The sequence below is a fragment of the Comamonas sp. 26 genome (assembly GCF_002754475.1).
Taxonomy (GTDB): domain Bacteria; phylum Pseudomonadota; class Gammaproteobacteria; order Burkholderiales; family Burkholderiaceae_C; genus Comamonas.
Genome location: NZ_PEFL01000001.1, coordinates 1597546 through 1655007, shown reverse-complemented (window position 1 = coordinate 1655007; position 57462 = coordinate 1597546). Strand labels below are relative to the sequence as shown.

Sequence of the window (57462 nt, the reverse complement as noted above, 5' to 3'; positions counted from 1 at the left end):
CTCACCCGGGTGCACGAAGAAGGCTGGCGTGCCAGTGGACGCGAGCGTCGCTGCAATCTTCTGCCCGATGATGCCGGACTTGCCCATGCCCACCACCACTACACGCCCCTGCATGGCCAACACCATCTCTACGGCTTCGTTGAAACGGCCATCGATACGCGAGCGCATGCGACGTAATGCCTCGATCTCTATGTCCAGTGTCTCTTGGGCAATGGCCAATGCATCGCCTGCCGTATCGTTTTTTGCCTTCATATCCATTGTCTATTCTCCTTTTTCGTCATTGCGCCATGGCAGACATGACACCCGCATAGCCTTCGGCAGACCCGATCACGTTTTGCTTGCCCTGTGCTGTCAAGATGGCATCCGCCAGCTCACGAAAGGCTCCTTGCCCACCCGGGGTTTGCAATACGCTGCTTGCCGCCTGGCGCACATAGATCGGGGCATCAGGCACGGCAAAGCTCAGGCCACAAGCAGAAAATGCAGGCAAATCAATACTGTCATCACCAATGCAGGCTGTTTGTGCTGCCTCTACTCCAGCCTGGGACATTAATTCACGACAAGCGGCCGCCTTGTCCTTGACGCCCAGCATGCAAAGAGTCAAACCCAAATCGGCAACACGCTTGCGCAGCGTGGCCGAGTCCCGGCCGGAAAGCACAGCCACGCGTACACCGCTTTCTTCCAGCAGCTTCATACCCAGACCATCACGCACATGAAAGCGCTTCAAGCACTCGCCAGTAGCGTCATAAAACAGCCCTCCGTCCGTCAACACCCCATCCACGTCGGTAATCACCAGGCGAACATCTGCCAGCGTCGGCTGCGACTTCGGCTCACGCCCTTCCAGCAGCGCGCGCACGCGTTCAAGGCACTCGGGCGTATCGACGCCAGGCCCGGTAGGCTCCACCGCAAAAGCACGAATCTTTAGACCAGCGGCCATAAGACGCAACTGCTCAAGCTTTTCGGCCTTCTCTGTCATGGGCTGAGGCAAGCTGGAATAGCGCTCCAGCACTTCACGGCGATAGGCATAAACGCCCACATGCTTGAGATATGTGGCCTCTTGCGCATCACGTGGATAGGGAATGGGTGAGCGGCTGAAATACAGCGCATCGCCGTTATCGGCCAAAACCACCTTCACAGCATTCGGGTTCAATGCTTCCTGCGCATCAATCGAATGGCAGAGCGTACCGACAGCCACACTGGCATCAGCCAGCATGCCATCCACCAGTCGCTGCACATCCCCGGGCCGCACCAGCGGCTCGTCACCCTGCAAATTGACATAGATGTCTGCAGGCACCTGAGCCATCACCTCGGCAAGGCGGTCCGTACCGGACGGATGATCCTGGGATGTCATCACCCAGCGCCCACCGAATGCCTGCACGGCCTGCGCCACGCGATCATCATCGGTCGCAACCAGCACGGCCTGCGCACCTGCAACCTGGCATGCGCGCTCGTACACATGCTGAATCATGGGTTTGCCTGCAATATCAGCCAGAGGCTTGCCGGGCAAACGGGTCGAACCATAGCGGGCAGGAATCACAATCGCCACTGCTTTACCAACGCCAGTACTGCCTCTGGCGTAATGATCCGAAGTGGGCTCCGTCAGAGCATGTTGCATATTCATTCAATATAAAAACAATAGCTACTACCGCTTATCAGGCAAGCGATAGCAGCTATTTTTATCAAGTCAGTGAACGCCGCGATACGTCGCGTTTCAGTCAATCACTAGCGGCTCGAATGACTTCACCAAGTCATCCACTGCCTTCACTTGGGCCAGGAAGGGCTCCAGCTTGTCAAGGGGCAATGCGCTGGGGCCGTCGCACTTGGCTTTGTCGGGGTCCGGGTGCGCCTCCAGGAACAAGCCTGCAAGCCCTGTCGCCATGCCCGCACGTGCCAGGTCCACAATCTGCTGACGGCGGCCACCCGAGGCACCAGCACCCGGGTCGCGCTGCTGCAGCGCATGCGTCACGTCAAAGATGATGGGCAGATCCCCGGTCACCTTCTTCATCACGCCAAAGCCCAGCATGTCCACCACCAGGTTGTCGTAGCCAAAGCAGGTGCCACGGTCACACAGCATCAACTGGTCGTTACCGGCTTCCTTGAATTTTTCGACGATATTGAGCACTTGGGAAGGGCTCAAAAACTGAGGCTTCTTGATATTGATGGGCTTGCCTGTCTTCGCCAGGGCTACAACCAGATCGGTCTGGCGTGCCAGAAAGGCGGGCAACTGCAAAACATCCACCACTTCAGCGACGGGAGCCGCCTGCCAGGGCTCGTGAACATCGGTAATCACCGGAACACCGAACTCTTTTTTTACCGCCTCAAAAATCCTCAGACCTTCTTCCAGACCTGGGCCACGATAGGAATGGATGGACGATCGATTGGCTTTATCAAAGCTGGCTTTGAAAACATAGGGAATGCCCAGCTTTGAAGTTACTTTGACGTAGTGTTCGGCGCACTTCAGTGCAAAGTCCAAATCTTCCAGGACATTAACTCCACCAAACAGTGTGAAATCTAGAGAATTACCTATATCAATTTTTCGGACTGAAACTTTAGTCATATTATTTTTTCCCACAGAAAATATTAATTATATCTAATTCCAGAATTTTGATCCCATTGCAAAACACCTTTAATAATTCTTGATGCAATAAGATTCCAATTGTTATTTGAGACGGCGAAATTTCTATTGGATAATGGATCCACAAACTCCAAAATAGCTTCCCATTGGATTAATTTAGTATCCACAACAATAGATCGAACAGTATCCAGTCTATCTTGATTAACACAACCAATAGGTGACAACACTAATGAACCTGCAGTGGCAGCCTCAATAATAGATTGCCCCACCGACTCAGAGTGAGTTACCATAAATATATGACTAGTAGAATAAACCTTCGCTAGCTCATCAAAAGGAATTCCCTTTCTGTCATACAATTCAACAGACAGTTTTTTTGAAAGATCGAGCTCTTCAACCCTACCTGACAACAACTGTCTAACGCAAACATTTCGGTATTTTGATATTTTTGATATCTTTCTACCTAGCTCTCTTATATTTAATAATATCTCTAACGTCCTGTCAGACTGCGCAACTCCAAAGCACGGATGATCCACAAAAATATTAAGTTGATCTTCAGGCTGATTATTAATTATAAGGTCTTGGTCTGCTGCCCAACCAACATAATAATTATTTCTCTTATGCCTTCTATACCTATTAGCCTCTCCACCGATAGGATATCTATGATCATCGTTCCTCATAGTGAAATTAATATCACATCCTGAAGAATCCAACAGTGACCCATCGTAAATCTGACAAATTGGCAAATTCGGATATCGTTCCTTCAAGGCCTGATAACACTCTTTCGGGACTGTCGTAAAATACCGAAGTCCCATTGCAAGTATGGCATCAACCTCACCAATTGGAACTTGTTTATAAAAATTCACTAGTTCATCTGGCTTTGAATTTGAAGGAATTAAAACTTTCACAATATCAACCCCAGCTTTTTCCAAAGCACGAGGTAAATAATATAGCCACAGCGCCGTAAATCCGGCGATCTCACTTGGAGATCCCGGATCAGAACTCATCAGAATAGCTATTTTCATAATAAATTTAGACTCCTTGACTTTTCATTTCTTCAATAAATTTCATGATGAAATATATTGACTCTTTTGTCGGATTCTCTGTGAAATGATCGTTATTTTCTGTTTGACGCAGAATTAAAAAGCTTTTGGAGCGCCTCAAAGAATGAAAAAAATCATCGAACCCGACCTGATCTGCTTCACATTGACTCTGCTCTAAATATATTACCGGGCGTGAATCATGACGAAAAACCTCATCAGATAGATCGCGAAAATTCTCACCACATTCTCTTAACTTATTTTCCCAAGATGGCTCTTTATATCTTAAAGCACTACGAAAGCATAACTGTGGATTAACCGCAATCGCAGCCCTGAGGCGTAAATTGATAGCAAAGAGAATTGCTGCATACCCCCCCATAGATCCACCTACAGTGTAAACACTGTCTGCAGCAATATCATAATTCTTCATGACCTGCAGTATTATCTCTGCGTAAAGCTTAATCTCATTCTGCCCAGCAGCTCCAACATACCAATGAGATTCAATGTCATTCAAAAATAAATAAACACAATCCTCTTGCCAATTCTCCCGCTCATCCCAATACCATGAATATCTGTTGTATGTTTTTCTTCCCACATTACCAGAAAATAGAACCACCAGTTTCTTTGCACACTTCTTAAAAGATGGAAACAAAAGGAAGTTTTTACCAGAATATAAGGATTCATAATTCTTATAAATAAAATCCTTAGAGAAGGGCATTATTCCAAAAATTTCATAATAGATGCGTGCATGAACATCAGTTCCATATGGCATTCTATCGACAACTGCTCGTGGAATATTATCAATAAACTGAGGCCACACCTCTAAAAATAATTTAGACCATTCTTTAAATTCCAAAAAATAATTTAATTGCGGAGTCTTTCTACAAAAAAATGCTAGCGCATCAACAATAGTTTGAGTATCAAAGTTTGGATTCTCATACAAGTCAAAGCGTATCTTTTTTGCCAAATCATGACATAACGAAGACCACTTACTTACATCAAAATCAATTTCATTCTCAAGTATTAACTCATCCCGCCGTCTAACATTCTGCAGAATATAATCATATAAACCTCCCCACTCCGAAAAAGACTCAACATATTCTTTTTCATTAGAAGAGAAATGATTGATTAATAAATTCAACAATTTTCGACGATGAATCAAATTAACATCTATCATATTTTGTCGCCTAAATTAACATATGGTAGATATGGGCGCAAAAATGAATTTTTAGAACAAATATATAGACCTCTAGATTCTTCTCTAAATATCTCTCCCGCCTTTGCAATATTCATAAGCTGGACAGATGTAAACGAATCTTCGAGTTGAACGCTACTCTCCTTATAAAATCTCGGATTCTCTCCACTGTACCTGAGATCAACACCCAAAAGGTACACATCCTGAAACCCGAGATGATATGCGATTTGAATAGCCAACATTGTTGTTGTGCTACCATAATAATAGCCAACAGCGAGATTCTTTGAAAAACCATCTCTCAATAAGTGAGGCACATAAAATGTTGACCCCCTCAAACTTGGATCATCTGAATCTCTCAAATCAGCCCGGATAAATCTCTTAGTCTTCTTAGACAAAAGATTTGTTGCAAGCGATCTTTTTTCAGGATGATTTATAAATCTTGCATCAGAAACACAATAATAATCTTGCGTAAATCCCCAATCTTTCTCCAGGAGGGTAGACGCATTTATACCAATTGAAACTTCATTCTTCAGAAAGGAAAGATCTTCTTCCTTGATTGAAGGGCCATTGCCTAAAATAAAGACTCTCTCACCTTTATGATGATTCCTTAACATGGATTTATTTTTGAAGAACATCATTATAAATATCTATATAAAGTCGAACCAATTTTTGCGGCATCAGATAGTTGTTAAAATATTCATAAGATTTCTTCTGAATTAAATTAACCCTCTCTGTGCTATTTGCAAGCTCACTTAATAAATCAAAAATATTGTCATAATCAGCATAAACAAACGGAGGACTCTCATTTCCACAAAATCTGGAAAGCATCGCTTTAGAAAAATAGTCCGCCTTATTTATAACAACATTTCCCGCACAAAGGCCTTCCAGTGAAACCTGATGATAAGCACCTGTTGCAATCTCATCAATAGAAACATGACAGCTTTTACGCACTTCCATCAATAGTGCAGGATGAAGAGGTTTTTCTGGCGTTATTACCTCCACTTTTCTATTGCGGCTCAAACTAGAAATAGCATTCTCTAAAGCTTCAGAATACTTGCTGTTCCAACGCCCTCCTCTTTTGTGGGTAGGCGTATACATAACTCGAAGCAACTCTCTTTCCTTTTTGGGAGAAAAATTTGGAACAGAGAGTACAAGATTGGGAACCGGTATAAATTTAGGATAATGCCGAGGCTGATACTGAGCAACTGCTAGCCACTTTTCAAATGGTAGTGAAAGATGGTCATGCCTCTCAATATATAAAGGACCTTCTCTTAATGGAGAGTGAACGTGATATATATACCTTGCAGAGCAAGCATTTCTTTTTATAAAGCTTACCAGTTCAGCCGATATAGAATTATGTACGTGAACAATATCGCAATGTTTAAGCTTATTTAGCAGTAGGCCATCCTGGACATCATCGCCAGAATTAAATTTCAAACTATCCTCAACAAATTTACCAGCTAATCCTCCATGCTGAGGGTAGTCATTCTCATAAACCGATATCGCATCGAATCCCAGCATTCTCTGCGCTGCAGCAATCTTGGATGGCGCACCAACAAGAGGGCTTGTTGAAAAATGTATTATTTTAATGGACATAGAAAATAAACCCATCTTTCAAAGCATATTCAAAGAACTCAGCAGAGCTTCCGCCCCGTTCAATTTTTTCACAAAGAGTTCGATATCTCATATAAACCGACTCAGACACCAGCAAACTCTCAACCTTAGATGAAAATTCATGCAGATAATCACTAAAGTTGTTAGAAAACCCTTGATGAAAATCTTCATCCTTCAGTTTTACAATTCCTTGATACTTCCGCACATCATTATTAATGATATCCAAATCAAAATCAGAGTTAATCAGAGGAAGAAGGCAATCAATTTTCTTAGGGCCTATTTCTTGAATTATTTTTCTCAAGAAAACAGGAATTTTCTCATAAGAATCTATAGAGTTAGAGCGCCGTGAATTTTGGTAGAGGAAATCAGCATAGATACATGATTCAAAAAATAAAAATGCATCTGTATTTTCGCAAATCAATTCAGCATTTTCGTTATCGATTGACGAATTCCTCAAGTAAAGGCTTATTATTCTTGTATTCTCATTGCATAGCCTTATTGCCTCTAGAGTCACAGGGTCCGGATTAATAAATATCGCAAAATCTATATTTCCTATTTTTTCTTTCGTCTTAAGATCAATTTTATTAATGAGATCAAATGATGATATTTTCACATCATTGTCATATTGAATAAAGTTTAAGCGATCACTTTTGAATGGTGAAAAATCATTGAACTCACTCAACCGGTTTCCGAGAACCACTGAATAATCTTTATGTTCAGCTGGATAAAAAATACAAGTGACCCAGCCTTTACTCTTCGTACAAGGATCTTTGAGAGATATTTTCTGGTAATTACCTATATACCCAAGGAAATTAGGATGGATAAATTCACTGGATGCAATAGCATTTTCAATTTCAGAATCTTTTTTAATTTTATTGATTACAGGTGCTGGCGTTGATGCGGGGCTACCCTCGGGCTTAACCAATGAACCTTTCTCCATTTGCAGAGAAGGAAATTTTTTCTTATATGCATCCCTGAAAAAGAGATAAGGATTATTGATCAATTTCTTTATCTTTCTACTTCTTATGATTCCCCGGTCACTCATACAACACCCTCCGTTATCATCATATAAGGAAATAAAATCATAGCCATACTCTTTCACGATTGGCATTGAATTATAAAATTTGCCAATATTATTTTCAGACATCAGATAAACAACTGAATCCGAAAAACATTTGTTTATCTTAAGTAGGAGAGCATCTATATTTGATGGCCTCCCACAATTCACAACGGCATCGTATGTAACTCGAGAAAATTCTTCAAAGTCCCAAGGAGGGGCATAGCTTACTATCTCGTGATCAACATACTCTCTTATTCCGATATGGGACCAAGTCACAACCTTAGCGCCCCCAACTAAAGCTTCCAATGCTACTTGCGAAGCAGTTTCAAAAAGACTCGGAATAATAACCACTTTTGATCTTCGATATATAGACTGCTTCTCAGCATCACTATTAATAGCGATGCTTGAGAGATTTTTTCGAATCGAATCAATGCTATGTGAAGCTATTACACAATTTAAATTTTTGAATTTATTAAAGATGGAATTAACATAAAAAATCCCTTTTAAATTCTGCCATCTACCAATAAATAGAATATCTATATCTCTCTTATTTTCACGATTTATATGATTTTTCGCATGAGAGACATCAGCTGGGTTTGGGTAAATTACAGCGCTAATATTGCCTTCATAAAGAAACTCACTCGATCTAAGCGCTGCTAGCGATGGCGCACTAACCACCGAAGCTCGTCTAATTTCATGAAATTCTTTTTTGCAATTACTCTTATCTAAAGGTAGTTTCTGTATTAGCTTGCCAAATTCCCTCGATCCATGTAACCGAATATGTATCTTATATCGTTCTGAAATTAACTCTGTAGCATATAACGTCTCAGGGCTTTCGATATAAATTAGAGATGGGTCACATTTTTCCACATACTCTTTAAGCCTGACTCTGAATTCTCGGACCCCCTCACCTTCATTAATAGAGAAGACCTCAGGGATATAATCCAAATCAGGAAAATTCAATATTGAATTTTTAATATATGCAGATACACCGCTCGTATCTTTACAAAAAGGATCTACGAAGATGTACCTTTTCCTCATAAGCCAAGAACAACCTTCGCACTGATAGCTATCTGGTACATGATTTGCGTCATATCTTTCCAGAATTGGCGTTTTTTCTCATCCACCCGAGGCAATACTAGAATCTGATCACCTGCCTTGATAGAAGCATCAGAAAACAGCTTGCTTGTATCAACTTGTTGGAAAGCTCCATCACGATGAGCCACAACCACTCGAGCGTTATCTGCTGATTGGGTAAAACCGCCTGCGCGATCAATATATTCCTTGAGGCTTAAAGAGCCATCGAATGCCACGGCATTGGGAAAGAGAACTTCCCCACTGACCAGCACCAGACCATCCTTGCGCGGTATGCGAATGACATCGCCGTTTTCCAGCAGCATGTTGTCGCGCTGACGCGCTTGGGCGATTTGCACCTGACCTGTGGGCTCGACCTTCTTGGCACGCTCTACCCACTGCAGTGCCAAGTTTGCTTCTTCCTGACGCAGACGGGCTTCGTCGACACTGCCGCTGCGTGCTGTAAGCAGCGCCGTTTCCAGGCTGCGCAAGCTGGTGGCCAGCATTTCCTTCTGGCGATCCTTCACACTCTGGCGGAAGAGCTGGATGCTTTCAGGCTCGGCGTCTGCCGAGGTCTGAATGCTCTGCATCAGAGACCCAAGCCGGGTTCCATACGGCAGCACATATTCCTGCGAATTCATATGCTCGCCTTCGACACGCACGGTAATGGTGCCGGGCTTTTTGTCTGCTGTGAATTCCAGCTCATCGCCGTTTTGCAGTACTAATGCATTGGCTTCCTGCAGCGGGTAGTACTCCGTGTTCTTCACGGTTCCGGTATTGCGAGCAATACGCACATGGGTTGCCTGGGCTTGAGGCTTGGCCAGTTGCATCAACTCAGCCACTGTTTCGGAGCCACGGGAAAACTCAAAGCGCTTGGCATTGTTTACAAGACCCGATACGCGCACCCGGTTGGCAATGGGGGGGACAAAGATCACATCACCATCATTAAGCTGCAGCAGCGGCAACTGGCCTTTGAGCAGAAAGTCATAGAGATTGAAAGTTGCACGCACGGAACTGCCGCGCTTGACCTGTACAGTCAGAAAGCTGCCCCGCTCAGGGTCGATGCCGCCCGCCTGATCCAGATAGTTGAGCAGGCTGTCCATGCTGGTGCCGTTGTACAGGCCCGGGCGCATGACATTGCCGCCCACAAAAATGCGCACCGGCTGGGCTGCAGCCAGGCTGGCATAGCTATAGACATTGGCGCGGAATATACGGCGTACAGCGGCCTCTACCTGTTGCTGCAGATTCTTGTTGGCAATGCCAAGCACCTTGATCGGCCCGACCTGAGGCAGGAAGATATTTCCCTGTGGGTCGACAGCGGCCACGCTATCAAAGGTAAAACCACCCCACAACCGCAAATGGATACGGTCACCCACCGTCACCAGATAATCGGGGTTGAACTGGGTTGCCCCCGCACGTGCAAAGTTGCCGGTAAACAGGTTGGCGCCAAACACATCGCTATTAAGGTTTGCCGTGTAGTCAGCGGTCTGGGGTGCTTGCGGCAACACCGGTGCTTGCATTGGGACAGCAGCGCCAGAACGGCTTGCCGAAGCATCGCTGGAAGTCCCGCCAGAAGGCAACAAGCCCAGCGCCTGATTGATCTGGAAAGGATCAACACTGGACGCCGATGTGTCCTGACGTGAACCAGCTTGAGAGATCTGTGCCTGAGCCGGTACCAAACCAGTCAGCAGCACCGCGACTGCCGAACTGATACAGGTATGCGCGATAAAACGTTGCATGATAAAACTCGAAAAATTCAAAACAATCAGTCGCGGTGGTCGCGCACGATAGAAGCAAGCAATTGCACCAACCCTGCCAGCAGCAAGGCACCCAGAATAAAGGTGGCGATGTTGTAGAGGCGACGGGGCCGCATTGGATATTCAGGCATCGACGGGCTTTGCAGCACAAGCACCTTTTTCAAAGTACGCGTTGCCTCCACACGGCCTTTTTCCAAGGCCACCAGGGCGCTCTTATAGGCATCCTGTTGAAACTGGGCCTCCAGTTCCAGGCGCTGATACTCTTCTACGGTCTTGTTCAACGACTGCCCCTTGGCACTGGTCAAACGTGCTTTTTCCGTTTTGATCTGCTTTTCCACGGCCTGGATTTGAAGATCAACTTCCACAACGGCGGGCGCTGTAGGCGCGAGATAGCCCAGCAGCGCCGTCTTGCGGGCACTGAGTTCGGTCAGCTGCTCTTCAAGCTTGTTGACCACGCCGGCCAGATTCTCGGCGGCAGACTGGGGCGAAATCAGACCCTTGGCATTCTGGAAAGACAGCACGCGCTGACGCGCGTTCAGTGCATGCTCACCGCGCTCCTTGACCTGCTTTTCGAGAAAGTTCACCTGCTCCTGAGCCAATTGGTGGCCCAGCGCATTCATATAGCGCTCGCCCTCATGCACCAGTGCCTTGGTGATCTTCTGGGCCATTTCTGCATCGTAGGCCTGAGCCTGGATGACCAGCACCCCTGCATATTCGTCGTACTCAACGCTTACACGCGACAAAAAATGCTTGTGAAAGAACTCCAGCGATGCATCATGGAAGAACATGCGAGAAAGAATGTCGTGATCGTGGCTGCTGTAGTGCTCGCGTAGATTCAGGTCCTTATCCAGTTGCAGCAACATATCGACGGACAGCAATCTGTCGCGCAGCAACATCTGATCCGCACGGGAGATTCCATCACCACCAGCCAATAGCGAACCAAAATCCATAGCCTGCGAAGCAGCCATATCAGTACGCTGAATCAGGACATGGGATTCAGAAACGTAGCGATCAGACGCTATAAACCCCCAGTATATAATTGCCAATATCGACACACATAATGCAATTGCAAGTGCCTTCATGCGCCAAATGGCTTTGCAATAGCTCTTCAGGCATTCTGTTTTTGAAATAACGTTCATGTGGAAATACTATCTTTGTAATTCTTCAAAGCATCTTCGATATCGTCAAACCAGTGAGCTTGTCCATCATTCAGCCAGATACCTGCTTGGCAAAACTGACGTAAAGTGCCATCACTATGGGCCACCATGATCAGTCCAGACCGATCGGCAATTCGCTTAAATGCATCGGAAGCTTTTTTCTTAAACGAGGCATCGCCCGCGGAGGTGGCCTCGTCTGATATATACACATCAAAATCAAATGCCAGCGACAGGCCGAACTGCAGGCGTGACTTCATACCAGATGAATAAGTGCGAACGGGCTCATCAAAGGATGAGCCCAGTTCGGCAAAATCTTGTATATGAGCAATTTTTTCCGTCATGGCTTCCAATGAATCAAACCCATGCAAACGGCAGACAAATTTTGCGTTCTGCCGCCCAGTCAAGGAACCTTGCAGGCCACCGCCATAGCCCATGGGCCAGGATACACGGCAACGCCGCTCCACCGTTCCACGAGTAGGCGTATCTACGCCTCCGATCAAATTCAGCAATGTAGATTTACCCGCCCCATTACGACCGATTAAGCCAACACTGACATTAGAAGGAATGGTGAAATTCACACCCTTGAGAATCCAGCGGCCAGCACCATGAGGTGTCTGATAACGCTTGTGCACGTTATTGACGATAATCATTGAGCTCTCAACCGTTGAGAAAAACGCACTTGCAATGCAAGCCCCAAAAATATAGAGCAGGCTGCAAAAGCATAAAGATATTCAAAATTAGCCTCGGGCGAGGCATGGTATGTAGGGAAAAAGCTACTCCTTAGTAGTTCCAAGCCGTGCGCAAATGGGTTGAAAAAAGCCCATTCCCTATACTTGATTGGAATAGCTGACAACGGGAAAATAGCCCCTGAAAGCAAGTACAAGGGTCTAAAAAGAAAATTCACCAAGTTTGCCGCCTCAGGCACCAAATCACTGAGAACAGAAAGAATGAGACCTACACCGAGCGCACAAAGAATCAGCCCTATAAACGAGAATATTGACTCGATTGGTGCTTCAGGAATAATTGTCCGGCCGAAAAACGCCAAAACCAGAAGCAAGGCCAGCAATATTATGAGACCCATAAGCGTTTCAAGGGCCGCACGCACAATCACCGTGTCTATGGGGCGCACCTGACGATAGGCAAATAGCGCCTTGTTGGCATCGACTGCTCCCATTGATCGCTGGAAGACGTTCTGCACCGTGAAGTAACCAGTCAGGCCTAGGACCAGCCACACAGCCACATCAGCACCGGCCATGGTGCGAGTTCGCAACACTGTGTACAACAGCAACATGAAGCATGCATGCAACACAGGCTCCAGCAGGATGAGCACCCAGGCACCGCGCGTTGCGCTCAGGCGCGCAACGGCTTCGCGCAGGAAAAGTGCGTTCCAGACCGCAAAAGTGACGGCAAGTGAACTACGTGGTGTTGAAACACCACCGGAAGACGGGGCTGAGTCCAAAATAAATCCTAAAAAATCTTGGACTCAACACACTGAAATCCAACTTTCTGCTGCCAATTATAGGTTGGGCAGCATCCATAAATTATGTAAATTACAGATGAATATCTTGGATGATATCGTACAAATTATTACAAATTAATTAATGAAAGCTATCGATTAATAATTTTTGATAATTAACAAATTAACGAAGAAATCAATAAAATAATAAAAAATGAAGACTATCTTTTCATATCACTGCATTGACTGCACCCTGTAGATCGATAATAGAAGGCCTTGCATGCCACGCGGAAGCCTTCAAAGGCATGCACCTTGAATACGGATAACAGAAAATCAACTGGATGCCATGACCTCAACCATCACCGCAGCGGCAACACCGCGCCTGACCTCTCTCTCCCATGGCGGCGGCTGCGGCTGCAAGATTGCGCCAGGCGTACTGTCTGAGTTGCTGGCCAAAAGCAATCTGCCCAAGCAGTTCTTTCCCGATCTACTGGTTGGCACCGAAACCGCTGACGATGCTGCCGTCTATAAGATCAATGACGAGCAGGCAATTGTGGCGACGACGGACTTTTTCATGCCCATCGTTGATGACCCATATGACTTTGGCCGCATCGCAGCGACGAACGCTCTGTCTGACATTTACGCCATGGGTGGCACGCCGCTGATGGCACTGGCCATTGTGGGTATGCCTATCAATGTGCTACCCCACGATGTAATTGCCAAGATTCTGGAAGGCGGAGAGTCCGTCTGCCGCGATGCAGGTATTCCACTGGCAGGTGGTCACTCGATTGACTCGGTCGAACCCATCTACGGCCTGGTGGGCATTGGCATCGTCAACCCCAAGCAGATGAAGCGTAACGCCGATGCCAAGGCAGGTGACGTGCTGATTCTGGGCAAACCCCTTGGCGTGGGCATTCTCTCTGCCGCACTCAAGAAAAATCTGCTGGACGATGCGGGCTATCGCGCCATGGTCGATGCCACCACCAAGCTCAACCGCCCTGGCGCTGATCTTGCCAAGCTGGAAGGCGTGCATGCACTGACCGATGTGACTGGTTTTGGCCTGCTGGGCCACGGGCTGGAGCTGGCGCGCGGTGCCCAGCTCAGCGCGCGTATTGATAGCAGCAAGCTACCCGTCTTGCCCGGCGTCCAGGCTTTGGCCGACCAAGGCGTAATCACCGGCGCATCGGGCCGCAACTGGGCCTCTTATGGTGAGAATGTTCAGCTGGCTTCCTCCGTAAGTAGCGCTCAGAAAGCGTTGCTGACCGATCCTCAGACTTCGGGGGGTCTGCTGGTTTCCTGCTCCCTCGACTCCGTGGAGCAAGTGCTGCAAATCTTTGCTGACAGCGGCTTTGCTGACGCCGCAGTGATCGGCCATATGGAAGCTGGTGAAGCTAAAGTCTTTGTAGACTAATCGCATCCTGCTATCAAAACGGGAGCTTCGGCTCCCTTTTTTACGACCCCACAATGCAAAACGCCCGGCACAAACCGGGCGTTTTAGCCTTTACAGGCAGCCAATTCACTGAATTCAGGAAGCAGGCGTCTCGCCCACCACTTCGGCCGTGGTACGGCGATCAATCTTGCGGCTCAGCACCACCGAGGTATACGTTTGCTGAATGCCATCAATCAAGCCGATACGGTCAAGCAGCGCATCCAGCTTTTCATTGCTCTCGCAGCGCACAAACACCATGTAATCGTACTGGCCGCTGACGGCAGATACCTCTTCCACCTCGGTAAAGCGGTTGAGCGCCTGCATGACGGAAGTCGCTGTCTTGGGAAGTACACGAATACCGCAATAGGCACGCACCGCTGACTGTTCCATGCGTGAGCCCAAGCGAACGCCATAACCGGCGATCACACCTTCTTGCTCCAGCTTGGCGATTCGCGCAACCACGGTCGTGCGCGCCAGATTCATCTGCCGCGCCAAATGTGCAGTAGATGCACGCGCATTGGTCTGCAGCAAACGCAGCAGCTGGCGATCCGTTTCATCCAGTCGATATTCCATACCTTGCCTATCCAAATCTTGTCATGCTCCGCATGCTGCCCTCTCGCGGGGCCTCTGCAACGTCTTCAATGCAGGGAGGTCACCGAAAATTCCGGCAAAACCAGCGCCTTGCACAATAACCGACCTAGCCCTATCGCGCCATAAACCATTGCTGACGAAACGACCAAAGACTCCGTAATTCTGGCCAAGTCAAGCCAGCAAGCCTGATTGGCGCCAAAGAGCGACTCCAATACACGGGATTGCTCGCATGGATGCTGAGCCATCAGGCGGCATGCCGCCGCATGTGGCTCAAATTTCTGCAAAAAGGGAATGGGCTCAGTTTCGGCAAACATGGCTCACTCATCTTGCCCGTGACTGAGTCAGCAAAAACGCAAACATAGAAAAGCCCTGATCACTTTCATGATCAGGGCTTTAAATCGTGGCAGGGGAAGAAGGACTCGAACCTTCGCATGCTGGAATCAAAATCCAGTGCCTTAACCAACTTGGCGACTCCCCTACGATGGACCGAATTGTACAACGACTTTTTATACCCAATTTCGAAGTTGGCGAAAAATGTGCATTTGCACAAAGGTGATCAGGGTGCAGTCGTTTACTCGACCACCACGGCAGTTCCGCTGGCGGACACCATCAGCATGCCATTGCCCTGCCCCAGCACTTCAAAGTCCAGGTCCACACCCACCACGGCATTCGCCCCGGCTTCTGAGGCGCGCTGCTCCAGTTCCTTGAGCGCTATTTCGCGCGCCTTTTGCAGCTCTCGCTCATAGGTGCCAGAACGGCCGCCGACGATGTCACGAATGCCCGCAAAGAAGTCTTTGAATACATTCGCACCCAGAATCGCCTCGCCAGCCACCACGCCGCAGTAGCGGATGATGCGCTTGCCTTCGATATTGGGAGTGGTTGTCACAATCATGGCAGTCCTCTGAGTTGAACAAACTGCCATGGTAGGCCAAGCGCGCAGGCTTATTGCAGAAAAACAGGCTCCAGCGCTTATGAAACCTGCGCTTACAGCTATCAATACCGCAGCACCCGACTATTGAGGCGGGCACAGCAAGAGCTGCATGCCCTGCACTGCATCGCGCAGAAAACTCCAGGTGGTTGAGATACGCGGAATCTGGCGAGACTCAACGGGCATGCTCATCCAGAAGGTCCGGGTAAAGCAGGCCTGATCGGGCAGCACTCGGCTCAAGATGGGATCTTTGTCTGCCACAAAGGCCGGCAGCACGGCTAGCCCAGCACCGGCGCGCACGGCTTCGTACTGCGCTGTGATGCTGGTGCTGCGCAGCGCAAAGCGCTCGGGCCTATGCAAGGTGTCAAGCAGCTGCAGCTCTCGCGTAAACAGCAAATCATCCACATAGTGCACAAAGCTGTGGTGGCGCAGATCTTCGGTGCGTGCCACCAGCGGCTTGCGCGCCAGGTATTCGCGCTGGCCATAGAGGTAGAGGCTGTAGTCCGTGAGTTTGGTGACGATGACTGAGCCACGTTTGGGCCGCTCTAGCGAGATAACGATATCTGCCTCGCGGCTGGAGAGATGCAGCATGCGCGGCAGCGCCAGCAAATCCACGCTGAGCAGCGGATAGCGCAGCGTGAGCTTGGCCAGCTCAGACGCCAGCATCTGCGTGCCAAAGCCCTCGGTCGCGCCCACGCGCACCAGCCCGGCCGGGCCTTCGCTGGTCGCAGCCTGCGCCAGCGGGCCATGCTCCAGCTCATCCACCGCGCTTTGCATGGCGTTGCTTACGGCCAGCAACTGGCGCCCGGCTTCTGTCAGCCGCCATTGCCCGGCTTCGCGGGCGAACAGCACGGCTCCCAGCTGCTTTTCCAGCGCCTGAATGCGGCGCGATACCGTGGTGTGCTCCACCCCCAGCTTGCGCGCAGCCGCTGCCATACTGCCGCTGCGCGCCAGTTCTCCAAAAAAACGCAGGTGGTCCCAATCCACTGACATTGCCTTTCTTGTTTATGCACTCAACAGCGCTTAACCCAATATCTGAAAAGCGTTAACAGCTATCGGTTTTGATAGTGCGCTCCCGCATTTTAAAGAGACAACCCAAGGCGACTCAGCCGTACGCAGTGCGCCCTGCCCCGATCAGCATTCGGGCTTGTTCTTCGCACCTGCTGCGGGCCTCAGTGATTCCAGCCATTGCCGGGTCTGCTGCGGCGTACGGAACTCCAGCCACTGCGCCTGCGCAAACTGCCCACTGGCGCGCAAGTCGCGGTATTTGCGCTGGTTTTTGGCAAAGGTCTGCCACGACCACAGCAAGATGGAGTCTCTGGAGAAAAACGCGCTGCGCCAGCTCTCGCGGTTGCCGTGAAACAGCTGCGTGCCCAGCGTGGCGCGGCGAACGGTGCGCCACAGCACGCGTGAAAATACCGTGCAGCGCCCGTAGTTAAGCCACACGACATGCGTGGCACGCGGCCACAGCTGATCGCGCACCACGCTGTAATTGCCATCCATCACCCAGCGCTGCCCCGCTGCAGCCTGTGCAGCGCCACGGACAAACTGTTCGGTGGGCGCAGGCTTCCAGTCAGACCCCCAGTGCAATTGATCCAGCTCGGTATGCTTCAGTTCCAAAGCCGCAGCCAGATCCGACGCAAACGTGGTTTTGCCCGCACCACTGGTGCCGATGACCACCACGCGCATAACGTGGGAGATATCACTGCAAATATCGCAGGGGACAGCGCCCAAGTCAGCACCCAGGTCAGACTTCATTGGCCGCATGCAGCTTGCGCACCCACGTCTGGGCGGGGCGTAACTCATGGCCTTGCGCATCGAGCACGCGCAGGGGCGGCACGGGCTGGCCGGTGGCTTTGTCCAACAGCAGCGAATGTGCTTCACCCGGCTTGAACAGATTGCCTTCGCCCCACTGGCGCAATGCCAGCACCACGGGGAACAGGCTTTCGCCGCGCGACGTGAGCACATAGGCCTGATAGGCCGAGCCTTCGGCAGCGGCTTCGGTTTCCAGAACGCCAGCATCCACCAGCTTTTTCAGCCGGTCCGAGAGGATGTTGCGCGCCACGCCCAGGCTGCGCTGAAAGTCGCTGAAGCGGCGCATGCCGTCAAACGCATCGCGCACGATGAGCAGCGACCAGCGGTCGCCAATCAGATCGACTGACCGCGCCACAGGACAAGGCTGGTCATTCACGGGGGCAGCAGTGGCCATGGTTCTCCTTGAAAGCACTGGCAAACCATTCTAGTTGCATTTTAAAACCGAATAAATTAGCATGCATTCGGTTTTATTTTGCAACCAGAAAGACCATTCCATGCCCGCCAATACTTGCTCTGCTTCAGCAAGCCCCGCTCCAGAACTGCCTTCTGGCCTGATGCTGCTGTTTGCCACCGCCAGCGGGCTGAGCGTGGCCAATGTCTATTACGCCCAGCCTTTGCTGGAAGCTCTGGCCAGCGACTTTCAGATACCGCTGGCCGCCGTGGGTGGCGTGGTCAGCGCCACGCAAACCGGCTGCGCACTGGCGCTATTGCTGCTGGTGCCTCTGGGTGACCTGCTGGAGCGGCGGCGTCTGATGCTGGGGCAACTGCTGGCGCTGGTGGCAGCGCTGCTGCTGGTGTCGGTGGCCGCTGCGCCTTCTGCACTGTTGGCGGGCATGCTGCTGGCGGGCCTGCTGGGCACGGCCATGACGCAGGGGCTGATTGCTTATGCCGCCAGCGCTGCAGCGCCTCATGAGCAAGGCCGAGTCGTGGGAGCGGCGCAAAGCGGCGTCTTTGTGGGCTTGCTGCTCGCGCGGGTCTTTGCCGGGGCCGTCAGCGACATGGCTGGATGGCGCGGTGTTTATCAGTGTTCAGCCTTTCTGATGCTGTGCATGGCGCTATTGTTATGGAAGCGTTTACCGTTACTTCCGCCCTCGCCCACCGCCGCCAGCGGTCTGCGTTATCGCGACTTGATCGCATCCATGTTCACGCTGCTGCGACAGGAGCGCCTGCTGCAGATACGGGGTCTGCTGGCTCTGCTGATGTTTGCGGCCTTCAACATCTTCTGGAGCGCCCTGGTGCTACCGCTGAGTGCCGCGCCGTTTCACTTTTCGCGCACGCTCATCGGCGCTTTCGGTTTGGTGGGCGTGATCGGCGCGCTGATGGCTGCGCGTGCCGGGCATTGGGCGGATCGCGGTCACGCCCAGCGCACCAGTTGCATCGCACTGATTTTGCTGCTGCTTGCCTGGTGGCCGCTATCGCTGCTGCACACCTCGCTGGGTGCCTTGATGCTGGGCATTGTTTTGCTGGACCTGGGCGGCCAAGCCTTGCATGTGACCAATCAGAGCATGATTTTGCGAACCCGACCCGAGGCCAGTGGCCGCCTGATAGGCCTCTATATGCTGTTTTACGCCGCTGGCAGCGGTCTGGGGGCCATCGCCAGCACCATGGCTTACGCCCGCGCGGGCTGGCAAGGTGTGTGCCAGCTGGGCGCAGCGGTCAGTCTGCTGGCTTTGCTGCTGTGGTTGTGGACGCGACACCAGGAGGATAGTCCCGCCCCAGCATCCAATGCCTGAGGGGGATGCTGCGCGCATCCACCGCAGCTGGCTGACACCGCACCCTAATGTGCACATTTGCACACCCTATGTGCGTAAAATCCTATTGCCTGAGCAAAACCGCACACATACCATGGGGAGCAAATTCACCACCAACGGAGACATTTCATGAACGCACCCACTTCCGCCAAGGTATTGGCGCCTACGGTCAAGCTGCTCATCAACGGGCAGATGGTCGAATCCAAAACCACCCAGTGGCGCGATGTGGTCAACCCTGCGACGCAGGAAGTGCTGGCGCGTGTGCCCTTTGCCACGCCCGATGAAGTCAACGCTGCTGTAGCCAATGCCAAGCAGGCCTTCAAAACCTGGCGCAAGACACCTATCGGCACACGTGCCCGCGTTTTCCTGAAGCTGCAGCAGCTGATTCGTGAAAACATGAAAGAGCTGGCCGCCATCCTGACCGCCGAGCAAGGCAAGACCCTGCCTGATGCAGAGGGCGACGTCTTCCGCGGCCTGGAAGTCGTGGAGCATGCCGCCAGCATAGGCAACCTGCAGCTGGGCGAGCTGGCCAACAACGTGGCCAATGGCGTCGATACCTATACGCTGAACCAGCCGCTGGGCGTGTGCGCAGGCATCACACCCTTCAACTTCCCGGCGATGATTCCGCTGTGGATGTTCCCCATGGCCATCGCCACGGGCAACACCTTTGTGCTCAAGCCCTCCGAGCAAGACCCCATGGTCACCATGCGCCTGTGCGAGCTGGCGCTGGAGGCCGGCGTTCCGCCCGGCGTGCTCAACGTCATTCATGGTGGCGAGGATGTGGTCAACGCCATCTGCGATCACCCTGATATCAAGGCCATCAGCTTTGTGGGCTCCACCAAGGTAGGCACCCATGTCTACAACCGCGCATCGCTCAACGGCAAGCGCGTGCAATGCATGATGGGTGCCAAGAACCACGCCATCGTCATGCCTGATGCCAACAAAGAGCAGTCGCTCAACGCCCTGCTAGGCGCTGCGTTTGGCGCGGCAGGCCAGCGCTGCATGGCGGTTTCTGTGGCTGTACTGGTGGGCGATGCGCAGAAGTGGATTCCCGATCTGGTAGCCAAGTCCAAGACCCTCAAGGTCAGCGGTGGCACCGAGGCAGGCACCGATGTGGGCCCGGTCGTTTCCTGCGCAGCCCTATCGCGGGTAGAAAGCCTGATCGAGCGCGGCATTGCCGATGGCGCGGTGCTGGAGCTCGATGGCCGCAAGCCCCAGGTGGCCGGTTACGACAAGGGCAACTTTGTCGGCCCCACCGTTTTCAGCGGCGTCAAACCCGGCATGAGCATTTACGAGCAGGAAATCTTCGGCCCCGTGCTCTGCCTTGTCGCGGCAGACAATATCGATCAGGCCATCGAGTTCATCAACGCCAACCCTAACGGCAACGGCACAGCCATCTTCACGCAGTCGGGCGCGGCTGCGCGCAAGTTCCAGGAAGATATCGACGTGGGCCAGGTCGGCATCAATGTGCCAATTCCTGTACCTGTACCCCTGTTCTCCTTCACCGGCAGCCGCGCTTCCAAGCTCGGCGATCTGGGCCCCTACGGCAAACAAGTGGTGATGTTCTATACGCAGACCAAGACGATTACAGCGCGCTGGTTTGACGACAGCACAACCAGCCACGGAGTGAACACCACGATTAGCTTGAAGTGACCCCCTGAAGCGCTGCGTGCCTTCCCCTATCTCGCTTCGCGGGAGAGGGGAAACGCCGGTTTTCAGCCTCTTAAACCAAGCGAGCAACGCATTTTGCGTATGTCATAGTGAGTGCATGAGAAACCTATGGATACCAATACAGCTCAATGCTTTCGCGCTCGCTTTTTTGCTACTACCAAGCACTTCCAACGCTCAGGCGGGCAGCGACTGCGTGGTGGGCGGCACCGTGCAGCAAACCAATGCCTGCGCCATCAAGGATTTTCAGCAGGCCGACACCGACAGCCAGATTCTCTACGGCGATGTGATGCGTGCCCTGTCTGCCCATGAACGCCCCGCCCTGCGCAAAGAACAAAACGAATGGAGCCGCCAGCGCGTGACCCAGTGCAAGCAAAGCACCAAGGCTTTTGAAGCGCAGGCCGACTGGCCCAGCCGCTATCACGGCTGTCTGGTGCAGCAGATCAAGTTGCGCGATACGGTGCTCAAGCGCTGGCTGCATCTGGGGCCACCTGACTGAAGAATGCAAATCTGATAGCTGCCAGCGCATATCCAGCAAGCGCCAGAGACCCATAAAACTATAAAGGAGACATTCCATGGACTTTGAACTCAGCCAAGACCAGCGCGCCTTTGCCGATACCGCCCGTGCCTTTTCGCAGGCTGAACTGGCCCCGCACGCCGCCCAGTGGGATGCAGAGGGCATCTTCCCCCGCGAAGCCATTGCCAAGGCGGGCGAGCTGGGCTTTTGCGGCCTGTATGCGCCTGAAAACGCCGGGGGTCTGGCCCTGCCCCGGCTCGATGCGACGCTGGTGTTTGAAGAAATGGCCGCAGTCGACCCATCGACCACCGCCTTCATCACCATCCACAACATGGCGACCTGGATGCTGGGCACCTGGGCCACCGATGCGGTACGCGAACAATGGGGCGAGGCACTTACCAGTGGCCAGAAACTGGCCAGCTATGCCCTGACCGAGCCCGGTTCAGGCTCGGACGCTGCCTCGCTCAAGACCCGGGCCGAGCTGGTGGGCAACGAATACATCATCAATGGCAGCAAAGCCTTTATCAGCGGCGCAGGCAGCACCGACGTGCTGGTGCTGATGGCCAGAACCGGCGACGCAAGCTCTGGCGCTGCCGGGATTTCTGCCTTTGTCGTGCCCGCCAATGCCGAAGGCGTGAGCTACGGCAAAAAAGAAGAAAAAATGGGCTGGAACAGCCAGCCCACCCGCGTCATCAACTTCGACAAGGTGCGTATTCCCGCCAACCACCTGCTGGGCAAGGAAGGCGAAGGCTTCAAGATCGCCATGAAGGGCCTGGACGGCGGGCGCATCAATATCGCCACCTGCTCGGTCGGCGCAGCGCAAGGCGCGTTGACGCAGGCGCAAAGCTATATGCAGGAGCGCAAACAGTTCGGCAAACCCATCGCCAGCTTTCAAGCCCTGCAATTCAAACTGGCCGATATGGCGACCGAACTGGTGGCTGCGCGGCAAATGGTGCGGCTGGCTGCTGCCAAGCTGGACGCCGGCGCCCGCGATGCATCCACCTACTGCGCCATGGCCAAGCGCTTTGCCACAGACGCAGGCTTCATGGTCTGCAACGAAGCCCTGCAACTGCACGGCGGCTACGGCTATCTGCGCGACTTTCCGCTGGAGCGACTGGTGCGCGACGCGCGCGTGCACCAGATTCTGGAAGGCACGAATGAAATCATGCGCGTCATCATCGCCCGGCGCATGCTGGATGGCGATGCGCCCGAGGCGATTCGATAAGCTCAGGCTACTGTTACTGCAAAGACTGCCATGCCTGCCAAGCCCATCGCCCCCGAAACCCTGCAGCTCATAGACGCCGTGCGCAATGCACTGCCAGACTCCGCCGAGGTGGAAGAGAAAACCATGTTCGGCTGCCATGTGTTCATGGTCAACGGCAAGATGTGCCTGGGCGTGGAGAACGATGAATTGCTCGTGCGCCTGCCTCCCGCCGGCCATGCCTTGATTGCGGAAATGCCTGGCGTTCGTCCGCTGTCCTCGCGCGGGCTGATGGATGGCTATTTCCTCGTCGGGCCCACGGCCTACGCCAAGCGCGAGCAATGGCAATACTGGATCCACGAAGCTCTGGCCTTCAACCCGCAGGCCAAGGCATCGCCACGCCGCAAAAAGGCTTCTGCTACTGAAAAAGATAGCATTCAGCGTACATCCAGCAAGCGCAGGAGCACTAAACCGCTTGAAGTATCAGACGCGGCCGAGACCCCGAAGAAGCACCCCATTTTTGACAGCGACTAAGCCTGAAGGACTCACTCCATGGCCATTCGCATTGTTCAGCTAGGCAGCGACCGCGCGCCCGACGAAGGCCTGCGCATAGGCACCATTCGCCGCCCGCCGCGCGGCGTGCCCAAGGCCGAATTTTCCAGCCGCAACTATTACGACTGCTGGTTGCCAGAACTATCGCCCGAGACGGAGCTGATGGCGCAGGCGCAAGAATCCGTCAAGCTGCGCGCCGCAGGCCAGACGACCGAGGCCGACAAGCTCTGGAAGCAGTTTGAAAAGCAGTTTCGCAAGCAGCTGGCCGAACCAGCGACAGACCGCACTCTGGGTCTGCTGACCGCCCTGTCGCACAGCAGTGCTTTCTCTCTGGGCTGCTATTGCGATGACGAGACGCAATGCCACCGCAGCATTCTGCGCAGCCTGCTGATGGACAAAGGTGCCAGCCTGAAAAATCAAGGCTAAACAGCCTCAAACGCATACAAATCAAACGCAAGAAGCTATCAAATTCATAACAGCAAGGAGACAGAGTATGCAAATCGCTTTTATCGGTCTGGGCAATATGGGCGCGCCCATGGCCATCAATCTGGCCAAGGCCGGCCACAGCGTCAAAGCTTTTGACCTGAACCATGACGCCATTGCCAAAGTGGTCGCAGCGGGCGGCCAGGCGGCATCCTGCGCCGCCACTGCGGTGCAGGGAGCAGAGGTCGTCATCACCATGCTGCCCGCCAGCCAGCATGTGGAGTCGCTGTTTCTCGGCAATGCCGATCAGCAAGGTCTGCTGGCACATATCACCAAGGGCACGCTGGTGATAGACAGCTCCACCATCGCCGCAGCCACCAGCCAGAAAGTGGCCAAGGCGGCTGCAGCCTTGGGCATTGACTTTATGGACGCCCCCGTCTCCGGAGGCACAGGCGGCGCGATTGCGGGCACGTTGACCTTTATGGTGGGCGGAAGCGACGCACAACTGGCACGTGCTCAGCCGCTGCTGGAAAAAATGGGAGCCAACATCTTCCACGCAGGCGGCGTGGGTGCAGGCCAGACGGCCAAGATCTGCAACAACATGCTGCTGGGCATTTTGATGGTGGGCACCAGCGAAGCGATTGCGCTGGGCGTGGCCAACGGGCTGGACCCCAAGGTGCTGAGCGAAATCATGCGCCGCAGCTCTGGCGGCAACTGGGCGCTGGAGAAATACAACCCCTACCCCGGCGTGCATGAAAACGCACCGGCCAGCAAAGGCTATGCGGGCGGCTTTGGCACGGATTTGATGCTCAAGGACCTGGGTCTGGCGCAGGACAACGCCACGGCCAACCGCGCCAGCACACCGCTGGGCGGCATGGCCCGTTCCATCTACGCTGCGCACAGTCTGTCCGGACATGGCGGTGAGGACTTTTCCAGCGTCATCAAGATGCTGCAGAAAAAGGCCTGAGATCATGGCCCTGCCCCACGCTCAACCCGGTGTTCCTGTCGAAGTGCAGCCCCATGGCGTTTTGCCGGGGAGCCAGAAGACCTGCGCGCTTTTCAAGTCCGAAGCCCTGGAAGTGATTCGCCTGGTGCTCATGGCAGGCAAGCGCCTGCCTGCGCATCAAACCCCAGGCGAGATGACGATCCAATGCCTTGAGGGCCGACTCATCGTCAGCGTGGGCGACAAGCGCCAGACGCTCACCGCAGGGCAGCTGCTGTTTCTGCCTACCCGAACCATGCATGAAGTCGAGGCCGAGCTCGATTCCTCAGCCTTGCTGACCATCGCTCTGCACGGTCGCTAGCAGCACTGCATTGCATTGCATTGCATTGCATTGCATTGCACTAGGCTACTCAGCGCACTGATTTTCAGTCTTTTCAGCTTCCAGCCCTTTTGCATAAAGCGCTGGAAGCTATTCTTTTTGAAGGCATCGGTTGCTATCAGGCTTCTCGTCCGCCCCTGCAAATCGGCGGCTGCTGACGCTTGTCTCCATGGTGCAAAACGCTGCCCTGTGTTTAAGATGGCCGCTGAGGAAATGACAGTGGCGTTGCTCTCAAGGAGTTATCCATGATGAAGCTGACCGAACAAAACATTCTCATCCTCGGCGCCGGCAAGATTGGCTCCACCATTGCCGATATGGCCGCCGAGCTGCATGGTGCCACCGTCACGCTGGCGGATATGCGCCCCCGCCTGCCAGCGGTGATGCACAAATTCAGCCCTTGCAGCTGGATATTCAAGACGACACAGCGCTGGCCGCTGCCCTGCAAAAACACACCCTGGTCATCAACGCCCTGCCCTTTTTCTGCGCCGCGCGCGTGGCTCAGGCTGCAGCGCAGCAAGGCGTGCACTACTTTGACCTGACCGAAGACGTGGCCGCCATGCGCACCATACAGGCGCTGGCGCCGCAGGCAAGATCGGTGCTGATGCCGCAATGCGGGCTGGCGCCGGGGCTGATCGGCATTCTGGGCGGCCATCTGGCCCAGCAGTTTGATGAGCTGTACGACCTGCACCTGCGCGTGGGCGCGCTCACGCGCCATGCCACCAATGCGCTGCGCTACCACTTCACCTGGAGCGTGGATGGCGTCATCAACGAATACTGCAAGCCCTGCAACACCATCGCCAACGGCCAGCAGGTCACCGTGCCGCCGCTTGAAAATGTGGAAACGCTGATTCTGGATGGCGAGACCTTCGAGGCCTTCAACACCTCGGGCGGCCTGGGCACGCTGTGCGAGTCGCTGCAAGGCCGCGTGCGCAACCTCAACTACAAGACCATACGCCATCCCGGTCACCGCGACGCCATGCACCTGCTGCTGCACGGCCTGCGCCTGATTGAGCGGCGCGACCTGCTGCGTGAAGTGCTGGAAGGTGCCGTGCCCCACAGCCGCGACGACATGGTGATCATCGCTGCCATGGCCAACGGCATGCGCGCCGGTCGGCTGGAGCAGCTGACCCACACTGCCCGCATCTTCGGCGGCCTGCTGTGCGGCAAGCAGCGCACAGCGATTGAGTTGACCACTGCCGCCGGAATGCTGGGCGCAGTTGAGCTATTTACCACCGGTCAGCTGCCGCAGCAAGGCTTTGTGCGCCAAGAGCAATGCACGCTGCCCGCCCTGCTGGCCACCCGCTCAGGCGCGTACTTTCAAAGCCTGCTCCGTTGAACCATTCACCTCTCAAAGCCATGACCACCACCGCCGACCTTCAGACCGTACTGAGCCGCTGCGGCATTGATCTGCCCCGCTACAGCGGCAATGACATCAGCGTGCATTCACCCATTGATGGTGCAGAAATTGCCAGACTGGCGGCCTTGCCCACGGCGCAAATGCCCCAGGTGATTGACCGCGCCACGCAGGCCTTTGAGCAATGGAGGCTGGTGCCCGCGCCCGTGCGTGGCGAGCTGGTGCGACTGTGGGGCGAGGAGCTGCGCCGCGCCAAGGCGGATATCGGCCATGTGATCTCCTGCGAAGTCGGCAAGATCGCTCAGGAGGGACTGGGCGAGGTGCAGGAAGGCGTGGACATCTGCGAATTTGCCCTAGGCCTGTCGCGCCAGCTGCATGGCAAGACCATTGTTTCAGAGCGGCCCGGCCACCGCATCATGGAGCAGTACCACCCGCTGGGGCCGGTGGCGGTCATCACGGCCTTCAACTTCCCCAGCGCCGTGTTTGCCTGGAATGCGGCGATTGCACTGGTCTGCGGCAACCCGGTGATCTTCAAGCCATCTGAAAAAGCGCCGCTGGCGGGCCTTGCCACCTTCAAGGCGCTGGAGCGTGCCATTGAGCAGTTTGGCGACCGCGCACCCGCCGGGCTGGCTCAGATTGTGCTGGGCGGCAGCGAGGTGGCCGAGGCCTTGGTGGACAGCCCGCAAATCGCCCTGGTTTCAGCCACGGGCTCCAGCCGCATGGGCCGCGCCGTAGGCCCCAAGGTGGCGGCGCGCTTTGGCAAGCGTATTCTGGAGCTGGGCGGCAACAACGCCATGCTGGTCACGCCCGCCGCCGATCTCGATCTTGCCGTGCGCGCCATCGTCTTCAGCGCCGTGGGCACGGCAGGTCAGCGTTGCACCAGCTTGCGCCGCCTCATCGTGCACCGTGATATCAAGCAGGCACTGCTGGATAAACTACTGCCCGCCTACCGCAGCCTGCGCATTGGCAACCCGCTGCAGTCGGGAACACTGGTCGGCCCGCTGATTGACCAAGCTTCGTTTGAAGCCATGCAGCATTCCATTGAGCAAGCCCAGCAGCAAGGTGGGCAGTTGCTCGTCGGCGGCCAGCGCCAGCTGGAGCAAACCTTCCCCCAAGGCTTTTACGCCGCGCCCGCCATTGTGGACATGCCCGCGCAAACCGCCATCGTGCAGCACGAAACCTTTGTGCCCCTGCTCTATGTGCTGAGCTATGACGAGCTGGCGCAGGCCATTGCGCTCAACAACGATGTGCCGCAGGGCCTGTCGTCCTGCATCTTTTCCAACGATCTGCGCGAGGTAGAGACGTTTTTGAGTGCAGCAGGCTCTGACTGTGGCATAGCCAATGTCAACATCGGCCCCAGCGGTGCCGAAATTGGCGGGGCCTTTGGTGGCGAGAAAGAAACCGGCGGCGACCGCGAGAGCGGTTCGGATGCATGGAAGCAGTACATGCGCCGCACCACCAACACCATCAACTATTCGCGCGAGCTGCCGCTGGCCCAGGGCATTCAGTTCGAGTGAGCGATACCAAGCCAGGCCAGCACAGCTGGCTGCCGCTTGATTTGCCAGACAATGCCAGCTCACCGCCTTTCCGAAATCAACCACAGCAACATCCAACACACATGGTCGAGCCACTCCTGCACCTCGGCAGTCATATTGAATTCATCCCCAGCCCCGCATTCCTGCTGGCACCTTTCAACATCTACGACCGGGAGGAGTCTCTGGGCCTTGAGCTGGCGGCCTATGACCCCAATGACCCAGAACAGTTGCAGCAGTTGCTGAATCTGCATTTCTTCCCGCTCTGGAATCAGGGTGCATGGACCGCCGCGCATAAAGTCGCACTTTCCCATGCTCTGCATTCCGCCTTGCAAAACCCGCAGTACGACTTTGCAAGCCTGCTGGAAGATGACGATAACGACTGCTTTTATCTGCCAAGCAGCTGGCACATTCAAAACCCCAGACAGTTCTTTCTGAGCGCTCATGCCGCCATACAGGCGCATTTGGCCGAAGAGTCGGCCAGCACTCACCTTCAGTCGTTGATTGAAGCGATAAGCGATGAAGAGCGAAGATAAGGCCTGATTCCCTACAGCTTTGTCACCAAACTGTGATTGAACTCGCGCACCAGGCAGTAGAGAATGTCTTATTACCGCTTTCGCCTCAGGTGCTGTCATGGACCACAAACACTCCACGCCCACCCACCAAGCTCTGGATGTCGCTCCGTTTGGAGCCAGGCTTTCAGCCGCTCACTCCAGCGTGCTCTTCAAGGCGGAAGATCTGGAAGTCATTCGCGTAGTGCTCCGCCATGGCCAGACCCTGCCACCGCATCGCGTTCCGGGCAGCGTCAGTCTGCAATGCCTTGAAGGCAGGCTTGAAGTGATGATCGGGCAGACCGTGCATGAGCTATCAGCCAAGCAGCTCATTCATCTGCCCGCCAACATGCCCCATGCGGTGCGTGCGCTGGAAGATTCGTCGGCCATTGCCACCATCGTTCTCTGCAGCGCCTGAACTCCTCTCAACGCACCGGTAAGAATTGCATGAATGGGCCCGCCACCAGCCCCTGCGCATAACCGATGACGGAACGCCGGTAGCGCTCTGTGGTGTAGTCGGCAATCAAATCCAGGCGGCCAACAATCTTGCCCATTTCGCGCTCAAAGCTCAGGTTGCGCGCGTCTTCGCTCATCTGATTCGATAGCAGCAAGGGCTGGCCCGCAGGCGCTTTGCGCGAGTTGAGAATCCAGTTGGCGATCTCCAGATTGCGCGCAGCGTTGAAGACATGCTGCGGATCCAGCCCGTCGATCAGCGTGAAGCTGGTGCGCCCGCCATGCGAGGTAATCATCATGTCCCCCGCCGCGTAGATGAACGCAGCAACTCTGTCACCCTTGAATTCAGGCTGCAAAGCCAGCGACAGTGCAGCCACATCGCGCTTGTCTTGCAGCTCATGCCAGGGCTGGCGCTCCATGATGGCGATGCGCACATAGGTCATGGCCGCCTCACGGCTGGTGGCTGTCTTTTTCCATTCGGAGGGGTTGCGGCGGTAGAGCTTGTCCATGATGACAAACAGGCTCTCCAGGTTCTGCTTCATGGACAGCGTGGCCATGCGGTTGCTGTCGGACTGCAGCAGCTCGCGCGAGTGAAAGCTCTCGCCTTCTACCTCGCCGTGATTGGTGGGGGCGTTGGAGCATGCGACCAAACCCAAGGCCAGCAGGCCCGGCAGTACGCTCACCAGCAGCATGCGACAGACACTGAGGCTGGCGGCGGTGTGAGGTACAGCGGGGACTGAAGTCATGCTACAAACATAACAGCAGATACCGCTCAATCAATCACGCCACAGCCCTGTGATTGTTATCAATCGTGAATGCACGACAAGCACTTTGAGATAGCTTTAACGGCTATGGGCGCAACTGCTTGAGGATTTGTTCCAGCATCTTCCACGGTGCCGCATAGTCAGCCATGGCCACGGGCACGCGCAGCATGCGGCTGGTGGCTTGCTGGGGTGAAAACAGCACGCCCGGCGCCAGCAGCAGATTGCTCAGCGCCGCCTGCCGCGCCAGCACCTCAGTGTCCACACCGCAATCGACCCATGCAAAGGTGCCAGCCACAGGCTCATGCTCGGCATAGCAGCCAATGGCTTCGAGCTTGCGCAGGCAACGAATGCGCGCTCGGTCCACACGTTCTCGCAGGCGGTCAACATGCTTGCGGTAAGAGCCATCTGCCAGAATATGGTGAACGATTTGCTCGGCGGGCAGCGATGAAGTCAGGCCCGACAGCAGCTTCATGTCCGTGAGGCGATGCACATAGTCGGGCTTGGCTGCGATATAGCCTACGCGCAGGCCTCCCGACAAGGTCTTGGAATAACCGCCCACCAAAATCACGCGCCGTAGCCTGTCCATGGCCGCCAGCCGCAGCGGCATGGCACCCAGAAAATCGGCGTAGGTATCGTCTTCCACCAGCAGAAAATCATGGCGCTCAGCAATGCGCAGCACTTCATGGGCCACACCGGCAGACAGGCTCAAGCCTGTGGGGTTGTGAACGACCGTGTTGAGGATGAAAAGCCTGGGTTTATGGGCCTGCGCCAGCGATTCCAGCGCCACCACATCGGGGCCACCGGGCAGGCGCGGCACGCCAACAACGTTAACGCCCATGTATTTCAGCCGCCCGAAGATCAAAAACCAGGCCGGGTCTTCCACCAGCACGGTATCGCCGGGGCGCAGAAAACAGCGCACGATCAGATCCAGCCCTTGTGTGACGCCGCCTACGGTCATCAGATGAGTCTCAGGGTGGGCTGGCACTTCCTGGGCCTGCAAGTAAGACGCAATATGCTGGCGCAGCGGCACAAAACCCTGCGGCACGCCGTAGCTGAGCAGGCTTTGTTCGGCCCGCGAGCCCTGGCGCGTAATGGCGCGCATGGCACCGGTAATAAGGCCCTGATCCATCCAGCTGCCCGGCAGGCAGCCGGCATTGGTCGTGCCATCTCCGCTCTCGCGAAAAATGCCTCTGAGCAGATAGGAAGTATCAAACTCCACCACCTGAGGCGATGCGGATTTTGCCGGTTCTGCTGGTGCCGTCACCGAACGCTGGGCCGCCACATAAAAACCGCTGCCTCGGCGCGACACAATCAAGCCCTGTGCGGCCAGCCTGTCATAGGCCTGCACGACGGTGTCGCGGCTTACGCCTGCGCTCTCAGCCAGCGCCCGTACGGAGGGAAGACGCACACCGGCCCGCAAGCCGTGATTGCGCACCAGCGCCCCGAAATGCTCAACCAGTTGCTCGGCCAGCCCTATGGAACTTGCGCGCATGGGCTGCCAGCCCAGACTGACGGAAGCGGATAAGGCGGTGGTGGCTAAAGCCGTTGCCGCAGGTTCTGATTTGGAATCGAGCATGGATGAAGCCTTCAACTGTCAGGGTTGCACAAGCAGGCCAGCTCATCAACTGGCATGGCAAAGTGTACCGCTACTGTACTGATTTCGCCGCTTAGCATTGAGCGCACTCACCGCTTCAACGCCAAGCCACCACCATGCAAATGCTGCCCGAATCCCTGTCGTTTGTACTGCCACTGGCCATGTTTGCCTTTGTCAGCTCCGTCACGCCCGGACCCAACAATGTAATGCTCACTGCCTCCGGTGCCACCTTTGGCTACCGCCGCAGCATGCCCCACATGCTGGGCATCTGCATGGGCGTGGTCATCATGGTGCTGCTGATTGGCGCAGGCCTGGGCAAGCTGTTCGAGGCCGAGCCGCGCATCTACACCCTGCTCAAATATGTGGGTGCGGCCTATCTTGTGTGGCTGGCCTGGAAGATTGCACGCGCTGGCGGCGTGGATCAGGGGCAATCTGGCAAGCACCCCTTCAGCTTCTGGCAGGCGGCGGCGTTTCAGTGGGTCAATCCCAAGGCCTGGATCATGGCCATTGGCATTGTGGCCACCTATACGCCCCGCGATGGCTTTTTTAGCAACCTAATGCTGTCGGCACTGGTCATGGGGGTCATCAACTTCCCCAGCATCAGCGTCTGGACACTGTTTGGCAGCACCGTAGGCCGCGCACTGCGCACACCGCAGGCGCTGCGAACCTTTAACGGCGTGATGGCAGGCCTGCTGCTGCTGTCACTGGTGCCGATTTTTATGGAACCTGCCTGATCAAGACTCCAGCGCCACGACTTGCTGCGCCAGTCGTTGAATGCCGGCGTCAGACAGGTCATCGGTCTCCAGCACTTTGCGCACGGGCCACTGGTCAAAATGATTGGACTGGGAGCGCTCGTAATGCGGGTCGTAGTGGCGCAGCATCAGCTCCTCAAACAAGGGCGATAGCTCTTTGGTACGTGCCCATTCCTGCCAGCGGCTGATCACGACATTGCCATGCAGCTCTTTGAGCCAGCCCAGCTTGTCGGCCAGCGCATCGGGCTCATCGCCCAGATACGCATAGTCGCGCAGCAGAAAGGACAGGCGTGCAGACTCAGTAGCACGCACTTCAATGACGGGGGCCTTGTGCAGGTGCGACACCAGCACCAGCGGCAGGCCAACACGGCCAATCTTGGCGCTCTCGCCTTCTAGATAGACGGGGCGAGACAGGTCAAACTGCTCCAACTTTTCGGCAATCAGGGTCTCAAAGCGCTTCTGGCTGGGCTGCTCAATGCCGGGCAAGTTGCCCAATAGCGAGCCCTTGTGGCTGGCAAAGCCTTCCAGGTCCAGCACCTGCTCGCCGCTTTCGGCCAGCGCATGCAACACACGGGTCTTGGCCGAGCCCGTTGCGCCGCACAGCACGCGCATCTGCAACTGGGGCACCAGCGTTTCAAGCTGCTCGATCACATGGCCGCGAAAAGACTTGTAGCCACCGGCGAGCTGCTGCGCGTCCCAGCCCACCAGACGCAGCCAGGTCACCATGGATCCACTGCGTAGACCGCCGCGCCAGCAATAGACCAGCGGCTTCCAGTTGGCAGGCTTGTCGGCAAAGGTTTCGCGCAGATGGCGCGCCAGATTGGCCGCGACATAGGCTGCGCCCAAGCGCTTGGCCTCAAACGGGCTGACCTGCTTGTAGATGGTGCCAATCTCGGCGCGCTCTGCATCGCTGAGCACAGGGCAGTTGATGGCACCGGGAATGTGGTCCAGCGCAAACTCGCCGGGCGAACGGGCGTCAATCAGGGCTGCGTACTGGTGGCGTTCGGGAACGCGAACGGGCTGGCGGTGGGACACGGCAGACTATCCATGGCTGCGCCCATGCGGCCTGCAGGCCGCCGGGCAATGGCGTGTAGTCGGGCAGAGGTCAGGCGGATGAAGGCGGTGATCGCGGGCGATCTGACTCGATGCTCGGCAACATGAAAAACCTGCGGCGGCTGTCACAAGACAGCGCTAGGCAGGCCACGAAGCCAGGGCGTGGATCGAGCCTCGATACGCACCACAGCCGCAAGCGCCTTGTGGGCTGCGGCCATTCCCTGAAAACATGCATTTTCGCAGATGCAGCCGCCGCCATCAGCCAGGCGCGCCCAAAACCGCACAGGGCGCTGATGCTTGCACACCAGCGCCCTGTCAAAAGAATTTTTACAGATAAATGGCCGCTATCGCTTATCTATCAAGCGCCAGCAGCTATCAAAAGTGATTATTGATTTTCTTTGCGCGCAAAGTATTCGCTGGTGAGCTGAACAATCACAGGCGAGAGCAGCAGCAAAGAGATCAGATTCGGAATCGCCATCAGCGCATTCAGCGTATCAGCCACCAGCCATGCAAAGTCCAGCGTCGCCACGGCACCCACAAAGGCGCTGATGGTCCAGAAGATGCGGAAAGGCTTTTCGCAGACAGTGCCAACCAGATAAGTCCAGCACTTTTCACCGTAATAGGCCCAGCCCAGAATGGTGGTGAAGGCAAACACAGACAGGCAAATGGCCAGCACATATTTGCCAATACCCGGCATGGCGGCCTCAAAGCTCTGAGTAGACAGCACCGCACCCGTGGCACCCGAGTGCCAGACACCACTGACCACAATGGCCAGACCGGTCATGGTGCAGACGATGATAGTGTCGATGAACGTGCCCATCATGCCGACCAGGCCCGAGAACACCGGGTCGCGCGTGGCACCAGCGGCCTGTGCAATACCGGCGGTGCCCAAGCCCGCTTCATTCGAGAAAATACCGCGCGCCACACCCATGCGGATCGCCATCAGCACGGTCGACCCCAAAAAGCCACCTGTCGCCGCCGTGGGGTTGAAGGCCTGCTCAAAGATCAGCGCAAAGGCCGCAGGAATGCGGTCCACATACACGCCCAGCACATACAGCACGCAAACGACATAGGCAACGCACATGGCCGGAACCAGCTTTTCAGCCACCGCCCCAATGCGGGTGATACCGCCCAACACCACAGCGCCGGTCATCACAGCCAGCGCCACGCCGGTCACCCAGTTTTCCAGACCAAAAGCGGTATGCATGGCCGATGCAATGCCGTTGGACTGCACCATGGAGCCAATGCCAAAACCAGCTAGGCCGCCGAACAAGGCAAACAGCGTGCCCAGCCACTTCCACTTGCGGCCCAGACCATTCTTGATGGCGTACATGGGGCCGCCAACCCACTGGCCGTGGTCGTTTTTCTCGCGGTACCTCACTGCCAGCACCACTTCACCGTACTTGGTGGCCATGCCAAGCAGTGCGGTCATCCACATCCAGAACAAGGCACCGGGGCCGCCCACGGCAATCGCTGTGGCCACGCCGGCAATATTGCCCGTGCCCACCGTGGCAGACAGCGCCGTCATCAGCGCGGCATAAGGTGTGATGTCGCCATCAGCCTTGTCGCCGGGGCGGCGGCTACGCCAGATCATGCGAAAGCCACGCACGATATTGCGCAGCGGCATGAAGCCCAGTCGAATCTGAAGATAAAAGCCCGTGCCGAGAATCAGCACGATCATGGGAACGCCCCAGACAACGTCGTTGAGGGTCTTGAAGAGTTGGGTTAACCAGTCCATTGAGTGTCGTCCGCCGCACGCCATCTGGCGCGCAGTCCATTAAATGGCAACAGTCCCGGAACATGTCTTTCACTCATGAGCATGGAGGGCACACCAGCCACCGCGAACCGTGTAAGTCTGCGGCGTAACGCGCCTGTTCTGTTTGCCGGTTGGCAAAGCGGCCTACTTTAATCCAGTCAGACATGGCTTACAGGCAAAAACGGCCTGCCACCGTACAAACGTGAACAGCGCGCTGTGTCAATGGCTCTGCGCCCCACTCTGCACCCCAGTTAGCGAGCCGACTTGCGCGGGCGCAGCAGCATTTCATCGCCGCTCATCTGCACATCAAAAAAGCGCAGAAAGTTCTGGCCCAGCAGCGCGTCGTCGCTATCTTCACCGGTGTAGCCCGTTCCCACGCGCACATCGCGCACGCGCAGACTGGCAATGCGTACCTCGTCCGCCACCACAATGCGGCCGTCGCGCTCGCCGTTGGCGGTGCGAAAGCGCACCTTCTCGCCGCCCTCCAGCCCTGCACGGTCCGCCAGCACATCGGTCACGCTGACAGAAGATGCGCCGGTATCGACCAGAAAGGTCACGGGCTGATCGTTCACATAGCCTTTGACACGAAAGTGACCATCCATACCGCGCTCAATGCGCACCGCCCCATCGGCCATGACTTTGGCCTGCGCGGGCTTCACAAAATGCTGCATGGCCAGATACATGCCCCCCATCACCACCAGCCAGAACAGCAAAAACAGAAAAGTGCTGCGCCGGGCAACGGACTGCGGCGTGGGCTCGTTTTTTTGGGGCGAACGCGGTGGTGGCGTGACATTCATGCGCATAGGTAAAAATCAGGCAAGTGACGATGCGCCCATTTTGCCAAGATCACCGCCAGGGTCATCATGCAGATGACAGCAACGCCTTTGACACAGCCTTTACATTGAAGACTGTTCGTACTTTTGCAGGCCTTTAAGGCTATCCCGCCCATGACTACATCCACCCCTGCCGCCTTGGTGTTGCATTACATTTTTGATCCACTGTGCGGCTGGTGCTACGCCGCCGCACCGCTGGTCAAAGCCGCACGCGAAGTGCCTGGCATTCAGGTTCAATGGCACGCAGGCGGCATGCTGACGGGCGACCACACCCGCACCATCACCGCCGACTGGCGCGAAAAAGTCATGGCTAGCGACCAGCGCATTGCCGAAATGACCGGCCAGCCCTTTGGCGATGCCTACTTCAACGGCCTGCTGAACGACATCGGCGCGCCACTCGACTCCGAGCCCCCCACCACCGCCCTGCTCGCTGCTGAAGCGCTCGCCGGTAAAGGCCTGGAAATGTTGTCTGCCCAGCAAAAAGCCCATTACGTGGACGGCCGCCGCATCAGCGACCCCGCCGTACTGCGCGAGCTGGCCGCCAGCATCGGCCTGGAAAGCGCTGCCTATGACCCCGCCTACGCCGAGCAAAGCGGCGCAGCCACCCATGAACACATTGCCGACAGCCGCCAGTGGCTGGGCATGGTTCAGGGTCAGGGCTTCCCCACTCTGGCGCTGGAGTTTGATCACCCCGAACAACCTGGTCAGCGCGCCGTGCAGCGCCTTGAACTGGGCGAGTGGCTGGGCGATGTCGCTGGCTGGAAGCAGCAACTGGCCGAATGGGTAGAGCAAATCGCCGCCCTCAACCCACAGCAAGCCGGTGATGCAGACCCCAGCTGCGGCCCTGACGGCTGCGAGCTACCCCAGCGCTGATCGTCAGCTCGCAACAAAAACAGCCCCGTCGGGGCTGTTTTTTTGATACACACCGCTAAAAACCGGCACGCACCAAGTCAGAGACGCCAAGCAAGAGCCGCCTCGCGGCGATGGCGTCGTCCCCCTTGGGGGAAGGCGCGCAACCCCTCAGGGGGTAACTTGGCTAGTCCATCATGGAAATGACCACATCACCAAACTTCGAGCACGACACCTGCGTCGCGCCATCCATCAGGCGGGCGAAGTCATAGGTCACATGCTTGCTCAGAATCGCTTTTTCCAGCGCTTGCACAATCAGATCTGCCGCCTCGCGCCAACCCATGTGGCGCAGCATCATCTCGGCGCACAAAATCATGGAGCCGGGGTTCACATAGTCCTTGCCCGCATAGCGCGGTGCCGTGCCGTGCGTGGCTTCAAAGCAGGCAATCGTCTCCGACATATTGGCGCCAGGCGCAATGCCGATACCGCCCACCTGCGCGGCCAGCGCGTCGGAGATGTAATCGCCGTTCAGGTTGAGCGTAGCCACCACCGAGTACTCGGCCGGGCGCATCAGAATCTGCTGCAAGAAGGCGTCGGTGATCGAATCCTTGATGATGATGTCTTTGCCCGTCTTCGGATTCTTGATACGGCACATGGGGCCGCCATCCATCAGCTCGGCACCGAACTCGCGCTGCGCCAGCGCGTAGCCCCAGTCACGGAAAGCGCCTTCCGTGAACTTCATGATGTTGCCCTTGTGCACCAAGGTCACGCTGGGTTTGTCGTGGTCAATGGCGTACTGAATCGCCTTGCGCACCAGTCGCTCCGTGCCCTCGCGTGACACGGGCTTGATGCCAATGCCCGAAGTCTCGGGAAAGCGAATCTTGCTGGAGCCCAGCTCCTTAGCCAGAAAGTCGATGAGCTTTTTTACCTTCTCGCTGCCAGCCGCATACTCGATGCCCGCGTAAATGTCTTCCGAGTTCTCGCGGAAGATCACCATATTCGTCTTCTCAGGCTCCTTCAGCGGTGAAGGCACGCCCTTGAAATACTGCACGGGGCGCAGACAGACATAAAGGTCAAGCTCCTGGCGCAGCGCCACGTTCAGCGAACGAATGCCGCCGCCCACAGGCGTAGTCAGCGGGCCTTTGATGGACACGGCGTAGTCGCGCACGGCAGCGACCGTCTCTTCGGGCAGCCACACATCGGGGCCATAGGTGCGCACGGCCTTCTCGCCCGCAAACACTTCCATCCACGCAATCTTGCGCTGGCTGCCATAGACCTTGGCCACTGCAGCATCGACCACCTTGCGCATCACCGGCGTCACATCGACACCGACGCCATCACCCTCAATAAAAGGAACGATGGGCTGGTCAGGAACGTTCAACGTCTTGTCCGCATTGACGGTGATCTTCTCGCCTTGGGGCGGAAGCTGAATGTGCTGGGTCTGGCTCATGCTGTGAAATCTCCTGATCTTGAATACTGTGCGGCGGCGCACCTTGCTGGTGCTTGTCTTGACCTCGATTTTGGCATCTCTGCGCCAGCCTCCACCCAGATTGGTGCAGGAATCACGTTTTGAGTGCAAAGAGCAGGCATCACTTACCCGCCCTACTCAGTCAATCTTAAGAATAACCGTATAAAAACCGGTCACCGCAGCGCTGCAAAAAATTGCTCAAAACCGCTTGAGCGCAGCAGCCTGCGACCACAACGCCTGCAAAATAGAAAGCGATACAGGCTTTCCGTGCATGGCGCGTGAGAACATGTTTCTGCTTCTGGTTTTCGATCTCCTGTCTGGCATGCAAGGCTTATGAAGAACTCTCTCGACAAGACCTCTCCCCAACGCACTCAAAAAAGCTCCCGCGCCCGCTGGCTCGCTCTGGCATCGACTGCCCTGATCGCCCTTGCCAGTGTGAGCAGCATGACGCCCGCCATGGCCCGCGATGAAGGCCAGCCACAAATGAACCTGCGCCGCGTGGACCTGACCGCCGGCATGTACCGTATCGACACACAACTCGCCCAGACGCCCCAGCAGCGTGAGATCGGGCTCATGTTCCGCAAAGAGATGCCCCAGCAAGAAGGCATGCTCTTCATCTTCGACGTGCCCGGCGTGCAATGCTTCTGGATGCGCAACACCCTGCTGCCACTCACCGCCGCCTTTGTGGCCGACGACGGCACCATCGTCAACCTGGCCGACATGAAGCCCATGAGCGACGACTCCCACTGCTCGGCCAAGCCCGTGCGCTATGTGCTGGAAATGAATAAGGGCTGGTTTGCCAAGCGCGGCATACAAGCTGGTGCCAAGCTCGGCGGCGCGCCGTTCAATCGCCAGTAACTTCTGATTTGGTAGCTATGAGCTCTTTTAACGATTGGGCTTGAGGCTGATTTCATTCGAAATTTACCTTACCTCAGCACATCAACAATCAAAGGGCGTTGTTGCATCTACAGGGAGCATCCATGGATACAAGCGCTGATCCACGATGAAAAACGCGGCCGCTCGCTCCTGCGACAGCAGGACATCGAAAGCAGCGAACGACTTGGCAAGCTCGCTGGGTGGTGGAGAAAACGTGCTGATGCTTCCCTGCTTTGGCAAACTGCGAATCCGCTTTGAAAGGCACGTGGACATTCACAAAGCGCTATGAAAGTGGCTGCGGCGCTCATCTGCGCGCGCTTCGTGAATAAGTGGCGTTAGTAACAGCCCTTGCTGCGCACAGAGGTTCATTACGCAGGCGTTGCACAAACCGGAGCGACTCAATCCTTGCGAATGACTCCATGCAAAAGAGCTTGTTCTGCCAACTGAGCCAATGCGGCCCGTGGTATGCGCCCTCTGCGCTCGCCATCAATCAGTGCAATCAGCGTTCCTAACCAAAGCTCGGTCAGCGTTGCCGCACTGAAATCGATACGAAACACGCCTTCTTGCTGGCCACGCAGGAAAAACGCATCGACCTTGGGCTCCCAGGCCGCAGTCTCCTCTACTGGTTTGTCGACTTCGTTCCAGTAATAGGTCAGAAACAGCGTGAATTCGCGGTGCTCAAGGTGTTTGGCATTGAGCCGCCTGAGGGCTTCGAGCACAGGTCCTTCATCGATCAGTGCCTCATCCAGCGCATCGTCAAGTGTGCGCAGGCTTTGGTCGAGCAGGCGCTTGATCAGCAGATCCCGCGTGGGGCAGAACCGGTAAAGCGTGGCCTTGCTGATGCCGATGGCCGTGGCCAGTTCCTGCAAGGTGGCACGTGGCTGATTGACCAGTGCCAATGCCAGCGGGGGAAGTATTGCGGAATTTTCGTGAGGAACTGTTGTTTTCATCGTGGCTCCGGTTGGGTCGGATATTTATGAACCTATTTTGATTCAAGCAGCCAAGCTATTGCTCTCAGCTACGGAGTTTAAGTAGCACCTATATCACTTGAATCTTAAAAGGTCTTATTGAATCAAAATTGATTCAATAAGTATCTTCGTGCATCATCCGCGTCTTTCTAGATTTGACAAGGCGCAAAAGCCATGAAGACAAGAAGCCGGGAAATGCGCAGATGGCCAGCCCTCGCCACAGTGGTAGCCGCAATGGCGTTGGCGGGATGCATTCAGAACGACGCTGAGGGGCCATCGCAAGAGTTGCCGGTGGTGGATGTCGTGACTATCAAGACCAGGTCGCTAACGCTTACGAATGAACTCCCCGGGCGTATCGAGCCTGTGCGCGTGGCGGAAGTGCGCGCCAGAGTGCCCGGCATTGTGCTGAGCCGCCACTTCAAGGAAGGGGCAGACGTGAAGGCCGGCGATGTGCTGTTCAACATCGACCCGGCCCCGCTGCGTGCGGCACTGGCGCGTGCGCAGGGCGAGCTGGCGCGGACCGAAGCAGCGTTGCTGGATGCACAGTCCGTGGTGCGCCGCTATGAGCCGCTGGTCACTCAGGATGCGGTAAGCCGTCAGGATTTCGATACCGCCAAGGCCACGTTGAATAGCGCCAAGGCCTTGCGTCAATCGGCTCAGGCCGATGTGGAAACGGCACGCCTGAACCTGGACTACGCCACGGTGAAGGCGCCCATCTCGGGCCGTATTGGCCGAGCACTGGTGACGGAAGGTGCCTTGGTCGGTCAAGGCGAGGCCACACCGATGGCGGTAATCCAGCAGCTGGATCCGATCTATGCAGACTTTCGCCAGCCCGCAGCGCTGGCCACACGTTTGCGCGCTCAGCATCTGAATGGTGGTGCTGCAAGGCAGAGCACGCCCCTCACGCTGGTGGCGGACGGCATGGATGAAGCGCGCCAGGGGCGGATGCTTTTCTCCGATGTGACCGTGGATCGCGGTACCGGCCAGCTTTCGCTGCGCGGCGAGTTTCCCAACAAGGACGGTTTGCTGCTGCCCGGAATGTTTGTGCGTGTGACTGTGAGTCAGGGAGAGGAGCCCAGCGCCATCCTTGTTCCGCAGCGTGCAGTGCAGCGCGGCAGCGATGGAGCAGCACATGTACTGGTCCTAGATGAGCAGAACACTGTGCAGTCCCAGCCCGTCACCACGGCGGCCATGTATGGCGCTGAATGGCATATCACCAATGGTTTGAAGGCGAACGCCCGTGTTCTGGTGGGCGGTCTGGCTGCGGCTGTGCCCGGTACCAAGGTGCAAGTGAGAGCCGAGACAAACAAAGTGGCAGACGCCGCAAAAGACAGAGTTGATGCTACAAAAAATTGAGCAGAAAACCCCTGCATGCCGAATGCTGACTGAACAAAATACCCGCCCTGTACAAGGATAGACAATGTCCCGGTTCTTCATTGATCGCCCCAAGCTTGCCTGGGTCGTGGCGATCTTCATCCTGCTCGGCGGATTGCTGGCGATTCCGATGCTGCCTGTGGCGCAGTTTCCAAACGTCGCTCCGCCGCAAATTTCCATCTCGGCAACCTATCCGGGGGCTTCGGCCACCACGGTCATGGAGTCGGTCACCAGCGTCATTGAGGAAGAGCTCAATGGCACCAAGGGCCTGCTCTATTTCGATTCGTCCAGCGGCTCCACGGGACTGGCTGAAATCACGGCCACGTTCGCGCCGGGCATCGATCCCGCACTGGCTCAGGTGGAAGTGCAGAACCGCATCAAAAAAGCCGAGGCGCGCTTGCCCTCGTCCGTGATGCAGATGGGCCTGCAGGTCGAGCAAGCCAGCGCCAGCTTTCTGCTGATCTACTCGTTGACCTACAAGGGCGACGATAGCGGCAAGAACGAAGTCCGGCTGTCGGATTACGCGGTACGCAATATCAATAACGAGATTCGCCGAGTGCCCGGTGTTGGCAAGGTGCAGTTCTTTGGTGCCGATGTGGCCATGCGGGTCTGGATAGATCCTCAGAAGCTGCTGGGCTACGGCTTGTCGGTGGCAGATGTGAACGCGGCCATCGCCGCGCAGAATGCGCAGGTACCGGCAGGCAGCTTCGGCAGTCAACCGGGTTCTTCAGATCAGGAACTGAGCGCGACCATCGCGGTCAAGGGCACGTTGAGCTCGCCCGAGGAGTTCGGACAGATCGTGCTGAACGCCAAGGCCGATGGCTCGGTGGTGTATCTGGCGGATGTGGCTCGTCTCGAGGTGGGCCAGCTCGACTACAGCTTTGCCTCGCGCGAGGATGGCCACAAAGGTGTGGCTGCGGCTGTACAGCTCGCACCCGGTGCCAATGCCCTGAAGACCGCCAAGGCAGTCAAGGAACGACTGGACGAGCTGTCGAAAAATTTCCCCAGCGATATTCAGCACACCGTGCCCTATGACACCTCCCGCTTCGTCGAGGTGGCCATCAGCAAGGTGATCACGACGCTGATCGAAGCCGTGGTGCTGGTGTTTCTGGTGATGTGGTTGTTCTTGCAGAACCTGCGCTATACCTTGATCCCCACCATCGTGGTCCCCGTGTGTCTGGCGGGCACGCTGGCGGTGATGTATGCGCTGGGCTTCTCGGTCAACATGATGACCATGTTCGGCATGGTGCTGGCCATCGGCATTCTGGTGGACGACGCCATCGTCGTGGTCGAGAACGTCGAGCGCATCATGGCCGAGGAAGGACTATCGCCACTGGCTGCCACCGTGAAGGCCATGCAGCAGGTCTCAGGTGCCATTGTCGGCATCACGCTGGTGCTGGTGGCGGTGTTTCTGCCGCTGGCCTTCATGGGCGGCTCGGTGGGCGTGATCTACCGACAGTTTTCGCTGTCGCTGGCGGTGTCCATCTTGTTCTCGGGCTTGCTGGCGCTGACCTTCACTCCCGCGCTGTGCGCCACGCTGCTCAAGCCCATCCCCCAGGGGCACCATGAAGAGAAGAAAGGTTTTTTCGGCTGGTTCAATCGCTACTTCGAAAAGCTTACCGAGCATTTTTCGCTGCTCAATCAGCGGCTGGTCAAGCGCGCGGGCCGCTACATGCTCATCTACGTCGCCATTGTGGGCGGGCTGGGCTTTGCCTATACACGCATGCCGGAGTCCTTCGTGCCGACCGAAGACATGGGTTACTACATCGTCAGCGTGCAGCTGCCGCCCGGCGCGACCGAAACCCGAACCACAGCCGTGGTGCGTGACATGGAGGCATTTGTGCAAAGTCGTCCTGCCACGGCGCAGACAGAGTTCCTCATGGGCTACAGCTTCTCGGGCATGGGACAGAACGCGGCGATGGCATTTGTCACCCTCAAGGACTGGTCGCTGCGCGGTGCCGGACAGGCAGCTTCAGACGAAGTTCAGGCTTTCAACCAGCGTTTTGGCAGTCTGTCGGATGGCGCGGCCATGGCTGTGGAGCCTCCGGCCATTGATGGTCTCGGCAATTCCGGTGGCTTTTCGCTGCGGCTGCAAGACCGCGCCAGTCTGGGCCGCGAGGCACTGATTGCCGCACGTGACGAGCTGCTGAAGAAAGCCAACGCGTCGCCGGTGATTGCCTACGCCATGATGGAAAACCTCGAAGACGCCCCGCAGTTGAGCATGGATATCGACCGCCGCAAGGCCCAGGCTCAGGGCGTGAGCTTTGCGACCATCAGCGCGGCGCTTTCCACGGCTTACGGGTCGGCGGTGATCAACGAGTTTCCGAATGCGGGTCGTCTGCAGCGCGTGGTGGTGCAGGCCGATACGAAATCGCGCATGACGCCTGAAGACCTACTGCGTCTGTATGTGCCCAACTCTCAGGGGCAGCAGGTGCCGCTTGCCTCTTTTGCTACGGTGAACTGGGAGATGGGGCCGGTGCAGATTTCGCGCTACAACGGCTACCCGGCCTTCCGCATTGCGGGGGATGCCAAGCCTGGTCACACCACGGGTGAAGCCATGGCCGAACTCGAACGCATCATGGGCGAGATGCCAGCAGGCATAGGCTATGAATGGACCGCACTGTCCTACCAGGAAAAGGCTGCAGGCGCGCAGGCACCCAAGCTTTTTGCACTGGCCATTGTGGTGGTGTTCCTGCTGCTCGTGGCCTTGTACGAAAGCTGGAGCATTCCCGCCGCAGTCATGCTGATCGTGCCCATCGGTGCACTGGGCTCGGTGCTGGCGACTTCGGCCGTCGGCCTGTCCAATGACGTGTACTTCAAGGTGGGCTTGATCACCATCATCGGTCTTGCCGCAAAGAACGCCATTCTGATTGTGGAGTTCGCCAAGGATCTTCATGAACGCGGCCACTCGCTGGTGGACTCTGCACTGCAGGCAGCACGTTTGCGCTTTCGCCCGATTGTGATGACCTCGTTGGCCTTCATTCTGGGTGTGGTGCCTCTGGCGTTAGCCACAGGTGCGGGTGCATCCAGCCAGACTGCCATTGGCGTCGGGGTGATCGGCGGCATGATCAGCGCCACGCTGCTGGGCGTGCTGTTTGTCCCCATTTTCTTCGTGTTTGTGCTGTCGCTATGGCGCAAGCGCAACCCCAAATCCGAAGTGAAAAACAACACCTCCGAAGGAGAATCTGTATGAGCGCGCATGTCCCAATGCGAAGAGCGGCGCTTTCGCTCATGGTCATCGCGCTGGCAGGTTGCTCGTTTGCGCCCACCTACGAAAGGCCCGCCGCACCCATCCCTGGCACATGGAGTACGCCAGCTTCGCCTGGCACCGCAACGGCCACGGCATTGCAATGGGAGGATTTCGTAACCGACGAACGCCTGCGCGCGCGTATCGACAAAGCGCTGGTGAACAATCGCGACTTGCGCCAGGCATTGCTCAATGTGCAGGCTGCGCGCGCGGCCTACCGCGTGCAGCGCGCGGACCAGTTGCCCGCAGTAAGTGCGCAAGCCAGCGGCAGTCGTCAGCGCCAGCCTGCTGACCTGAGCGGCACGGGTGGCTCAACCGTTCAGAGCAACTATCAGATCAATGCGGGGCTGATGGCGTTCGAGCTGGATCTGTTCGGTCGCGTGCAGTCCTTGTCCGAGGCGGCGCAAATGGAATACCTTGCCACGCAGGAGGCTACGCGCAGCGTGCAGATCAGCCTGATTGCAGAAGTGATTCAGGCCTCGCTCTCACAAGACAGTGCAAGGCAGCGCAAGGCCTTGGCACTTCGCACAGTACAGGCGCGTGAAAAGGAGTGGCAACTCGTGAGCGAGCGCCATAAGGTAGGTACAGCCAGCCGTCTGGACGAGCAAGAAACCCAAGGCTTGGTAGAGCTTGCACGTGCCGATGTCGAACGCTTCGAGCGCGAGCTGCGTCAGGCTGGCAACGCCTTGAGCTGGCTGGTCGGTGACGGCGTGGTGCAGGCCGAATCGGAGCTGAGTTCTACGCCTTTGGTGCAGGAGATCGCTGCAGGCATGCCTTCCGATCTGCTCGTTCAGCGCCCGGACATCCGCGCGGCCGAGTACCAGCTCAGGTCACGCAATGCGAGCATCGGCGCGGCACGGGCCGCGTTCTTTCCACGCATCTCGCTGACCGGCTCCTATGGGTCTGGCAGCGCAGAGCTTTCCGGCCTCTTTGACGGTGCTCAACGCGCATGGTCCTTCATGCCGCAGATCAGCCTGCCTATTTTTGATGGCGGACGCAATCAGGCCAATCTGGAAATCGCGCAGCTGCGCAAAGACATGGCGGTGGCCACGTATGAGCGCAGCATTCAGACGGCGTTTCGCGAAGTCAGTGACGCGCTGGTCGCTGTCGATACGTTGAGACGGGAAGAGAGCGCTCGTCAACGCTTGGTCCGGACCAGCACTAACACGCGTCAATTGGCCGAATTGCGTTATCGCGCCGGAGTGGACAGCCATTTGCGCTATTTGGACGCACAGCGCACTGACTTTACCCAGCAGATGGCGCTGATCGAGGTCAGCGCGCAACGGCAAATGGCCCTGGTAGCCTTGTTTAAGGCACTTGGTGGTGGCTGGCAAGGCCATTCTGGTTTGTATTACTGAGCATCTGGAACGCCGCTCGCTATGGGTGCTCTGCAAAAGTCACACAGACAGCTGCTTGCACATGTGCGCGGAGTGTTCCGGTAGCGATTTCAATAAAAGTGGGTTGCTTGCTCGATTGCCCACGCGAACTGCGATAGCCTGAGGGTCAATCCGATCAACCTCCTGCTACCCCATCGCTCGTGCCCTCCAACAACCGTCAAGGCTTTATCCTGACTCGCAATTGGCGGGACACGGCCGCAGGCTCCGAGATTGAGTATTGGCTGGCGACAGATTCCGGCCCGCTGAAGGTGCTTGTGTCTGCGCAGACTTCGGTGGCTTTTGTCGAGCAACGGCACGAAGCAGCGGTACTGGCACAGCTTCCCAAAGGGGTAGAGATTGAGTTGCGGGAGCTGGCGCTTAAGAGCTTTCAGCAGCAGCCTGTGCTGGGAGTCTATGCCAAGCACTTTCGCCAGTTAAGCCGGTTGGCACGCACACTGCAGCCACAGGGTATATCGCTGCTGGAAGCGGATGTCAGGCCACACGAACGCTATTTGATGGAGCGTTTTATTACCGCTGGTGTGATGCTGGAAGGTGGTCGCTTCGAGAACTCTGCACTGATTGACTGCAAGCTGTTGCCAGCACCCGATTTCAGACCCACGCTGAAAGTGGTCTCACTGGATATCGAGACCAGCCAGCACCAGGATCTTTACTCCATTGCACTTGATGGCATGGCCGAGCGCGTGGTGTTCATGTTGGGCGAACCTCCTGTTGAGTCCGTGCAATCACCTGACTTTGAGTTGATCTATTGCGCCACGCGCAAGGCCATGATCGAGCAGCTCAATACATGGTTTGAGCGCAATGATCCTGATGTGATCATTGGATGGAATGTCATTCAGTTTGACCTGCATGTGCTGCAAAAAACAGCTGACGATTGCACAACGCCACTTTTGCTGGGACGAGAGCGCAAACCCATTGCATGGAGAACACATCCTGGCAAGCAAGGCTATCTGTTCGCGCCCATGCCTGGCCGAGCGGTGATCGATGGCATTGAAGCGCTCAGAGCTGCGGTCTGGAGCTTTCCGTCATTCAGCCTAGAGAACGTGGCGCAAAAGCTGCTTGGCGAAGGCAAGGAAATCGGCAGCGAATACGACAAGATGGCGGAGATTGAGCGGCGTTATCAGGAAGACAAGCCCGCCCTGGCCTCCTACAATATCCGCGATTGCGAGTTGGTGCTGCGCATTTTTGAGAAAACCAAGCTGCTGCAGTTTGCAATGGAGCGTGCCCACGCCACGGGTCTGCAACTCGATCATTTCGGTGGCTCCATCGCGGCCTTCAGTCACCACTATCTGCCACGCATGCATCGCATGGGCTATGTGGCACCGAACGTGGGAGATGTGCAGGGCAAGTCATCGCCCGGTGGCTATGTGATGGACTCCAAGCCCGGGTTTTACGACTCAGTCGTTGTGCTGGATTACAAGAGCCTTTATCCCTCAATCATTCGTACCTTTCTGGTGGATCCCGTGGGTCTGGCAGAAGGGCAACATGCGGATGAGCCAGACCGGTTCATCAAAGGCCCAAGAGGTACGCTGTTTTCTCGTGAGAAGCATTGCCTGCCGGAAATCGTGAGCACACTCTGGCGTGCCCGTGACGAAGCCAAACGTACCCAGAACGAGCCGCTATCGCAGGCGCTCAAGCTGGTGATGAACTCGTTCGCTGGCGTATTGGGTGCATCGGAGTGCCGCTTCTTCAACCCGGATCTGATTTCAGCCATCACCTTACGTGGACATGAGATGGTGAAAGTGACGCGTGATTTTGTGGAGAAGCGTGGCTACGAGGTCATCTACGGGGACACGGACTCCATCTTTATCTGGCTCAAGCGCACCCATTCCAACGAAGAAGCGCATGCAGTCTCTGCTGAGCTTGCCCAAGACATCAACGCTTGGTGGACGCAGACCTTGCGCCAGGAGCAAGACCTGGAAAGCTTTCTAGAGATCGAGTTCGACACCCATTACAAGAAATTCTTCATGCCCACCATACGGGGCTCAGACGTTGGCAGCAAAAAACGCTACGCGGGACTCAGTGTGGATGCGATGGGCAAAGAGGCCATGGTCTACCGTGGCCTGGAGATGGCTCGCAGCGACTGGACACCGCTGGCGCGGCAGTTTCAGGAAGGCTTGCTCTCGCGAGTTTTTCAAGGCACGCCCTATAGAGAGTTCGTCTTCGAATACGCCCAATCCACACTGGCAGGCAAGAAAGACGATCTACTCATCTACCGTAAACGTCTGAGGCATCGTCTGGATGCCTATGTGGCCAATGTTCCGCCCCAGGTGCGAGCCGCCCGGATTGCCGACGAATACAACATCAGCATAGGCCGCTCGACGCAATATCAGAGCGGGGGCTGGATCCAGTACGTCATTACAAAAAATGGCCCCGAGCCCTTGGAAATACGGCGCTCACGTATCGACTACGAGCACTACCTGAGCAAACAGATTCAACCTATTGCAGATTCAATTTTGGTTCCTTTGGGGGAAAGCTTCACCATGCTGACCTCTTCCCAGCAAGAACTGTTCTAGACACAAGGCAGAAGCACTATAGCCTTCAGTGAATTTGAAAAAGCGCCTTATCAAGGTGGTTAGCAGCTTCATTGAAAAACGTAGCAAACGTCTTTGTTTGTGCACCGCTTTCCGCACACTGTTTCCATACCGCATAAACAAAAATGCCCGCTTGTTAGCGGGCATTTTTGCTGCAAGCTCTGGTTTAGCTTGCGATATTTGGTAGGCGCGATTGGACTCGAACCAACGACCCCCACCATGTCAAGGTGGTGCTCTAACCAGCTGAGCTACGCGCCTGTTTCGTTGATGAAGCAATTGTAGCACGGGTTTTCCACTCATTTTTTGAGAGCGAAAACTTTCTTGCCCATGATTGCAATCAGCGCCGCCTTGCCGAGCGCACCCCCGATACGTTGGCCACAATACCCAGCACCTTGTTCAAACGCCCGGAGTCAGCGACCTCTACCGTGAATGTCATCCAGGCAGTGCCCTTTACGGACTGAGTCTGCACACCGATTACATTGGTCTTCTCTCGCGCAAATACATCCGAGATATCGCGCAGCAGGCCTTGTCGGTCGGCTGCTTCTACGGCGACATCGACTGGATAGACCGGGCCGCCCTTTTCCACATTCTTGGGTTGCCCCCAATCAACTTCGATTACGCGCTCAGGGCTTTTGGCAGCCATCTCGCGGAAGTTGCTGCAATCGCAGCGGTGCACGCTCACGCCTTTGCCGCGCGTCACAAAGCCGCCGATGTCATCGGGTGGAGCAGGCTTGCAGCACTTGGCCAGTTGCGTCATGAGAGAGTCAACCCCCACGACCAGAACGCCACCTCTGGATGAGTCATGGCCTCGCGCCTTGCGCACAGGAATGAAGGACTCTTCCTCAGGCACTTCTTCGCTAGGGCGAAGTACGGCTTCGATATTACGCAGCGAGTACTCGTCTTTGCCAACCACTTCAAACAATGAATCAGCCGATTTGAAACCGAGCAAACCCGCTAGTTCTTCCAGCTTGACGGCCGTCTTGCCTTCGCGCTGCAACAGCTTTTCAACGGATTCACGACCGCGCGATACGGTCTCATGCGTGGCCTGAGCATTGAACCAGGCGCGCACCTTGGCCTTGGCGCGGTTGCTGACCAGATAACCCAGGTCCGCATTGAGCCAGTCCCGTGAAGGACGATCTTCTTTGGCGGTGTTGATCTCTACGGTCTGCCCGCTTTCCAGCGCCGTGTTCAGCGGCACCATGACACCATCAACCCGCGCACCGCGACAGCGATGACCCAGGCTTGTGTGTACGGAGTAGGCAAAGTCCACTGGCGTAGCTCCCTGCGGCAGCTCAATCACGGCGGCATCGGGGGTCAGCACATAGATACGGTCTTCAAACAGGCCTCGCTGGGCGGAGCCTGTCAGATCACTGCCCCAGGCCAGCAACTGGCGCAGCACGGCAATCTTGGCGTCGTACTCGCTGGATGCCGACACGCCAGCATAGCCCTTGGTGCCTGCCTCTTTATAGGCCCAGTGCGCGGCCACGCCATGCTCAGCATGGTCGTGCATGGCTTGCGTGCGGATCTGAATTTCAATCGTGCGACCGGTTTCATCGCGCACCACGGTATGCAGTGACTGGTAGCCGTTCGGCTTAGGCTTGGCGATGTAGTCGTCAAACTCTTTTTCCAGCGGTGTGAATTGCTCATGCACCCAGGACAGCGCTGCATAGCAATCCTTGACCGTAGGCACGATGACGCGCATGGCGCGAATGTCGAAGAGCTGATCAAAGCTCAGCGACTTGCCACGCATCTTCTTGGCAATGCTATAGATATGCTTTGGGCGGCCCTGCACTGAAGCGCTGATGCTGTGGGCGCGCAAATCAGCCTCAAGCCGACCGCGCATCTGCTCCATATAAAGCTCTCGCTCTACCCGCTTCTCATCTAAAAGGCGGGCAATCTGGCGATAGGTGTCTGGCTCCAGAAAGCGGAAAGACAGATCTTCCAGCTCCCACTTGATCTGCCAGATGCCCAGGCGATTGGCAAGTGGCGCAAAGACATACAGAGCCTCACGCGCAATGCTGGGCGAGACCACACTTTTTTCAGCGGCGTAATAGCGCAGCGTCTGAAGACGCGATGCCAAGCGCAGCAACACCACACGCAGATCACGCGAAAAGCCCAGCAGCATCTTGCGCACGTTCTCGGTCTGAGTCGCAATGCCGTCCACATGCTGGGTGCTCAACTCGGCATCTCGCGCCTGCTGTTGCACGCGGATGAGCTTGATGGTTTCCACCGCCAAAGTGGCGAAATTGTCGCCAAAGGCCTTGGCAATAACTTCCTGCGGCTTGTTCAGGTGCACGCTGGCATGCACCAGATAAATGGCCGCCTGCATGGTTTCAGAGCCGCCAATCTTCTTGAGAATGGCGGCCACCGCATCAGCATGAGCCAGGGTGTTCTCCCCGGTCTCCATGACTTCACCGGCAATCAGCGGCTCGGCAAATGTACGCGCACGCTCCAGGGCATTGGCCTGCTCGGGAAGCATTTCCGAGGTGGCCATGATCAGATGCGGCGTCGGCTCCGTAATCTTGGGTGCGGCGTCAGAGACTTGGGTTGCGTTATCGCTGGTCTTCATTCAGCTTCCTCTTGAGCTTGCTGTGCAAGACTGATGCTTGCCGGCAAACCCTTCTCCCCTTGTAAAAACTTTCGTATCAACGCCACCTGCCCCGGCGCGACCAGCGTTGGAGCATGGCCTACGCCTTCCAGTTCCGTGCGATGCGCCTTGGGGCCACGCCCGGCCATGGCCTGAGCAGTATTTGCAGAGAGTAGGTCAGAATCTGCACCACGAACAAGCAAAACTTGTGCCTGAATATGGTCATACAGCTGCCAGAGCAAGGTCTCACCCGCCTGCGCCGTCTCACGGGTCATCAGCGCCATAGGTGCAGATATTTTCGGGTCGTAATGCAGCACCACCCCGCCTTGGGGATTCGGTTTAACCATGGCTTGCGAGAGTTTGCGCCACTGCTCATCGGTATGCGGTCCAAACCCCTCAGATATCTGGCGCATGGCGGCTGCGGCGCTCTCAAAGTTGGGAAATTGCAAGCTTTTTCCCACATAAGAGCCAATGCGTTCCAGCGATGCCCACTCAATGACCGGCCCCACATCGTTGAGCACCATGCGCCGCATCGAAACAGGCAGCGGTAGACCAGGCTGGCCGGTGATGCCCATGCCAATCAGCCCGCCCATACTGGTGCCCACCCAGTCCAGCGTCTCGATCGGTGCCTGCGCATGCAACTGGGCTAACAGCGCCAGCATGTCGGCGGCGTACATCGGTACCTGATAAGCCATGGGGTCAGCCAGCCAGTCGCTCTCGCCACGGCCCGCCACATCGGGGCAGATCACACGGGCAAAGCGGCTGAGTGTGGCTGCCAGCACATCAAAATCACGCCCCTGGCGCGAGAGGCCGTGCACGCAGACGATGACATGCGGATGTGCGGCATTGCCCGTGTTGTTCCACTCCCAGTACGCCATGCGGTGCATGCCCTCGGGCACCGCCTCAATCTCTTTTCTGCGCTGGGCACTGGCCCAGGTGGGAGCCACTGCAGAAGCTCCGGGACACGATACGTAATTCAGCGTAGGTTGATTCATGGAGAGCGCACTTTGAAAGCCGGGGCCGATAATGGCTGTCGTCGCATCGTCAATCACTGACAGAGTCATCAACGTAGGCACCAAGTACAGGCAACTTTTTGCGGACGTTGCGCGATGTTTCTGGATTCAGGTAACGACAGACCGTCGACATAGAGATATCGTACCTCGCCATCAACTGCTTTAACGTCGCCCCAGCCGCTTTTAACTGACATAACTCACTATGCTGAGCCTCAGTGAGCTTGCCACGACTTCCACCCCACCTAACACCTCTGTTGTAGGCTGCCACCTGCCCCGCAAGCGCACGCTCTCGAATGATTGAGCGCTCCAGCTGGGCCACAGCGCCCAACACCTGAACCATAAAAGTTCCGATAGGCCCAGAGGTATCAAGAGGCTCTGTTAACGATTTAATAGATGCACCAGCCCTGCTAATTAAATCCAGAATAGTCAGCAAATCTTTTAGTGACCGGGCAATCCGATCCATTTTGTAAACGACAAGAACATCACCAGCCTTCAACGCAGCTAAACACTCCTGAAGCTGCGGACGAGCACTTACCGCACTTACTTTTTCCTGATAAATCCGAGATACCCCCACCTTATTTAAGGCATCAATCTGTAAATAAGTTTCTTGCTCCCTTGTCGAGACGCGAGCATATCCAATCAGCAATTTTCTCTCCCTTATTTTGATAGCCTGAATGCTATTGAGATAGTCATTTTTTGAAGCTGGGATTAGCTATATCGCCTCTCTTTTCATAGCAGAAATGCGCTACCAAAAAGTGAGCACAATCACTTACTGAGGGACTGGAGCGCTTCCGCGCAAACAGCCTTGTTTTTCAGGGCGGGTGATTCAGCGGCATTGGTTTGCAGAGTAATTGCGTTCCGTCCATCAGCATGCCATGCGAGCCATGCGGAAAGGCCAAGCGGTACCCAGAGCGACCTAGCGAAGCCAATGACAGGCGCGCTGACCAGCAATTGGTCTCATGGCATACAGTCTGGTGCGCGGGAAAAGGCGAACTGCGAACAGATTGCCCCAAACGAGGCATGCGCAGGCCAGAAACTGCGAAGCAAACACGACCTGGAGGAATCACAGGGATTGAGTGACGAAACAGAGACGCTCCAACCTCAAATTTGCCGTGCCGCACGCGGCCCAACAAATTCAAGGTTTCCACTAACTGCTTGATCCAACAAGGGGCGATAGCCGGGATGGACAGGCTCAGAAATGGTCAGAGAACTACGTTCTCCAACCATCTCCGACCCCGACCATGGTGGTGGTTTACAGAGGTGACGATGACAAAGGCGCTTTAGCCCTGAAATTGCCCAGAAAGTGCGATGCACTTCCCGAGCAATCCCATGTCTGCCGCTCAGTGCTAATGCAGCCAAGGAATGTGCGATTTTCGAAGAGTCTCATTTTCATGTTGCCTGATCAAACAATGTGCGATAGCGGAGATGGACAGGCTCAGAAATGCTCAGAGAACTACGTTCTCCAAGCATCTCCGACCCCGACCATGGTGGCTAGTCCTGGTATTGCTCAAGAAAGCGTTTTTTTGCAGCCATAAATGCATTGGCGCATGCCATAGTTGACGAATCTGCTTTGCACCCTGCAGAAGGTTGGTAATAGCGCTCCCATGCAACTTGGCGGCGAGCATCTAGCTCTGCTTCCCGCTGTTGAGCAATCTGTCTTTGCCGCACCTGCTCAGAGATGCGGTCTTTTTCAATCTGCTCTGCCGCTGTCCGCTGCTGCGTAGCTCTCTCAGTACGCTGAATTGATTGATTTGTCTCAGACCACATACGCTGCGTTTCTTTTGTCAGTGCCGTATTGACCTGTCCAAGCGCACGATTCATCTCCCATGCCATGTATTTGGTGTAAACGAACGCAGCAAGCAAGCTACCTATAAAAACGCCTAGGGCGATTTTGAGAACGTCCGCAAGAAATGTGCTGTCCGATTGCTCTGCCATGTATCTGGCCATTTTGATTTCCTCCTTCTATCGAGTTTAGCCAGTACTCATAAAGCAGCCTCAGTGCTCATGCAGCCAAGGAATGGGCGATTTTCGGAAGTGATCATTTTCCGGTTCAGGTGGTTTGATCCGGGTTTTAGTCACCAGAGTGGTGATATCGCCCTGCTCAAATTTCATGACGGCCATTGGCACAAATCGGGCATGGCAAATCTCGGGATCGGTCTCAATTTGCCGTCCTGATGCGCCATAGCAGGTGCAGGTCTTGGCAGTGCTGACACAACCGACGACCACCCTCTTCTTTTCCTCAGCACCGGCGAGCATGGCCACACTAGCGACAGAGAGGGCCAGAGCAAGTTTTAGCGCTTTTCCCATGGCTTATCCATTGACTCACCACCCTCGTCCCAAAGCTGGCTAACGACCCAAAGGCAGACACATACACCGATCAGCCAGGAGAAGATAAGCCACCACATTACGCACCCCCTTGGACATAGCGCCGGGCGAGCTTCCACGCCTCATCCGGCGGCAGCTTTGAGCACAGGGCCACAGCGGCAAGGCGCGGTTTTGGAGCTGGCTTTTCCGGCAGTTGACAAAACAGGCGCTGCAAGAGGCTCATTCGGGCCTTGGGCGCTTCAAAACGGCCTTTGAGATGCCATGCACTCAGCATGCTGTACGGGCCACCATAAAGCTCTGTTTTGAACCGAGGGTCTACGGGATTGCGCACCCAATCACGGAAGATCTGCAAAGTGTCATAGCCCTTATACAGATAGCCTGCCTTGAAGAATTCACGGTCAATGGTGAGGCCGGGCACATCCGTCAAACTGATATTGGCGATATGAAACTTTGGCAGACGGCCACGCTTGCCCAAGAACGTGCCGACGACCGGTATCTTGATTTTGTCGCCCCGGATCATGCGCACCTGATATTCAGCCAGGCCGACACGCACCTGCTTATCAATCATGTCGATACTCTGGACGACCAGATAAACGTCCCAGCCCTTTTTACGGGCATGAATAAGCCAGTCAAGCAAGGCTGCGCGCTCTGGTGAGTTGAAGCCGCGCGAGTTGAGCCAGCTACCGAGCTCATCAAGCACCAAGATGCCGTTTCTCTCTTCATCAAAGCGTGAATCTGGGTTTCCCGGGCCGATATCGTCCAAATCCTGAGCAGTTGGCTTGTCAGGCACCCGAATTGCAGACACCTTGCTATTGGCTGGCATCAAGTGCTCAAGAAACAGGTCAAAGTTTGTCGCTACCCTGCGACCATCGCGCAAAGCGTCATCCATCTTGAGCATGCAGTACAGGCCTTTGCCCGTACCCAACTTGCCCTGCACCACATAAACCGGCATGGCTTACCCCGCTTTCGCAAACAGATGGATCAGATCGCGCTGCCATGTGTAGGCAGTCGCAGCAGTCCAGACTATGACGTAGGTACTCAAGCAAGCCGGAGCAACAGGCGGGATAGCCATCTGCATGGCCTCCATGAACATGCCGGCAGTGCCGTCGAGCTGCGCTATCAGGGGGCCAACAATGCCGCGCATGAACACAAAGAGGGCCGCAGTGAGAGCGGTCATCGCGGCAACCGTAGCGGCACCAAATGCGACCTTGCGACCGAAGTACTGAGCGAACCAGTTAACGAGTCCGACCAGAAGATTTGAAAGTAAACCACCGATTAATGGCATTAGTCCACCTTTGCACCCATAACGCTAGCGACTCTCGAAAATGTCATAAATACTGTCGCCAGTAGCCAGAGAAAATTCATGACTGGAATAACGTAAGGCTCTATTGCGCAGATATTCAGCTCTATTTTGAATGTCTCAGTCAGTATTTTTAAATCGCCGAGATTCCAAGGTGAGCAAGATTTATGCGTGAGCCAAGCAAACCCACTAAACCCCATAGAGGTATCTTTATCAGCAGTACTTTTAATTCCGCCCAATGTATCCATGCGGCTCTGATGATCTTGCGCTTGCTTATCTAGCAAAGCATCAAATTTCCCCTCACCAGTTGGCGTACCTGTTTCATCGATTTTGCAAGGCGGCTGACCTTTGGCACCGCAGCGCCCGCCTTTGTCATCACCATCGCCATCGCCATTTCCGGTTCCATTACTTGAAGAACCTGTACCCTGACCAGAATATGGCGGCTTACCGTTTGCCGCACATTTATCTTTGTTCTCGGCTTTGTTGCACCAATCCCTATCAACTTCTGTTGTCACGTTCTCAGTTGTCGTGCTCTGACCTGTAGCTTTATCAGTGACCTTGACGGTCTCAGTCGTGGTGCATTTTCCAGATGCGCATTCTGTTTTTGTCGTTGTATTCGTCTTGCTTGTGGCGGTCTCTGAGGACTTGGTTTTGGGTGCGAAATCAACACCGTTATAGCCAAAGCTTGGGATGCACTTGGTCTGCCCGCCTACATCTCCCGGATAGCCATTGGGACAGGCGGAGTCTTGCTTTTTTGGAATTTCAGGCGGCTTTGCTGGGTCAGGTGGATTGTTTGAAGGATCAATACCCGGCACACATGGCTGAAAGTTTCCACCAATCATGCGAGGCTGGAGAACTCCCCGAGAATGCCACTTTCCATCATCAGTTTTCCAGCCAATATCTTTTTCAAAAGTCATTGCGCAAGCAAGACCGGGCTTTACATCATCACCCTGAGGCTGACAATAAACACCGTCATCCACATTTCCATCCAATGTGACCGAAACTCTCGTAACAGAACCACTGTTATATAAAGCAATACCACATGCTTTTTCAGAGGACATTTGCGCGACACACTGGCCGTTTTCCTCATTAAAATCTGATTTGCAGGTGCATGTTGAACCGGATGCAGTTGAATTATCAGGGCAAGCGCTTAATGAGGAAATAGAAAATCTGTAGTACTCAGAACCATCAGACGAACGCCGGAGCACACAAACATTCCCCTCAACAACACGCTTAATATCAGAGACAGAAGGAGACCAAGAATCGCAAGCAGCCTGCTTTGTTGGATAGTTTGGAGTAGTACTGGCACCAGATAAATAATATCTTGGCCCCATTGGCACGGATGCATAGCAAATCTGCCAAGCGCCAAGCAATATGAAAAACGCTATGCGAAGAAAATACACTATGAGCGCCTCAAAAGATTAGCGGCACCCTGCCACCCCCGCTACGCAGGGGCAGCAGAGCGCCGCAGCTATTAACCTGCGCGACCCAGTTTCTTGACGAAACGGGCACCCACCACCCAGCCCACACCGAGCAGGGCCAGCGACACCAGCGCGCCGCCACCGGCAACGATGATCAGACCGATATCAGTCTTTGCCTGACCGATAGCAGCAGCCGGATCAGTGGGGTCAGCAGCCATAGCCAGCGCAGGGCCAGCAGACAGAGCCAGCACCATTGCGCGAGCGCGCAGATTCTTCAGTTTTTCTTTCATTGAACACCTCAAAAACACCGGTAATGCGACCGGCAAACGCTTAGGCAGAATTGCC

Annotated in this window: 53 protein-coding genes, 2 tRNA genes and 1 pseudogene (1 of these 56 only partly in view); 20 read left to right on the top strand and 36 right to left on the bottom strand. The window is 55.5% G+C overall.

What is annotated here, in order from left to right; genetic code table 11:
• The 12 genes from CLU84_RS07615 to CLU84_RS07570 form a co-directional block, all read right to left on the bottom strand.
• Positions 1–258: the 5' end (the start) of an SIS domain-containing protein gene (locus CLU84_RS07615; RefSeq protein WP_233209956.1), read on the bottom strand. Its footprint begins 735 nt before the window's first position; the window shows 258 of its 993 coding nt (coding positions 1–258); it begins with the start codon at positions 256–258; its stop codon lies beyond the left edge, outside the window.
• A 19-nt stretch (positions 259–277) separates the two neighbouring features.
• Positions 278–1618: a 3-deoxy-manno-octulosonate cytidylyltransferase gene (gene kdsB / locus CLU84_RS07610; protein WP_233209955.1), complete on the bottom strand. Its 1341-nt coding sequence runs from the start codon at positions 1616–1618 to the stop codon at positions 278–280.
• A 90-nt stretch (positions 1619–1708) separates the two neighbouring features.
• Complete coding sequence (gene kdsA / locus CLU84_RS07605) at positions 1709–2554, bottom strand: 3-deoxy-8-phosphooctulonate synthase (RefSeq protein WP_099736674.1); 846 nt, start codon at positions 2552–2554, stop codon at positions 1709–1711.
• A 23-nt stretch (positions 2555–2577) separates the two neighbouring features.
• Entirely contained in the window at positions 2578–3594 is a 1017-nt protein-coding gene (locus CLU84_RS21825) for a hypothetical protein (protein WP_144445421.1), read from the bottom strand.
• Positions 3595–3601: 7 nt separating this feature from the next.
• Positions 3602–4786, bottom strand: a complete 1185-nt coding sequence (locus CLU84_RS21820) for a hypothetical protein (protein WP_144445420.1) — start codon at positions 4784–4786, stop codon at positions 3602–3604.
• Positions 4783–5442, bottom strand: coding sequence for a 6-hydroxymethylpterin diphosphokinase MptE-like protein (locus tag CLU84_RS07595; RefSeq protein ID WP_099736672.1), 660 nt, complete (start codon positions 5440–5442; stop codon positions 4783–4785). Before CLU84_RS07595 ends, CLU84_RS21820 begins: the two co-directional genes overlap by 4 nt.
• Positions 5423–6400 (bottom strand): glycosyltransferase family 4 protein, encoded by a 978-nt coding sequence (locus CLU84_RS21815; protein ID WP_144445419.1) that lies wholly within the window; start codon positions 6398–6400, stop codon positions 5423–5425. Before CLU84_RS21815 ends, CLU84_RS07595 begins: the two co-directional genes overlap by 20 nt.
• On the bottom strand, positions 6390–8441 hold the full coding sequence (locus CLU84_RS21810) for a glycosyltransferase (protein ID WP_158235173.1): 2052 nt from the start codon (positions 8439–8441) through the stop codon (positions 6390–6392). The genes CLU84_RS21815 and CLU84_RS21810 overlap by 11 nt, the downstream gene beginning before the upstream one ends.
• Positions 8442–8515: 74 nt before the next feature.
• Positions 8516–10291, bottom strand: a complete 1776-nt coding sequence (locus CLU84_RS07585; RefSeq protein ID WP_233209954.1) for a polysaccharide biosynthesis/export family protein — start codon at positions 10289–10291, stop codon at positions 8516–8518.
• A 26-nt stretch (positions 10292–10317) separates the two neighbouring features.
• Positions 10318–11277, bottom strand: coding sequence for a chain-length determining protein (locus CLU84_RS07580; RefSeq protein WP_233209953.1), 960 nt, complete (start codon positions 11275–11277; stop codon positions 10318–10320).
• 167 nt (positions 11278–11444) lie between these two features.
• A complete protein-coding gene (locus tag CLU84_RS07575) occupies positions 11445–12116 on the bottom strand; it encodes an ABC transporter ATP-binding protein (RefSeq protein WP_099736669.1) in 672 nt (223 codons plus the stop codon).
• Positions 12113–12925 (bottom strand): ABC transporter permease, encoded by an 813-nt coding sequence (locus CLU84_RS07570; RefSeq protein ID WP_199173704.1) that lies wholly within the window; start codon positions 12923–12925, stop codon positions 12113–12115. The genes CLU84_RS07575 and CLU84_RS07570 overlap by 4 nt, the downstream gene beginning before the upstream one ends.
• Before the next feature lie 343 nt (positions 12926–13268).
• Between CLU84_RS07570 and selD the strand changes: the two genes are divergently transcribed.
• On the top strand, positions 13269–14333 hold the full coding sequence (selD, locus tag CLU84_RS07565) for a selenide, water dikinase SelD (RefSeq protein WP_099736668.1): 1065 nt from the start codon (positions 13269–13271) through the stop codon (positions 14331–14333).
• A gap of 114 nt (positions 14334–14447) precedes the next feature.
• On the opposite strand, the gene CLU84_RS07560 is transcribed toward selD, so the two are convergent.
• The 7 genes from CLU84_RS07560 to CLU84_RS07530 form a co-directional block, all read right to left on the bottom strand.
• Positions 14448–14924, bottom strand: a complete 477-nt coding sequence (locus CLU84_RS07560) for an Lrp/AsnC family transcriptional regulator (protein WP_099736667.1) — start codon at positions 14922–14924, stop codon at positions 14448–14450.
• 65 nt (positions 14925–14989) lie between these two features.
• Entirely contained in the window at positions 14990–15256 is a 267-nt protein-coding gene (locus CLU84_RS07555) for a hypothetical protein (RefSeq protein ID WP_099736666.1), read from the bottom strand.
• 87 nt (positions 15257–15343) lie between these two features.
• Positions 15344–15420, bottom strand: a tRNA-Gln gene (locus CLU84_RS07550).
• Positions 15421–15513: 93 nt separating this feature from the next.
• Positions 15514–15834, bottom strand: coding sequence for a heavy metal-binding domain-containing protein (locus tag CLU84_RS07545; protein ID WP_099736665.1), 321 nt, complete (start codon positions 15832–15834; stop codon positions 15514–15516).
• A gap of 120 nt (positions 15835–15954) precedes the next feature.
• Positions 15955–16857 (bottom strand): LysR family transcriptional regulator, encoded by a 903-nt coding sequence (locus CLU84_RS07540; RefSeq protein ID WP_099737922.1) that lies wholly within the window; start codon positions 16855–16857, stop codon positions 15955–15957.
• A 147-nt stretch (positions 16858–17004) separates the two neighbouring features.
• The gene (locus tag CLU84_RS07535) at positions 17005–17628 is read right to left on the bottom strand and encodes a toxin (RefSeq protein ID WP_369826813.1); all 624 of its coding nucleotides are present in this window, start codon (positions 17626–17628) and stop codon (positions 17005–17007) included.
• Positions 17618–18079, bottom strand: coding sequence for a helix-turn-helix domain-containing protein (locus tag CLU84_RS07530; RefSeq protein ID WP_099736664.1), 462 nt, complete (start codon positions 18077–18079; stop codon positions 17618–17620). Before CLU84_RS07530 ends, CLU84_RS07535 begins: the two co-directional genes overlap by 11 nt.
• A 100-nt stretch (positions 18080–18179) precedes the next feature.
• On the opposite strand from CLU84_RS07530, the gene CLU84_RS07525 reads away from it, so the two are divergent.
• The 12 genes and pseudogenes from CLU84_RS07525 (at position 18180) to CLU84_RS07470 (ending at position 28974) form a co-directional block, all read left to right on the top strand.
• Positions 18180–19418 (top strand): MFS transporter, encoded by a 1239-nt coding sequence (locus CLU84_RS07525; RefSeq protein WP_099736663.1) that lies wholly within the window; start codon positions 18180–18182, stop codon positions 19416–19418.
• A gap of 147 nt (positions 19419–19565) precedes the next feature.
• Entirely contained in the window at positions 19566–21089 is a 1524-nt protein-coding gene (locus CLU84_RS07520) for a CoA-acylating methylmalonate-semialdehyde dehydrogenase (protein WP_099736662.1), read from the top strand.
• Positions 21090–21204: 115 nt separating this feature from the next.
• A complete protein-coding gene (locus CLU84_RS07515) occupies positions 21205–21603 on the top strand; it encodes a lysozyme inhibitor LprI family protein (protein ID WP_099736661.1) in 399 nt (132 codons plus the stop codon).
• A gap of 76 nt (positions 21604–21679) precedes the next feature.
• Positions 21680–22846 carry an acyl-CoA dehydrogenase family protein gene (locus tag CLU84_RS07510; protein WP_099736660.1) on the top strand — a complete coding sequence of 389 codons (1167 nt, stop codon included), beginning with the start codon at positions 21680–21682 and terminating at the stop codon, positions 22844–22846.
• A gap of 30 nt (positions 22847–22876) precedes the next feature.
• A complete protein-coding gene (locus tag CLU84_RS07505; protein ID WP_099736659.1) occupies positions 22877–23356 on the top strand; it encodes a TfoX/Sxy family protein in 480 nt (159 codons plus the stop codon).
• Positions 23357–23374: 18 nt separating this feature from the next.
• Positions 23375–23800 (top strand): DUF488 domain-containing protein, encoded by a 426-nt coding sequence (locus CLU84_RS07500; protein ID WP_099736658.1) that lies wholly within the window; start codon positions 23375–23377, stop codon positions 23798–23800.
• A gap of 67 nt (positions 23801–23867) precedes the next feature.
• Positions 23868–24764, top strand: a complete 897-nt coding sequence (gene mmsB / locus CLU84_RS07495; protein ID WP_099736657.1) for a 3-hydroxyisobutyrate dehydrogenase — start codon at positions 23868–23870, stop codon at positions 24762–24764.
• A gap of 4 nt (positions 24765–24768) precedes the next feature.
• Positions 24769–25101 carry a cupin domain-containing protein gene (locus CLU84_RS07490; protein WP_099736656.1) on the top strand — a complete coding sequence of 111 codons (333 nt, stop codon included), beginning with the start codon at positions 24769–24771 and terminating at the stop codon, positions 25099–25101.
• 263 nt (positions 25102–25364) lie between these two features.
• Positions 25365–26455: pseudogene (locus CLU84_RS07485) on the top strand (saccharopine dehydrogenase family protein).
• A 20-nt stretch (positions 26456–26475) separates the two neighbouring features.
• Positions 26476–27990, top strand: a complete 1515-nt coding sequence (locus CLU84_RS07480) for an aldehyde dehydrogenase family protein (protein ID WP_099736655.1) — start codon at positions 26476–26478, stop codon at positions 27988–27990.
• 101 nt (positions 27991–28091) lie between these two features.
• Entirely contained in the window at positions 28092–28541 is a 450-nt protein-coding gene (locus CLU84_RS07475) for a hypothetical protein (RefSeq protein ID WP_144445417.1), read from the top strand.
• Positions 28542–28638: 97 nt separating this feature from the next.
• A complete protein-coding gene (locus CLU84_RS07470; protein WP_099736653.1) occupies positions 28639–28974 on the top strand; it encodes a cupin domain-containing protein in 336 nt (111 codons plus the stop codon).
• Positions 28975–28981: 7 nt separating this feature from the next.
• Here CLU84_RS07470 and CLU84_RS07465 read toward each other — a convergent pair whose 3' ends face one another.
• Both CLU84_RS07465 and CLU84_RS07460 read right to left on the bottom strand, forming a co-directional pair.
• Positions 28982–29755: a hypothetical protein gene (locus tag CLU84_RS07465; RefSeq protein ID WP_099736652.1), complete on the bottom strand. Its 774-nt coding sequence runs from the start codon at positions 29753–29755 to the stop codon at positions 28982–28984.
• A gap of 103 nt (positions 29756–29858) precedes the next feature.
• Positions 29859–31349 carry a PLP-dependent aminotransferase family protein gene (locus tag CLU84_RS07460; RefSeq protein ID WP_099736651.1) on the bottom strand — a complete coding sequence of 497 codons (1491 nt, stop codon included), beginning with the start codon at positions 31347–31349 and terminating at the stop codon, positions 29859–29861.
• A 134-nt stretch (positions 31350–31483) separates the two neighbouring features.
• Here CLU84_RS07460 and CLU84_RS07455 point away from each other — a divergent pair, with 134 nt between their 5' ends.
• Positions 31484–32101: a LysE family translocator gene (locus CLU84_RS07455; RefSeq protein ID WP_099736650.1), complete on the top strand. Its 618-nt coding sequence runs from the start codon at positions 31484–31486 to the stop codon at positions 32099–32101.
• On the opposite strand, the gene mnmH is transcribed toward CLU84_RS07455, so the two are convergent.
• The 3 genes from mnmH to CLU84_RS07435 form a co-directional block, all read right to left on the bottom strand.
• Positions 32102–33154: a tRNA 2-selenouridine(34) synthase MnmH gene (gene mnmH / locus CLU84_RS07450; RefSeq protein WP_099736649.1), complete on the bottom strand. Its 1053-nt coding sequence runs from the start codon at positions 33152–33154 to the stop codon at positions 32102–32104. It abuts the gene before it with no gap.
• Between the two features lie 403 nt (positions 33155–33557).
• Positions 33558–34910, bottom strand: a complete 1353-nt coding sequence (locus CLU84_RS07440) for a sodium:alanine symporter family protein (RefSeq protein ID WP_099736647.1) — start codon at positions 34908–34910, stop codon at positions 33558–33560.
• Positions 34911–35179: 269 nt separating this feature from the next.
• Positions 35180–35731 (bottom strand): TIGR02281 family clan AA aspartic protease, encoded by a 552-nt coding sequence (locus tag CLU84_RS07435; RefSeq protein WP_099736646.1) that lies wholly within the window; start codon positions 35729–35731, stop codon positions 35180–35182.
• A 144-nt stretch (positions 35732–35875) separates the two neighbouring features.
• Between CLU84_RS07435 and CLU84_RS07430 the strand changes: the two genes are divergently transcribed.
• Positions 35876–36634, top strand: a complete 759-nt coding sequence (locus tag CLU84_RS07430; protein ID WP_099736645.1) for a DsbA family protein — start codon at positions 35876–35878, stop codon at positions 36632–36634.
• A gap of 163 nt (positions 36635–36797) precedes the next feature.
• Here the strand turns inward: CLU84_RS07430 and icd are convergent, their stop codons facing one another.
• The gene (gene icd, locus CLU84_RS07425; RefSeq protein WP_099736644.1) at positions 36798–38060 is read right to left on the bottom strand and encodes an NADP-dependent isocitrate dehydrogenase; all 1263 of its coding nucleotides are present in this window, start codon (positions 38058–38060) and stop codon (positions 36798–36800) included.
• Between the two features lie 351 nt (positions 38061–38411).
• Here icd and CLU84_RS07420 point away from each other — a divergent pair, with 351 nt between their 5' ends.
• Complete coding sequence (locus CLU84_RS07420) at positions 38412–38936, top strand: DUF192 domain-containing protein (RefSeq protein WP_099736643.1); 525 nt, start codon at positions 38412–38414, stop codon at positions 38934–38936.
• 416 nt (positions 38937–39352) lie between these two features.
• On the opposite strand, the gene CLU84_RS07415 is transcribed toward CLU84_RS07420, so the two are convergent.
• A complete protein-coding gene (locus tag CLU84_RS07415) occupies positions 39353–39904 on the bottom strand; it encodes a TetR/AcrR family transcriptional regulator (RefSeq protein WP_099736642.1) in 552 nt (183 codons plus the stop codon).
• 192 nt (positions 39905–40096) lie between these two features.
• Between CLU84_RS07415 and CLU84_RS07410 the strand changes: the two genes are divergently transcribed.
• From CLU84_RS07410 to CLU84_RS07395, 4 genes are all read left to right on the top strand, one after another.
• Positions 40097–41278 carry an efflux RND transporter periplasmic adaptor subunit gene (locus CLU84_RS07410; protein WP_099736641.1) on the top strand — a complete coding sequence of 394 codons (1182 nt, stop codon included), beginning with the start codon at positions 40097–40099 and terminating at the stop codon, positions 41276–41278.
• 64 nt (positions 41279–41342) lie between these two features.
• Positions 41343–44489, top strand: a complete 3147-nt coding sequence (locus tag CLU84_RS07405) for an efflux RND transporter permease subunit (protein ID WP_099736640.1) — start codon at positions 41343–41345, stop codon at positions 44487–44489.
• A complete protein-coding gene (locus CLU84_RS07400; protein WP_099736639.1) occupies positions 44486–45901 on the top strand; it encodes an efflux transporter outer membrane subunit in 1416 nt (471 codons plus the stop codon). The genes CLU84_RS07405 and CLU84_RS07400 overlap by 4 nt, the downstream gene beginning before the upstream one ends.
• A 179-nt stretch (positions 45902–46080) precedes the next feature.
• Positions 46081–48453, top strand: a complete 2373-nt coding sequence (locus CLU84_RS07395) for a DNA polymerase II (RefSeq protein WP_099736638.1) — start codon at positions 46081–46083, stop codon at positions 48451–48453.
• Positions 48454–48652: 199 nt separating this feature from the next.
• Here the strand turns inward: CLU84_RS07395 and CLU84_RS07390 are convergent.
• The 10 genes from CLU84_RS07390 to CLU84_RS07345 form a co-directional block, all read right to left on the bottom strand.
• Positions 48653–48729 (bottom strand) — tRNA-Val (locus CLU84_RS07390).
• A gap of 79 nt (positions 48730–48808) precedes the next feature.
• Positions 48809–51040 carry a bifunctional (p)ppGpp synthetase/guanosine-3',5'-bis(diphosphate) 3'-pyrophosphohydrolase gene (locus tag CLU84_RS07385; protein WP_099736637.1) on the bottom strand — a complete coding sequence of 744 codons (2232 nt, stop codon included), beginning with the start codon at positions 51038–51040 and terminating at the stop codon, positions 48809–48811.
• Entirely contained in the window at positions 51037–52053 is a 1017-nt protein-coding gene (locus CLU84_RS07380; protein ID WP_099737920.1) for an alpha/beta fold hydrolase, read from the bottom strand. The genes CLU84_RS07385 and CLU84_RS07380 overlap by 4 nt, the downstream gene beginning before the upstream one ends.
• Before the next feature lie 49 nt (positions 52054–52102).
• Positions 52103–52717, bottom strand: a complete 615-nt coding sequence (locus CLU84_RS07375; RefSeq protein WP_099736636.1) for a recombinase family protein — start codon at positions 52715–52717, stop codon at positions 52103–52105.
• An 845-nt stretch (positions 52718–53562) separates the two neighbouring features.
• A complete protein-coding gene (locus tag CLU84_RS07370) occupies positions 53563–54018 on the bottom strand; it encodes a hypothetical protein (RefSeq protein ID WP_099736635.1) in 456 nt (151 codons plus the stop codon).
• Positions 54019–54066: 48 nt separating this feature from the next.
• Positions 54067–54378 (bottom strand): hypothetical protein, encoded by a 312-nt coding sequence (locus CLU84_RS07365; protein ID WP_099736634.1) that lies wholly within the window; start codon positions 54376–54378, stop codon positions 54067–54069.
• A 97-nt stretch (positions 54379–54475) separates the two neighbouring features.
• Complete coding sequence (locus CLU84_RS07360; RefSeq protein ID WP_099736633.1) at positions 54476–55348, bottom strand: zonular occludens toxin domain-containing protein; 873 nt, start codon at positions 55346–55348, stop codon at positions 54476–54478.
• A 3-nt stretch (positions 55349–55351) separates the two neighbouring features.
• Positions 55352–55681 carry a DUF5455 family protein gene (locus tag CLU84_RS07355; RefSeq protein ID WP_099736632.1) on the bottom strand — a complete coding sequence of 110 codons (330 nt, stop codon included), beginning with the start codon at positions 55679–55681 and terminating at the stop codon, positions 55352–55354.
• Positions 55681–57099 (bottom strand): hypothetical protein, encoded by a 1419-nt coding sequence (locus CLU84_RS21805; RefSeq protein WP_144445416.1) that lies wholly within the window; start codon positions 57097–57099, stop codon positions 55681–55683. The genes CLU84_RS07355 and CLU84_RS21805 overlap by 1 nt, the downstream gene beginning before the upstream one ends.
• A gap of 71 nt (positions 57100–57170) precedes the next feature.
• Positions 57171–57407: a hypothetical protein gene (locus tag CLU84_RS07345; RefSeq protein WP_099736630.1), complete on the bottom strand. Its 237-nt coding sequence runs from the start codon at positions 57405–57407 to the stop codon at positions 57171–57173.
• Positions 57408–57462 lie beyond the last annotated feature (55 nt).

What these genes read in the sequence shown, in the direction of transcription:
- CLU84_RS07435 (WP_099736646.1), bottom strand. Translation starts at nt 35,731, where the DNA reads ATGCGCATGAATGTCACGCCACCACCGCGTTCGCCCCAAAAAAACGAG.
- CLU84_RS07535 (WP_369826813.1), bottom strand. Translation starts at nt 17,628, where the DNA reads ATGAAGTCTGACCTGGGTGCTGACTTGGGCGCTGTCCCCTGCGATATT.
- CLU84_RS07530 (WP_099736664.1), bottom strand. Translation starts at nt 18,079, where the DNA reads ATGGCCACTGCTGCCCCCGTGAATGACCAGCCTTGTCCTGTGGCGCGG.
- CLU84_RS07475 (WP_144445417.1), top strand. Translation starts at nt 28,092, where the DNA reads ATGGTCGAGCCACTCCTGCACCTCGGCAGTCATATTGAATTCATCCCC.
- kdsA (WP_099736674.1), bottom strand. Translation starts at nt 2,554, where the DNA reads ATGACTAAAGTTTCAGTCCGAAAAATTGATATAGGTAATTCTCTAGAT.
- CLU84_RS07500 (WP_099736658.1), top strand. Translation starts at nt 23,375, where the DNA reads ATGGCCATTCGCATTGTTCAGCTAGGCAGCGACCGCGCGCCCGACGAA.
- CLU84_RS07585 (WP_233209954.1), bottom strand. Translation starts at nt 10,291, where the DNA reads ATGCAACGTTTTATCGCGCATACCTGTATCAGTTCGGCAGTCGCGGTG.
- CLU84_RS07385 (WP_099736637.1), bottom strand. Translation starts at nt 51,040, where the DNA reads ATGAAGACCAGCGATAACGCAACCCAAGTCTCTGACGCCGCACCCAAG.
- CLU84_RS07575 (WP_099736669.1), bottom strand. Translation starts at nt 12,116, where the DNA reads ATGATTATCGTCAATAACGTGCACAAGCGTTATCAGACACCTCATGGT.
- selD (WP_099736668.1), top strand. Translation starts at nt 13,269, where the DNA reads ATGACCTCAACCATCACCGCAGCGGCAACACCGCGCCTGACCTCTCTC.
- CLU84_RS07470 (WP_099736653.1), top strand. Translation starts at nt 28,639, where the DNA reads ATGGACCACAAACACTCCACGCCCACCCACCAAGCTCTGGATGTCGCT.
- CLU84_RS07520 (WP_099736662.1), top strand. Translation starts at nt 19,566, where the DNA reads ATGAACGCACCCACTTCCGCCAAGGTATTGGCGCCTACGGTCAAGCTG.
- CLU84_RS07560 (WP_099736667.1), bottom strand. Translation starts at nt 14,924, where the DNA reads ATGGAATATCGACTGGATGAAACGGATCGCCAGCTGCTGCGTTTGCTG.
- CLU84_RS07430 (WP_099736645.1), top strand. Translation starts at nt 35,876, where the DNA reads ATGACTACATCCACCCCTGCCGCCTTGGTGTTGCATTACATTTTTGAT.
- CLU84_RS21825 (WP_144445421.1), bottom strand. Translation starts at nt 3,594, where the DNA reads ATGAAAATAGCTATTCTGATGAGTTCTGATCCGGGATCTCCAAGTGAG.
- CLU84_RS07420 (WP_099736643.1), top strand. Translation starts at nt 38,412, where the DNA reads ATGAAGAACTCTCTCGACAAGACCTCTCCCCAACGCACTCAAAAAAGC.
- CLU84_RS07515 (WP_099736661.1), top strand. Translation starts at nt 21,205, where the DNA reads ATGAGAAACCTATGGATACCAATACAGCTCAATGCTTTCGCGCTCGCT.
- CLU84_RS07595 (WP_099736672.1), bottom strand. Translation starts at nt 5,442, where the DNA reads ATGATGTTCTTCAAAAATAAATCCATGTTAAGGAATCATCATAAAGGT.
- CLU84_RS07440 (WP_099736647.1), bottom strand. Translation starts at nt 34,910, where the DNA reads ATGGACTGGTTAACCCAACTCTTCAAGACCCTCAACGACGTTGTCTGG.
- CLU84_RS07505 (WP_099736659.1), top strand. Translation starts at nt 22,877, where the DNA reads ATGCCTGCCAAGCCCATCGCCCCCGAAACCCTGCAGCTCATAGACGCC.
- CLU84_RS07355 (WP_099736632.1), bottom strand. Translation starts at nt 55,681, where the DNA reads ATGCCATTAATCGGTGGTTTACTTTCAAATCTTCTGGTCGGACTCGTT.
- CLU84_RS07400 (WP_099736639.1), top strand. Translation starts at nt 44,486, where the DNA reads ATGAGCGCGCATGTCCCAATGCGAAGAGCGGCGCTTTCGCTCATGGTC.
- CLU84_RS21820 (WP_144445420.1), bottom strand. Translation starts at nt 4,786, where the DNA reads ATGATAGATGTTAATTTGATTCATCGTCGAAAATTGTTGAATTTATTA.
- CLU84_RS07405 (WP_099736640.1), top strand. Translation starts at nt 41,343, where the DNA reads ATGTCCCGGTTCTTCATTGATCGCCCCAAGCTTGCCTGGGTCGTGGCG.
- CLU84_RS07490 (WP_099736656.1), top strand. Translation starts at nt 24,769, where the DNA reads ATGGCCCTGCCCCACGCTCAACCCGGTGTTCCTGTCGAAGTGCAGCCC.
- CLU84_RS07480 (WP_099736655.1), top strand. Translation starts at nt 26,476, where the DNA reads ATGACCACCACCGCCGACCTTCAGACCGTACTGAGCCGCTGCGGCATT.
- CLU84_RS07370 (WP_099736635.1), bottom strand. Translation starts at nt 54,018, where the DNA reads ATGGCCAGATACATGGCAGAGCAATCGGACAGCACATTTCTTGCGGAC.
- CLU84_RS07510 (WP_099736660.1), top strand. Translation starts at nt 21,680, where the DNA reads ATGGACTTTGAACTCAGCCAAGACCAGCGCGCCTTTGCCGATACCGCC.
- CLU84_RS07465 (WP_099736652.1), bottom strand. Translation starts at nt 29,755, where the DNA reads ATGACTTCAGTCCCCGCTGTACCTCACACCGCCGCCAGCCTCAGTGTC.
- CLU84_RS07460 (WP_099736651.1), bottom strand. Translation starts at nt 31,349, where the DNA reads ATGCTCGATTCCAAATCAGAACCTGCGGCAACGGCTTTAGCCACCACC.
- CLU84_RS21815 (WP_144445419.1), bottom strand. Translation starts at nt 6,400, where the DNA reads ATGTCCATTAAAATAATACATTTTTCAACAAGCCCTCTTGTTGGTGCG.
- CLU84_RS07380 (WP_099737920.1), bottom strand. Translation starts at nt 52,053, where the DNA reads ATGAATCAACCTACGCTGAATTACGTATCGTGTCCCGGAGCTTCTGCA.
- CLU84_RS07365 (WP_099736634.1), bottom strand. Translation starts at nt 54,378, where the DNA reads ATGGGAAAAGCGCTAAAACTTGCTCTGGCCCTCTCTGTCGCTAGTGTG.
- mmsB (WP_099736657.1), top strand. Translation starts at nt 23,868, where the DNA reads ATGCAAATCGCTTTTATCGGTCTGGGCAATATGGGCGCGCCCATGGCC.
- CLU84_RS07410 (WP_099736641.1), top strand. Translation starts at nt 40,097, where the DNA reads ATGAAGACAAGAAGCCGGGAAATGCGCAGATGGCCAGCCCTCGCCACA.
- CLU84_RS07525 (WP_099736663.1), top strand. Translation starts at nt 18,180, where the DNA reads ATGCCCGCCAATACTTGCTCTGCTTCAGCAAGCCCCGCTCCAGAACTG.
- CLU84_RS07455 (WP_099736650.1), top strand. Translation starts at nt 31,484, where the DNA reads ATGCAAATGCTGCCCGAATCCCTGTCGTTTGTACTGCCACTGGCCATG.
- kdsB (WP_233209955.1), bottom strand. Translation starts at nt 1,618, where the DNA reads ATGAATATGCAACATGCTCTGACGGAGCCCACTTCGGATCATTACGCC.
- CLU84_RS07555 (WP_099736666.1), bottom strand. Translation starts at nt 15,256, where the DNA reads ATGTTTGCCGAAACTGAGCCCATTCCCTTTTTGCAGAAATTTGAGCCA.
- CLU84_RS07545 (WP_099736665.1), bottom strand. Translation starts at nt 15,834, where the DNA reads ATGATTGTGACAACCACTCCCAATATCGAAGGCAAGCGCATCATCCGC.
- CLU84_RS07415 (WP_099736642.1), bottom strand. Translation starts at nt 39,904, where the DNA reads ATGAAAACAACAGTTCCTCACGAAAATTCCGCAATACTTCCCCCGCTG.
- icd (WP_099736644.1), bottom strand. Translation starts at nt 38,060, where the DNA reads ATGAGCCAGACCCAGCACATTCAGCTTCCGCCCCAAGGCGAGAAGATC.
- CLU84_RS07580 (WP_233209953.1), bottom strand. Translation starts at nt 11,277, where the DNA reads ATGGCTGCTTCGCAGGCTATGGATTTTGGTTCGCTATTGGCTGGTGGT.
- CLU84_RS07345 (WP_099736630.1), bottom strand. Translation starts at nt 57,407, where the DNA reads ATGAAAGAAAAACTGAAGAATCTGCGCGCTCGCGCAATGGTGCTGGCT.
- CLU84_RS07360 (WP_099736633.1), bottom strand. Translation starts at nt 55,348, where the DNA reads ATGCCGGTTTATGTGGTGCAGGGCAAGTTGGGTACGGGCAAAGGCCTG.